50 protein-coding genes and 5 pseudogenes (1 of these 55 cut by a window edge) are annotated in these 57,213 nt (G+C 70.0%); 43 read left to right on the top strand and 12 right to left on the bottom strand.

Annotated features, from left to right (window positions below; translation table 11 throughout):
• From SSPN_RS0119100 to SSPN_RS0119040, 13 genes and pseudogenes are all read left to right on the top strand, one after another.
• Window positions 1-471 carry the 3' portion of a TlyA family RNA methyltransferase gene (locus tag SSPN_RS0119100; protein ID WP_010697208.1) on the top strand. It extends 369 nt beyond the left edge of the window, so the window shows 471 of its 840 coding nt (coding positions 370-840); its start codon lies off the left edge, out of view; it ends in the stop codon at window positions 469-471.
• 10 nt (window positions 472-481) lie between these two features.
• On the top strand, window positions 482-1,378 hold the full coding sequence (locus SSPN_RS0119095) for an NAD kinase (RefSeq protein WP_029535497.1): 897 nt from the start codon (window positions 482-484) through the stop codon (window positions 1,376-1,378).
• A gap of 245 nt (window positions 1,379-1,623) precedes the next feature.
• Window positions 1,624-3,435, top strand: a complete 1,812-nt coding sequence (recN, locus tag SSPN_RS0119090) for a DNA repair protein RecN (protein WP_044574366.1) — start codon at window positions 1,624-1,626, stop codon at window positions 3,433-3,435.
• A 91-nt stretch (window positions 3,436-3,526) separates the two neighbouring features.
• Window positions 3,527-4,710: pseudogene (steA, locus tag SSPN_RS0119085) on the top strand (putative cytokinetic ring protein SteA).
• Window positions 4,707-5,645 carry a copper transporter gene (locus tag SSPN_RS0119080; RefSeq protein ID WP_010697200.1) on the top strand — a complete coding sequence of 313 codons (939 nt, stop codon included), beginning with the start codon at window positions 4,707-4,709 and terminating at the stop codon, window positions 5,643-5,645. The pseudogene steA and the gene SSPN_RS0119080 overlap by 4 nt, the downstream one beginning before the upstream one ends.
• A gap of 172 nt (window positions 5,646-5,817) precedes the next feature.
• Window positions 5,818-7,521, top strand: coding sequence for a CTP synthase (locus SSPN_RS0119075; protein WP_029535496.1), 1,704 nt, complete (start codon window positions 5,818-5,820; stop codon window positions 7,519-7,521).
• Between the two features lie 219 nt (window positions 7,522-7,740).
• Entirely contained in the window at window positions 7,741-8,397 is a 657-nt protein-coding gene (locus tag SSPN_RS0119070; protein ID WP_010697189.1) for an NUDIX domain-containing protein, read from the top strand.
• A complete protein-coding gene (locus tag SSPN_RS0119065) occupies window positions 8,361-9,341 on the top strand; it encodes a site-specific tyrosine recombinase XerD (RefSeq protein ID WP_010697187.1) in 981 nt (326 codons plus the stop codon). Before SSPN_RS0119070 ends, SSPN_RS0119065 begins: the two co-directional genes overlap by 37 nt.
• Before the next feature lie 164 nt (window positions 9,342-9,505).
• A complete protein-coding gene (locus SSPN_RS0119060) occupies window positions 9,506-10,447 on the top strand; it encodes a ParA family protein (protein WP_029535493.1) in 942 nt (313 codons plus the stop codon).
• Window positions 10,444-10,782 (top strand): hypothetical protein, encoded by a 339-nt coding sequence (locus tag SSPN_RS0119055; RefSeq protein ID WP_010697182.1) that lies wholly within the window; start codon window positions 10,444-10,446, stop codon window positions 10,780-10,782. Before SSPN_RS0119060 ends, SSPN_RS0119055 begins: the two co-directional genes overlap by 4 nt.
• Entirely contained in the window at window positions 10,779-11,630 is an 852-nt protein-coding gene (locus SSPN_RS0119050; RefSeq protein WP_010697181.1) for a segregation and condensation protein A, read from the top strand. Before SSPN_RS0119055 ends, SSPN_RS0119050 begins: the two co-directional genes overlap by 4 nt.
• Window positions 11,627-12,310, top strand: a complete 684-nt coding sequence (gene scpB, locus SSPN_RS0119045) for an SMC-Scp complex subunit ScpB (RefSeq protein WP_010697178.1) — start codon at window positions 11,627-11,629, stop codon at window positions 12,308-12,310. The genes SSPN_RS0119050 and scpB overlap by 4 nt, the downstream gene beginning before the upstream one ends.
• Complete coding sequence (locus SSPN_RS0119040; protein ID WP_010697176.1) at window positions 12,300-13,067, top strand: pseudouridine synthase; 768 nt, start codon at window positions 12,300-12,302, stop codon at window positions 13,065-13,067. Before scpB ends, SSPN_RS0119040 begins: the two co-directional genes overlap by 11 nt.
• 105 nt (window positions 13,068-13,172) lie before the next feature.
• On the opposite strand, the gene SSPN_RS0119035 is transcribed toward SSPN_RS0119040, so the two are convergent.
• Entirely contained in the window at window positions 13,173-14,348 is a 1,176-nt protein-coding gene (locus SSPN_RS0119035; RefSeq protein ID WP_029535491.1) for a cation:proton antiporter, read from the bottom strand.
• A gap of 120 nt (window positions 14,349-14,468) precedes the next feature.
• A complete protein-coding gene (locus SSPN_RS0119030; protein ID WP_029535490.1) occupies window positions 14,469-14,951 on the bottom strand; it encodes a cation:proton antiporter regulatory subunit in 483 nt (160 codons plus the stop codon).
• Between the two features lie 148 nt (window positions 14,952-15,099).
• Between SSPN_RS0119030 and cmk the strand changes: the two genes are divergently transcribed.
• The 6 genes from cmk to SSPN_RS0119000 all read left to right on the top strand — a co-directional run bounded on the left by cmk (window position 15,100) and on the right by SSPN_RS0119000 (window position 20,620).
• Window positions 15,100-15,831 carry a (d)CMP kinase gene (gene cmk, locus SSPN_RS0119025; protein WP_010697171.1) on the top strand — a complete coding sequence of 244 codons (732 nt, stop codon included), beginning with the start codon at window positions 15,100-15,102 and terminating at the stop codon, window positions 15,829-15,831.
• Entirely contained in the window at window positions 15,828-16,502 is a 675-nt protein-coding gene (locus SSPN_RS0119020; RefSeq protein ID WP_010697170.1) for a lysophospholipid acyltransferase family protein, read from the top strand. Before cmk ends, SSPN_RS0119020 begins: the two co-directional genes overlap by 4 nt.
• A complete protein-coding gene (gene der, locus SSPN_RS0119015) occupies window positions 16,499-17,929 on the top strand; it encodes a ribosome biogenesis GTPase Der (RefSeq protein ID WP_010697169.1) in 1,431 nt (476 codons plus the stop codon). Before SSPN_RS0119020 ends, der begins: the two co-directional genes overlap by 4 nt.
• Before the next feature lie 87 nt (window positions 17,930-18,016).
• Entirely contained in the window at window positions 18,017-18,688 is a 672-nt protein-coding gene (locus SSPN_RS0119010) for a response regulator (RefSeq protein WP_010697168.1), read from the top strand.
• Window positions 18,689-18,693: 5 nt separating this feature from the next.
• Window positions 18,694-19,770 carry a sensor histidine kinase gene (locus tag SSPN_RS61705; RefSeq protein WP_272941744.1) on the top strand — a complete coding sequence of 359 codons (1,077 nt, stop codon included), beginning with the start codon at window positions 18,694-18,696 and terminating at the stop codon, window positions 19,768-19,770.
• A 16-nt stretch (window positions 19,771-19,786) separates the two neighbouring features.
• Entirely contained in the window at window positions 19,787-20,620 is an 834-nt protein-coding gene (locus SSPN_RS0119000) for an aldo/keto reductase (RefSeq protein WP_029535489.1), read from the top strand.
• A 52-nt stretch (window positions 20,621-20,672) separates the two neighbouring features.
• Here SSPN_RS0119000 and SSPN_RS0118995 read toward each other — a convergent pair whose 3' ends face one another.
• Window positions 20,673-22,742, bottom strand: coding sequence for a S9 family peptidase (locus tag SSPN_RS0118995; RefSeq protein ID WP_010697164.1), 2,070 nt, complete (start codon window positions 22,740-22,742; stop codon window positions 20,673-20,675).
• Between the two features lie 199 nt (window positions 22,743-22,941).
• On the opposite strand from SSPN_RS0118995, the gene SSPN_RS0118990 reads away from it, so the two are divergent.
• The 3 genes and pseudogenes from SSPN_RS0118990 to SSPN_RS62755 form a co-directional block, all read left to right on the top strand.
• A complete protein-coding gene (locus SSPN_RS0118990; RefSeq protein WP_010697162.1) occupies window positions 22,942-23,916 on the top strand; it encodes a glycosyltransferase family 2 protein in 975 nt (324 codons plus the stop codon).
• 8 nt (window positions 23,917-23,924) lie between these two features.
• Window positions 23,925-26,411, top strand: coding sequence for a GtrA family protein (locus tag SSPN_RS0118985; RefSeq protein WP_010697160.1), 2,487 nt, complete (start codon window positions 23,925-23,927; stop codon window positions 26,409-26,411).
• Window positions 26,408-27,067: pseudogene (locus SSPN_RS62755) on the top strand (PIG-L family deacetylase); the annotation flags it as partial. The gene SSPN_RS0118985 and the pseudogene SSPN_RS62755, both read left to right, overlap by 4 nt.
• A 561-nt stretch (window positions 27,068-27,628) precedes the next feature.
• On the opposite strand, the gene SSPN_RS0118980 reads toward SSPN_RS62755, so the two are convergent.
• From SSPN_RS0118980 to SSPN_RS0118970, 3 genes are all read right to left on the bottom strand, one after another.
• Entirely contained in the window at window positions 27,629-28,111 is a 483-nt protein-coding gene (locus tag SSPN_RS0118980) for a hypothetical protein (protein ID WP_010697158.1), read from the bottom strand.
• 48 nt (window positions 28,112-28,159) lie between these two features.
• The gene (locus SSPN_RS0118975; protein ID WP_029535488.1) at window positions 28,160-29,524 is read right to left on the bottom strand and encodes an MFS transporter; all 1,365 of its coding nucleotides are present in this window, start codon (window positions 29,522-29,524) and stop codon (window positions 28,160-28,162) included.
• Between the two features lie 175 nt (window positions 29,525-29,699).
• The gene (locus SSPN_RS0118970) at window positions 29,700-30,488 is read right to left on the bottom strand and encodes a DeoR/GlpR family DNA-binding transcription regulator (RefSeq protein ID WP_010697150.1); all 789 of its coding nucleotides are present in this window, start codon (window positions 30,486-30,488) and stop codon (window positions 29,700-29,702) included.
• A gap of 133 nt (window positions 30,489-30,621) precedes the next feature.
• On the opposite strand from SSPN_RS0118970, the gene SSPN_RS0118965 reads away from it, so the two are divergent.
• From SSPN_RS0118965 to SSPN_RS0118930, 9 genes and pseudogenes are all read left to right on the top strand, one after another.
• Window positions 30,622-31,320, top strand: coding sequence for an HAD family hydrolase (locus SSPN_RS0118965; protein ID WP_010697148.1), 699 nt, complete (start codon window positions 30,622-30,624; stop codon window positions 31,318-31,320).
• A gap of 48 nt (window positions 31,321-31,368) precedes the next feature.
• Complete coding sequence (locus tag SSPN_RS0118960; RefSeq protein WP_010697146.1) at window positions 31,369-32,427, top strand: 2-hydroxyacid dehydrogenase; 1,059 nt, start codon at window positions 31,369-31,371, stop codon at window positions 32,425-32,427.
• Window positions 32,424-33,887 carry an FGGY-family carbohydrate kinase gene (locus SSPN_RS0118955; RefSeq protein ID WP_010697144.1) on the top strand — a complete coding sequence of 488 codons (1,464 nt, stop codon included), beginning with the start codon at window positions 32,424-32,426 and terminating at the stop codon, window positions 33,885-33,887. The genes SSPN_RS0118960 and SSPN_RS0118955 overlap by 4 nt, the downstream gene beginning before the upstream one ends.
• Window positions 33,888-33,917: 30 nt before the next feature.
• Window positions 33,918-35,330 (top strand): dihydroxyacetone kinase family protein, encoded by a 1,413-nt coding sequence (locus SSPN_RS44540; protein WP_010697143.1) that lies wholly within the window; start codon window positions 33,918-33,920, stop codon window positions 35,328-35,330.
• A pseudogene (locus tag SSPN_RS61700) lies at window positions 35,249-35,647 on the top strand (DAK2 domain-containing protein); the annotation flags it as partial. The gene SSPN_RS44540 and the pseudogene SSPN_RS61700, both read left to right, overlap by 82 nt.
• A gap of 32 nt (window positions 35,648-35,679) precedes the next feature.
• Complete coding sequence (locus SSPN_RS0118945) at window positions 35,680-36,171, top strand: ribose-5-phosphate isomerase (protein ID WP_010697141.1); 492 nt, start codon at window positions 35,680-35,682, stop codon at window positions 36,169-36,171.
• A 12-nt stretch (window positions 36,172-36,183) separates the two neighbouring features.
• Window positions 36,184-36,825, top strand: coding sequence for a class II aldolase/adducin family protein (locus SSPN_RS0118940; protein WP_010697139.1), 642 nt, complete (start codon window positions 36,184-36,186; stop codon window positions 36,823-36,825).
• Window positions 36,826-37,329: 504 nt separating this feature from the next.
• Window positions 37,330-37,512 (top strand): hypothetical protein, encoded by a 183-nt coding sequence (locus SSPN_RS49060; protein WP_010697137.1) that lies wholly within the window; start codon window positions 37,330-37,332, stop codon window positions 37,510-37,512.
• A gap of 12 nt (window positions 37,513-37,524) precedes the next feature.
• Window positions 37,525-38,082 carry a class IV adenylate cyclase gene (locus SSPN_RS0118930; protein ID WP_010697135.1) on the top strand — a complete coding sequence of 186 codons (558 nt, stop codon included), beginning with the start codon at window positions 37,525-37,527 and terminating at the stop codon, window positions 38,080-38,082.
• A 55-nt stretch (window positions 38,083-38,137) separates the two neighbouring features.
• Here SSPN_RS0118930 and SSPN_RS59990 read toward each other — a convergent pair whose 3' ends face one another.
• On the bottom strand, window positions 38,138-38,458 hold the full coding sequence (locus tag SSPN_RS59990; RefSeq protein ID WP_010697133.1) for an HNH endonuclease signature motif containing protein: 321 nt from the start codon (window positions 38,456-38,458) through the stop codon (window positions 38,138-38,140).
• 89 nt (window positions 38,459-38,547) lie between these two features.
• Window positions 38,548-38,727, bottom strand: a pseudogene (locus tag SSPN_RS62750) (DUF222 domain-containing protein); the annotation flags it as partial.
• An 866-nt stretch (window positions 38,728-39,593) separates the two neighbouring features.
• Here SSPN_RS62750 and SSPN_RS0118915 point away from each other — a divergent pair.
• A complete protein-coding gene (locus SSPN_RS0118915) occupies window positions 39,594-40,904 on the top strand; it encodes a GNAT family N-acetyltransferase (protein ID WP_010697130.1) in 1,311 nt (436 codons plus the stop codon).
• A 254-nt stretch (window positions 40,905-41,158) separates the two neighbouring features.
• Here the strand turns inward: SSPN_RS0118915 and idi are convergent.
• The 4 genes and pseudogenes from idi to SSPN_RS0118890 form a co-directional block, all read right to left on the bottom strand.
• A pseudogene (gene idi, locus SSPN_RS44525) lies at window positions 41,159-41,733 on the bottom strand (isopentenyl-diphosphate Delta-isomerase).
• A gap of 422 nt (window positions 41,734-42,155) precedes the next feature.
• Entirely contained in the window at window positions 42,156-43,445 is a 1,290-nt protein-coding gene (locus SSPN_RS0118900) for a M20/M25/M40 family metallo-hydrolase (RefSeq protein ID WP_010697125.1), read from the bottom strand.
• Window positions 43,442-44,782, bottom strand: a complete 1,341-nt coding sequence (locus SSPN_RS44520; protein WP_010697124.1) for a cytosine permease — start codon at window positions 44,780-44,782, stop codon at window positions 43,442-43,444. Before SSPN_RS44520 ends, SSPN_RS0118900 begins: the two co-directional genes overlap by 4 nt.
• Window positions 44,782-45,735: a DUF1177 domain-containing protein gene (locus SSPN_RS0118890; protein WP_010697123.1), complete on the bottom strand. Its 954-nt coding sequence runs from the start codon at window positions 45,733-45,735 to the stop codon at window positions 44,782-44,784. Before SSPN_RS0118890 ends, SSPN_RS44520 begins: the two co-directional genes overlap by 1 nt.
• A 290-nt stretch (window positions 45,736-46,025) precedes the next feature.
• Here SSPN_RS0118890 and SSPN_RS0118885 point away from each other — a divergent pair, with 290 nt between their 5' ends.
• From SSPN_RS0118885 to SSPN_RS0118835, 11 genes are all read left to right on the top strand, one after another.
• A complete protein-coding gene (locus SSPN_RS0118885; protein WP_010697122.1) occupies window positions 46,026-46,628 on the top strand; it encodes a helix-turn-helix domain-containing protein in 603 nt (200 codons plus the stop codon).
• A 335-nt stretch (window positions 46,629-46,963) separates the two neighbouring features.
• On the top strand, window positions 46,964-48,148 hold the full coding sequence (locus tag SSPN_RS0118880) for an NAD(P)/FAD-dependent oxidoreductase (protein WP_010697121.1): 1,185 nt from the start codon (window positions 46,964-46,966) through the stop codon (window positions 48,146-48,148).
• 35 nt (window positions 48,149-48,183) lie between these two features.
• Window positions 48,184-48,474, top strand: coding sequence for a (2Fe-2S)-binding protein (locus SSPN_RS0118875; protein WP_029535485.1), 291 nt, complete (start codon window positions 48,184-48,186; stop codon window positions 48,472-48,474).
• Window positions 48,471-49,880: an FAD/NAD(P)-dependent oxidoreductase gene (locus tag SSPN_RS0118870; protein WP_010697119.1), complete on the top strand. Its 1,410-nt coding sequence runs from the start codon at window positions 48,471-48,473 to the stop codon at window positions 49,878-49,880. The genes SSPN_RS0118875 and SSPN_RS0118870 overlap by 4 nt, the downstream gene beginning before the upstream one ends.
• Window positions 49,877-50,797 (top strand): dihydrodipicolinate synthase family protein, encoded by a 921-nt coding sequence (locus SSPN_RS0118865; RefSeq protein ID WP_010697118.1) that lies wholly within the window; start codon window positions 49,877-49,879, stop codon window positions 50,795-50,797. The genes SSPN_RS0118870 and SSPN_RS0118865 overlap by 4 nt, the downstream gene beginning before the upstream one ends.
• Window positions 50,797-51,798, top strand: a complete 1,002-nt coding sequence (locus SSPN_RS0118860; protein WP_010697117.1) for a proline racemase family protein — start codon at window positions 50,797-50,799, stop codon at window positions 51,796-51,798. The genes SSPN_RS0118865 and SSPN_RS0118860 overlap by 1 nt, the downstream gene beginning before the upstream one ends.
• 79 nt (window positions 51,799-51,877) lie before the next feature.
• Window positions 51,878-53,299, top strand: a complete 1,422-nt coding sequence (locus SSPN_RS0118855; RefSeq protein ID WP_010697116.1) for an amino acid permease — start codon at window positions 51,878-51,880, stop codon at window positions 53,297-53,299.
• A gap of 11 nt (window positions 53,300-53,310) precedes the next feature.
• On the top strand, window positions 53,311-53,853 hold the full coding sequence (locus SSPN_RS0118850) for a GNAT family N-acetyltransferase (RefSeq protein ID WP_394378658.1): 543 nt from the start codon (window positions 53,311-53,313) through the stop codon (window positions 53,851-53,853).
• A gap of 797 nt (window positions 53,854-54,650) precedes the next feature.
• Complete coding sequence (locus SSPN_RS0118845) at window positions 54,651-55,532, top strand: helix-turn-helix domain-containing protein (RefSeq protein ID WP_044573080.1); 882 nt, start codon at window positions 54,651-54,653, stop codon at window positions 55,530-55,532.
• Window positions 55,529-55,705, top strand: coding sequence for a DUF397 domain-containing protein (locus SSPN_RS51330; RefSeq protein ID WP_010697105.1), 177 nt, complete (start codon window positions 55,529-55,531; stop codon window positions 55,703-55,705). Before SSPN_RS0118845 ends, SSPN_RS51330 begins: the two co-directional genes overlap by 4 nt.
• A gap of 412 nt (window positions 55,706-56,117) precedes the next feature.
• Window positions 56,118-56,915: an SGNH/GDSL hydrolase family protein gene (locus SSPN_RS0118835; RefSeq protein WP_010697103.1), complete on the top strand. Its 798-nt coding sequence runs from the start codon at window positions 56,118-56,120 to the stop codon at window positions 56,913-56,915.
• Window positions 56,916-57,213: the final 298 nt, after the last annotated feature.

Here is a 57,213-nt window from a genome sequence, read left to right as displayed (position 1 = left end):
TGGAAGTTGCAGACCGATGATCGGGTGCTGATCCACGACCGGACGAACGTGCGTTCGTTGACCCCCGAGGACATCGGCGGCCCGGTGGATCTGGTGGTCGCCGACCTGTCGTTCATCTCGCTGAAGCTGGTGCTGCCGGCGCTGCTCGCGTGCGCCTCGCCGGACGCCGATCTGGTGCCGATGATCAAACCGCAGTTCGAGGTGGGCAAGCAGCGGCTAGGCTCGGGTGGCGTGGTACGCGACGCCGAGCTGCGCGCCGAAGCAGTCCTGGAGGTCGTGCGGTTCGCCGCCGAACTCGGCTTGGGCCTGCGCGGCGTCGTGGCCAGCCCGCTGCCCGGTCCGTCCGGCAACGTCGAGTACTTCGCCTGGCTGCGCCCGGGATCGAGCACCGAGGCGGACGCGGCGGAAGCGCTTGTGGTGGACGCGGTGAGGCAGGGGCCGCAAACTTCAGGCAAAGGCTCGCACCGGTGAAGGAGTGCAGTTGACCCGAGAGGTGCTGCTGGTGGTGCACACCGGCAGGCAGCACAACATGCGCACCGCGGAGAAGGTCGCCGGTCAGCTCATCGACGCGGGCCTGCGGGTGCGGGTGCTCGCCGAGGAGGCGCCGGAGCTCAGCCCGGACTGCTACCTCCAGGTGGTCGAGCCCGGCCCGGAGGCGGCGGTCGGCACCGAGCTCGTCCTCGTGCTGGGTGGTGACGGGACTCTGCTGCGTGCCGCGGAGCTCGCGCGGCTGGCCGACGTGCCGGTCTTCGGGGTGAACCTCGGCCGGGTCGGTTTCCTGGCCGGGGCCGATTCCGACGCGCTCGACGAGGCGGTGGCCGCCGTCGTCGAGTCCCGCTACTACGTCGAGGAGCGGATGACCATCGAGGTCACCGCGAAGCTCGACGGCCAGGTCCTGGTCCGCACGTGGGCGCTCAACGAGGCGAGCGTGGAGAAGAGTAGCCGGGAGCGGATCCTCGATCTGGTGGTGGAGGTCGACGGGCACCCGGTGTCGGCGTTCGGCTGCGACGGCGTGCTGTGCTCCACCCCGACCGGTTCCACGGCGTACGCGTTCTCCGCCGGTGGCCCGGTGGTGTGGCCGGAGGTGCAGGCGCTGCTGGTGGTGCCGAGCAACGCGCACGCGCTGTTCGCCCGCCCGCTGGTGGTGTCGCAGAAGTCGTTGGTGGCGCTGGAGATCGACCAGCACGGCCACCACGCGGTGCTGTTCTGCGACGGGCAGCGCCAGTTCGACCTGCCGCCGGGTGCGCGGGTCGAGGTGGTCGCGGGGGAGACGCCGCTGCGCCTGGTGCGGCTGCACGACACAGCCTTCACGGACCGCCTGGTCCGCAAGTTCGAGCTCCCGGTCCAGGGCTGGCGAGGCCCCGCCAAGGCCGGCTAGCGCCCGGAGGATCGGCAGCGCTGTTCGTTCGGCGCGGTGTTGGCGTCAGGTGGGTAACGAGCCGCTTCGCTTTTGACGAGAAAGCACATTCCCAAGTCGGGGATCCCTCGGTCCAGGCGGCGACCGTGATTCCCGCAGGGGGGCCGCCACCCGCACCACTGTGCAAACCAACCACGAACTCAATCCTTGTGCTGATCACCCCAGTGGGCGTCCGTGGGTCGGGCGATGCCGCTAGGGTGCTTGATGTGTTGGCGGAGATGCGCATCCAGGGACTGGGCGTCATCGACGACGCCACGCTCGCACTGCATGCCGGCCTGACCGTGGTCACCGGTGAGACCGGCGCCGGTAAGACGATGGTGGTCACCGGGCTGCACCTGCTCGGTGGTGGCCGGGCGGATGCCTCGCGGGTCCGGTCCGGTGCGCAGCGTGCCGTCGTGGAAGGCCGGTTCCAGACCACGATCGATTCGCCGGCGGCAAAGGTCGCCGCGGATGCCGGGGCCGAGCCCGACGAGGACGGCAGCCTGATCGCGGTGCGGACGGTGGCGGCCGACGGACGCTCGCGGGCGCATCTCGGTGGTCGTTCGGTGCCGAACGCCGTCCTGTCCGAGCTGGCGGAGCAGGTTCTCGCGGTGCACGGGCAGAACGATCAGCTGCGGCTGCTGCGGTCAGGTGAGCAGCGTGCGGTGCTGGACCGGTTCGCCGGGGAACCCGTGCTGCACGCGCTCACCTACTACCAACGGGTCCGCGCGGAGTGGGCCGACGCGGTGCGGGAACTCACCGAGCGCACCGAACGCTCGCGGGAGTTGGCCCGGGAAGCGGAGTTGCTCCGGCACGGCTTGGCCGAGATCGAGGCCGTCGCCCCGGAACCCGGCGAGGATGCCTCGCTGGTCGACGAGGCGCGGCGGCTCGCGGACGTCGACCAGCTCCGGGAGATCGCGACGGGTGCCCACCTGGCGCTCACCGGCTCTGCCGATGGCGACCCGGACATGCCCGGCGCGATCGGCCTGATCGGGGAGGCCCGGCGGCGTCTCGGGGGCGCCGAGGACCCGGTGCTGCGGGAGCTGGAGCCGCGGGTGGCGGAGGCCGTCGCGGTCCTGGCCGACGTAGGTGGCGAGCTCGGCGGCTACCTGGACCGGTTGGACGCCGACCCGGCCCGGCTGGATCAGGTGCTGGCCAGGCAGGCGGAGCTGAAGCAGCTGACGAAGAAGTACGCCGCGGACGTCGACGGCGTGCTGGCCTGGGCGGAGGAAGCGCGCAGCCGACTGTCCGGAATGGACACTTCCGAGGAGGCGCTGGCGGCGTTGGCCGCGCGGCGTGACGAGCTGGCGGCCGAGCTCGCCGAACACGCGGTCGCGGTGTCCGAGGCCCGGAAGGAGGCCGCCGTTGGGCTCGCCACGGCGGTTTCGGAGGAGCTGGACGGGCTGGCGATGCCGCAGGCGCGGCTGGAGGTCGTGGTCCAGCCGAAGGAGGTCGATCCGGGCGACCCGAACGCGCTGCCCGTGCAGGGCCGCACCCTGCACGCGGGCCCGGACGGGGTAGACGAGGTCGAACTGCAGCTGATCGCGCATTCCGGCGCCCCGGCGCTGCCGATCCACAAGGGCGCCTCGGGCGGTGAGCTGTCCCGTGTGATGCTGGCGCTGGAGGTCGTGCTCGCCGACGCCGACACGGTGCCGACGCTGGTGTTCGACGAGGTCGACGCCGGAGTCGGCGGCCGGGCCGCGGTGGAGATCGGGCGGCGGCTGGCCCGCCTGGCCCGCACCCACCAGGTCGTGGTCGTCACCCACCTGCCGCAGGTCGCCGCGTACGCCGACCGCCACCTCGTGGTGGACAAGGGCGCTGCCAACGGCGGGTTGACCCGCAGCGACGTGCGGGTGGTCGCCGACGAGCGGCGGGTCGTCGAGCTGGCGCGGATGCTGGCCGGGATGGACTCCACGGAGACCGGCCGGGCTCACGCGGAGGAGCTGCTGGACACCGCCACGGCCTACAAGCTGGCGCAGGCCCGGTTCCGGCGGCGCGGCAAGTCGGTGCCGAAGAAGCGAGAACGCAGCGGGAAATAGGCTGTTCGGCCCAACAGATTCTGCTGCTGCCGGGCCAGTCGTATCGGCGTGGCGTACCAACAACAGGTGATCTATTTGTCACCATCGGCGCATGAAACTCAGCGGTCTGCTTGCCCTCAGCAGGAAAACCTGCCCGGTGTGGCCGGGATCGCCAGGGTCGAGCGGCGTTCGGGTGATGTGCTGCGCCGAGTCCGCTCCGGCGACATCGCGGTGATCGATCACGCGGACCTGGACCGGCGCACCGCCGAAGCGCTGGTCTCGGCCGGGGTGGTCGGGGTCGTCAACGCCGCTCCTTCGATTTCCGGGCGCTACCCGAACCTCGGTCCCGAAGTGCTGCTGTCGGCCGGTATCGCGCTGGTCGACGGCGTCGGGCCCGAGCTCGTGCACCGGGTCAAGGATGGCGCGAAGATCCGGCTGCACGACGGCGGCGTGTTCGTCGGGGACCGGGAGGTCGGACGCGGGACGGCCCAGGACGCCAACTCCGTCGCCGACCTGCTCATCGAGGCCAAGGCCGGGATGTCCACGCAGCTGGAGGCGTTCTCGGCGAACACCATCGAGTTCCTGCGCAAGGAGCGGACGCTGATCCTCGACGGCGTCGGCGTGCCCGAGCTGAGCTCGTCGATGGAGGGCCGCCAGGTGCTTGTGGTGGCGCCCGGGTACGGCCACGCCGACGACCTGCAGCGGTTGAAGAAGTACATCCGGGAGTACCGGCCGGTGCTGATCGGGGTGGAGGGCGGCGCCGAGTCGCTGCGCAAGGCCGGGCACAAGCCGGACGTCATCGTCGGCGACCCGGACGTCATCGCCACGGCCATCCTCAAGTGCGGCGCGGAACTGGTGATCCCCGCCCACCTCGACGGGCACGCGCCCGGCCTGGAACGCATCCAGGACCTCGGGGTCGGTGCGGTGACGTTCCCCGCGTCGGGGAACCCGGAGGACCTCGCACTGCTGCTCGCCGACGCGCACAAGGCGAGCCTGGTGATCACGGTCGGGTTCCACGCGACGCTGAGCGAATTCCTAGACCGCGGGCGCTCCGGTTCGAACCCGTCGACGTTCCTAACCCGGCTCCGGCTGGGCAGCAAGGTCATCGACGGCGCGGCGGTGGCCACGCTCCAGCGCAGCCGGACGCCGGTCGGGGCCATCCTGCTGCTGGTGCTCTCGGTGCTGCTGGTGGCGGTCGTGGCGCTGCTGGTCTCCGGGCTGGGCACCGCTTTCCTGACCGCGGTCGCGGACTCCGGCGACTCCGTTTTCGGCTACCTCAAGGGGCTTTTCACGTGATCTCGTTGCGGTACCACATCGTGTCGATCGCCGCGGTGTTCCTGGCGTTGGCCGTGGGCATCCTCGTCGGCTCCACGTCGCTCAGCGGCCGGTTGCTGGCGGGCGTGGGCAACGAGCGACAGTCGTTGCAGGTGCAGGTCGACTCCCTCAACGCCGAGCGGACGGCGCTCAAGGCGCAGGTCGCGGCCGCCGACCGGTTCAACGCGGCGGTCGGGCCGATGACCGTGCAGGGGCAGCTGGCGCAGCGCAGCGTCGTGCTGATCACGTCGGCGGACGCCTCCGAGCAGCAGCGCGACGCGGTGTCGCAACTGCTGCGCGCGGCGGGTGCGGACGTCACCGGAGAGGTGCGCCTGGGGCAGGCCTTCGCCGACCCGAGCCGGGCGGACCAGCTCAGGAGCGTGGTCACCGAACTGCTGCCCGCCGGTGTTCAGCTGCCCACGGCGGCCGATCCCGGAACCCTGGCCGGTGGCCTGATCGGGCCGCTTGCGCTGCTGAACCCGCAGACCGGCCAGCCGCAGACCGGTGACCAGGAGCGGGCGGCGGCATTCGCGGGCCTGGCCGGCGGCGGCTTCGCGACCGCCTCGGAGGGCTTGCGGCCCGCGCAGCTCGCCGTGGTGCTCACCGGTGGCCGGATCGAGGGCGACAGCGCGGGGGACAAGGCCGCGACACTGGCCCGCTTCGCGACCCAGGTCGACCGGGCCGGTCAGGGCGCGGTGCTCGCCGGCGGCGCCGGTTCGGCCGACGGGACCGGGCCGGTCGGGGTGGTCCGCGCGGATCCGGCGATGGCGTCGGCGCTGTCCACCGTCGACGACCTGGACAGCAGTTCCGGGCGGGTGGTGGTCGTGCTTGCGCTGCGGGAACAGGCGGATCGGCAGGCGGGGCACTACGGCTTCGCCGGCAGCGCCCAAGGGCCGGTACCGGCGACTCGCGGGTAGCCCGGATGGCGGTGGACCCGCCCCTGCCGGTCTGGACCGGCAGGGGCGGGTCTCGGTGCGCGCCCCGATGGTCGTGCGTTAGGCTGGAATTCCGTGGGAGCGACGGATCCAGCCGTCCTGCCAGCGCAGAAATCCAGCCAGGCGACGGCTTGACCACGGGGAGCTTTTGTTGGTGCCGCAAGCACGCACGATCAAGCATGTTTTCGTCACGGGGGGCGTGGCCTCCTCGTTGGGTAAGGGGCTCACGGCGTCCAGCCTGGGCGAACTGCTGACCTCCCGCGGTCTGCGGGTGACCATGCAGAAGCTCGACCCCTACCTGAACGTCGATCCGGGAACGATGAACCCGTTCCAGCACGGTGAGGTGTTCGTGACTGAGGACGGTGCCGAGACCGACCTCGACATCGGGCATTACGAGCGGTTCCTGGACCGGGACCTCACCAAGAACGCCAACGTGACGACCGGCCAGGTGTACTCGACGGTCATCGCGAAGGAACGCCGAGGCGAGTACCTGGGCGACACCGTGCAGGTGATCCCGCACATCACCGACCAGATCAAGGCCCGGATCCGGGCGATGGCCGAGCCGGACGAGGACGGCCGCACCCCCGACGTCGTGATCACCGAGGTCGGCGGCACGGTCGGCGACATCGAGTCGCTGCCGTTCCTGGAGGCCTGCCGCCAGGTGCGGCACGACGTCGGCCGGGACAACTGCTTCTTCCTGCACGTTTCGCTGGTGCCGTTCCTGGCGCCCTCGGGCGAGCTGAAGACCAAGCCGACGCAGCACTCGGTGGCGGCGCTGCGCAACATCGGCATCCAGCCCGACGCGCTGGTGTGCCGGGCCGACCGGGACCTGCCGGAGGACCTCAAGCGCAAGATCGCGCTGATGTGCGACGTGGACGCGGACGGCGTCGTGGCCTGCCCGGACGCCCCGTCGATCTACGACATCCCGCGCGTGCTGCACGGCGAGGGGCTGGACGCCTACCTGGTGCGGCGCCTCGGGCTGCCGTTCCGCGACGTCGACTGGTCGGTGTGGGGCGACCTGCTGGACCGGGTGCACAACCCGTCCGAGCGGGTGCGGATCGCGCTGGTCGGCAAGTACGTCGACCTGCCCGACGCCTACCTGTCGGTCACCGAGGCGCTGCGCGCCGGCGGCTTCGCGTACCGGGCGAAGGTGGAGATCTTCTGGGTCGGCTCGGACAGCTGCGAGACCGAGGCGGGCGCGGCCCATGCACTGTCCGGAATGGACGGTGTGCTGATCCCGGGTGGCTTCGGGGTGCGCGGCATCGAGGGCAAGCTCGGTGCCATCCGCTACGCGCGCACCAACGGCATCCCGGTCCTGGGCCTGTGCCTGGGCCTGCAGTGCATGGTGATCGAGACGGCGCGGTCGCTGGCCGGGCTGGAGCGGGCCAACTCCACGGAGTTCGAGGAGCCCGCCAAGCACCCGGTGATCAGCACGATGGCCGATCAGCACGACGTGATCTCCGGTGACCGGGACATGGGCGGCACCATGCGGTTGGGTTCCTACCCGGCGAAGCTGCAGGCCGGCTCGATCGTCGCCGAGGCCTACGGCTCCACCGAGATCGCCGAGCGGCACCGGCACCGCTACGAGGTCAACAACTCCTACCGGGACCGGCTGAGCAAGGCGGGTCTGGTGTTCTCCGGGACTTCCCCGGACGACCGGCTGGTGGAGTTCGTCGAGCTGCCGCGCGAGGTGCACCCGTTCTTCGTGGGCACCCAGGCGCACCCGGAGCTCAAGAGCCGCCCCACCCGCCCGCACCCGCTGTTCGCGGCGTTCGTGAAGGCGGCCCTGGACTACCGCGCCGCGGAGCGGCTGCCCGTGGAACTGGAGCCCGTCCAGGAACCCGCGCCCAGCGCGTGATCGGCGGGTTCGAAGGCCGTTTCCAGGCTCGTTCTGGTTAGCGGTACCAATAGCGGAACCTCTCAGGCGCCGTCTCGCTGTGGGATCCCCGACATCATGAGTGCCAATTCACCAGTCGGGGCTGTCTTCGCGAGACGACGCCGGAGGACCCGCAACGGCGGCGTTTGCGAGGCCGGGCCAAGCGGCTTCGCCGCTACGAAGACAACAGCCTCTTCTAGGGTGGGCGGCGTGGACACGACGGACAACGGCGTCGCTCGCACCAACGGCGAGCACGAATTCACCACCCTGGCCAGCGAGGACGTCTACGTGGGCAAGATCCTCGCGTTGCGGGCCGACGAGGTCGGGATGCCCGGCGGCGGGCACGCGCGCCGCGAGGTCGTCGAGCACCTCGGCGCGGTCGCGGTGGTGGCCCTCGACGAGGACGACCAGGTGGTGCTCGTCTACCAGTACCGGTATCCGGTCGGCCGGCGGCTCTGGGAGCTGCCGGCCGGGTTGCTGGACGTGGCGGGCGAGGAGCCGGTGCGCACCGCGCAGCGGGAGCTCGCGGAGGAGGCCGGGATCGCCGCCCGGGACTGGTCGGTGCTGGTCGACGTGGCGACTTCGCCCGGTTTCACCGACGAATGCGTGCGGGTGTTCCTGGGCACCGGATTGTCCGATGTGGACCGTCCGGCGGCGGCCGGGGACGAGGAGGCGGACCTGGTGATCCGCCGCTTCCCGCTCGCCGAGGCGGTGCGGATGGCGCTGGCCGGGGAGATCGTCAACGGCCCCGGGGTGGCGGGGCTGCTCGCCGCCCACGCGGTCCGCGAGGGCCGGGTGGAGCCTCGCCCGGCGGATGCCGAATGGCCGGACCGGCCCCAGCGCTTCGCCGCCCGGTGAGGGGTTTCGAGGAGCTGCCGCCGGACCTGCGCGGGGCGATCACCGGGTACCTCGACCACCTTGCCGTCGAGCGCGGTACCGCCCGCAGCACTCTCGACTCCTACGCCAGGGACCTGCGCCGGTATGCCGAATTCCTGGTCGCGGCAGGGATTTCTGGGCTCGGCGAGGTGCGTTCGGAGCACCTGTCCGGGTTCTTGGCGGAGCTCCGGGAAGGCACCGGGCAGCGGCCCGCGCTGGCGCCGTCGTCGTCGGCCCGAGCTTTGGTGGCCGCCCGCGGCCTGCACCGCTTCGCGCACGCCGAGGGGCTGCTGCCGGTCGACGTAGCGCGCGATGTCGCGCCGCCGAGCCCGCCGAAGCGGCTGCCGAAGGCGCTTTCCATCGGCGACGTCGGGAAGCTGCTCGATCACGCCGGGGGCGAGGATGCCCGGGGCCTGCGGGACCGGGCGCTGCTGGAAGTGCTGTATTCGACGGGAGCGCGGATCTCCGAAGCGGTCGGGTTGGACCTCGACGACATCGACGGCACCAACCGGACCGTGCTGCTGGAAGGGAAGGGCGGCCGCCAGCGGCTGGTGCCCATCGGCCGACCGGCGCTGGCGGCGCTGGACGCGTACCTGGTACGGGCCAGGCCCGGCCTGGCCGCGCGCGGGCGGGGTAGTGCCGCGGTGTTCCTGAATTCGCGCGGTACCCGGCTTTCCCGGCAGAGCTCGTGGAACGCGTTGAAGACCGCCGCGCAGCGCGCCGGGATCAACGGCTCGGTTTCGCCGCACGTGCTGCGGCATTCGTTCGCCACGCACCTTGTGGAGGGCGGCGCGGATGTCCGCGTGGTGCAGGAACTGCTGGGCCACGCCTCGGTCACGACGACCCAGGTCTACACCTTGATCACGGTGAACACGCTGCGGGAGGTCTACGCGACGACGCATCCGCGCGCACACGCTACGGAGTGACTTGGTGACGCTGCGAATGCGAGGGGGTGGTGTACGCGGTAGACGTTGATCACACGCAGATCACAGGGAACTTCCGACACCACGGCGAGGCGCGTTGCCGCTGGTAACGAATGCCACTTAGGCTGCGTTTGATCGCCACCGGCACCAAAAGGAGTCAGATCGCCATGTCGCTGCCGCAGCCCGCCGCCGAAGGGCGGTCCCGGGGCGCGGTCGACCTGAGCATCGCCCGGGAGACGGCGGGCCGCGAGGAGGAGGTCGGCCTGGCGCCGAACCCCCGCGGCCTCGGTCCCACTGGCCGGCCACGTCGGCACATCCCCGAGCCGCCGCTGCTGGACCGGCACGGTCCCGCATCGGTGCTCGCGATGTGCAACCAGAAGGGCGGCGTCGGGAAGACCACGTCGACGATCAACCTCGGCGCAGCGCTGGCGGAATACGGGCGCCGGGTGCTGCTGGTGGATTTCGATCCGCAGGGCGCGCTCTCGGTCGGCCTCGGGGTCCAGCCGCACCAGCTCGACCAGACCATCTACAACGTGATCATGGAACGGCCGGTCGCCATCCATGACGTGGTGCGGCAGACCACCGTCGAGGGCATGGACCTGCTGCCCAGCAACATCGACCTGTCCGCGGCCGAGGTGCAGCTGGTCGCGGAGGTGGGCCGGGAGCAGACGCTGCACCGGGTGCTGCAGCCGGCGCTGGCGGAGTACGACTACGTGCTGGTGGACTGCCAGCCGTCGCTGGGGCTGCTGACGGTGAACGCGTTGGCCGCCGCGGACGCCGTGATAATCCCGCTGGAGTGCGAGTTCTTCAGCCTGCGCGGGGTGGCGCTGCTGATCGACACCATCGAGAAGGTGCGGGAGCGGCTGAACCCGAGGCTGGAGATCAGCGGCATCCTGGCGACCATGTTCGACCCGCGCACGCTGCACTCGCGCGAGGTGATGGCGCGCGTCGTCGAGGCGTTCGGCGACATCGTCTTCGATGCGGTGATCAACCGCACGGTGCGGTTTCCGGAGACCACGGTGGCCGGCGAGCCGATCACCCGCTGGGCGCCCCGCTCGGCCGGGGCGCAGGCGTACCGCGCACTGGCGCGCGAGGTGATCGCCCGATGACGCGTCGGGTCGCCCTGCCCGGAGCGGCCGAATTGTTCCGTACTACTGTTCCTCGGACGGATCACGCGAATCCGCCGGACCCGGAGCAGGCGGCACCCGCGGCGGGCCGGGGCGGCTCTGGACGGCGCAAGCACGATTCGAAGATCACCGTGTACGTGTCCGACGAGGAGTTGCTGGGCTTGGAGCAGGCGCGGCTGGCATTGCGGGCCGACCACGGCATCGCCGTGGACCGAGGCCGCGTGGTGCGCGAAGCGGTTGCCGTGGTGCTCGCCGACCTCGACAAGAACGGCGCGGACTCGGTGCTGGTGCGGCGCCTGCAGGAGCCCGGAGAGTGACAGACCCCGCGGTACCGGCGGCGCAGTCGAGCGAGGATCCCGCCGCAGGCGGCCGGTTCACGGTGCGGCTGGACAACTTCGAGGGCCCCTTCGACCTGCTGCTGCAGCTGATCTCGCAGCACCAGCTGGACGTTACCGAAGTAGCGCTGCACAAGGTCACCGACGAGTTCATCGCCTACACCAAGGCGCTCGGCGAGCGGTGGGACCTGAACGAAACCACCGAGTTCCTGGTGGTCGCCGCGACGCTGTTAGACCTGAAGGCGGCCCGGCTGCTGCCGGCCGCGGAGGTCGAGGACGAGGCGGACCTGGCGCTGCTGGAGGCCCGCGACCTGCTCTTCGCGCGGCTGCTGCAGTACCGCGCGTACAAGCAGGTGGCCGCGCTGTTCGGCGAGTTGGAGGCCGGGGCGCTGCGGCGCTATCCGCGTTCGGTGTCGGTCGAGGAGCGGTTCGCGAACCTGCTGCCGGAAGTGGTGATCGGGGTTCCGCCGCAGCGGTTCGCCGAGATCGCGGCCGCGGTGTTCCGGCCGAAGCCACCGCCGACCGTTTCGCTGGACCACATCCACCAGCACGGCGTTTCGGTGCGCGAGCACGCGGCGCTGCTGCGGGTGCGGTTGGCGGAGAAGGGCAGCGCGACGTTCTCGGAGCTGGTGTCGGACTGCGGGCACACCGTCGAGGTGGTGGCGCGGTTCCTGGCGCTGCTCGAGCTCTACCGGGAGAAGGTCCTGCTGTTCGAGCAGGAGACCCCGCTGGGTGAGCTGATCGTGAGCTGGGTGGGCGGCAGCGTGGCGCAGGCGGAGGCCGAAGCCGAGGCGCAGCGCGCCAGCCATGAAGAAGAGGAGTACGGGTGACGGAGCTGGAGCCGGAGGCCGCGGGCGAGGTCGCGGAGGAGTCGCCGACCCCGCCGCCCGCTGAGCCGCAGGAACCGTTGGAGCCGTCGGCGGCCGCTGGGGATTCCGAGGCGGTGGAGGCGCCGAGTGCGCCGGACCTGACCTCCGATTCGGCGCTGGATGCGGCGCTGGAGGCGTTGCTGCTCGTGGTCGACGTGCCGGCCGGCGAGGAGCTGCTGGCCGACACCCTGGAGCAGCCGGTGGCCCGGATCCGGTCCGCGCTGCGGCGGCTCTCGGACGGCTACGCCGAGGCGGAACGGGGCGTTGACCTGCGGCGGGTCGGCGACGGCTGGCGGTTCTACACGCGGGAGAAGTACGCCCCGTACGTGGAGCGGTACCTGTTGGACGGGCAGCGTTCGAAGCTGACGCGTGCCGCGCTGGAGACCCTCGCGGTGATCGCGTACCGGCAGCCGGTGACGCGTTCGCGGGTCGCGGCAGTACGGGGTGTGAACGTCGACGGCGTCATCCGTACCCTGGTGGGGCGCGGCCTTATCGAAGAGGCCGGAACCGACCCGGAGACGGGCGGCATCCTGTACTGCACGACCGAGCTGTTCCTGGAGCGGCTGGGGCTGTCGTCGTTGAAGGAGTTGCCGCCGCTCGCCCCCTTGTTGCCCGAAGTGGATTCGATTGATGACGTCTGAGCACCGTTCCCCGTACAGCAGCACTGCCGATTCGGAAGGCGTGCGGCTGCAGAAAGTGTTGTCCCAGGCCGGGGTGGCCTCGCGGCGCGCGGCCGAGGAGATGATCGTCGAGGGGCGGATCGAGGTCGACGGCGAGGTCGTCACCGAGCTGGGGCGCCGGGTCGACCCGACGACCGCGGTGGTCCACGTGGACGGCAACCGGGTGATGGTCAACGACGATCTGACGCACCTGCTGCTGAACAAGCCGCGCGGCATCCTGTGCACCATGTCGGACGACAAGGGGCGTCCGTGCATCGGTGATTACCTGCGGGAACGGGAGGGCAAGCTGTTCCACGTGGGGCGGCTGGACCAGGACACCGAGGGCCTGCTGCTGATCACCAACGACGGCGAGCTGGCGAACCGGCTGATGCACCCGTCGTACAAGGTGCGCAAGACGTACCTGGCGGAGGTGCTGGGGTCGATCCCGAAGGACCTCGGGCAGCAGCTGCGCGAGGGCGTGGAGCTGGAGGACGGTCTGGTGAAGGTGGACCGGTTCAAGCTGGTCGACATGAACCAGAACCGGTCGCTGGTGGAGATCGTGTTGCACGAGGGCCGCAACCGCATCGTGCGGCGGCTGCTCAAGCACGTCGGCTACCCGGTGCAGCGCCTGGTGCGGACGCGGATCGGCGATGTGCGGCTGACCAACGAGCGCCCGGGCGCGATCCGGCCGTTGAACCGCCAGGAGATCGGCTCGCTCTACCGCGCAGTGGGCCTCTGAGGCTGTTCGCGCACCGGTGTTGCGTTTGCCAGACCCGCCCGCGTTATCCGCAGCGTTGAGAAAGCCTCCGGCCCGTCCGCTCGGGACAGCCGGAGGCTTTTCCGGTCAGGCCTTCTTCGCCTGGCTGGGGAGGAACATCCGGGCCACCGGCTCGACGACGCGGGCCGCGACCGGGCCGACGATCGCCATCAGCAGCACGTAGGCGGTGGCGAGGGCGGCGAGCTCGCCCGGCACCGCGCCGGAGGCGACGGCCAGCCCGGCGATCACGATGGAGAATTCGCCGCGCGCCACCAGCGCGGCACCGGCCCGCAGCCGACCCATCCGGCCGACACCCTGCATCCGGGCGGCGAACCAGCCGGTGAGCACTTTCGTCGCGCAGGTCGCCACCGCCAGCAGCAGCGCCACCGGCAGCACCGGCGGGATCTGGCTCGGATCGGTGTTGAGGCCGAACACGACGAAGAACAGCGCGGCGAACAGGTCGCGCAGCGGCTCCAGCATGCGGGTCGCGTTCGCCGCGGTCGACCCGGAGATCGCGATGCCCAGCAGGAACGAGCCGACCGCCGCCGAGACCTGCAGCTCCGAGGCGATCCCCGCGACGAGCAGCGCCGCCCCCAGCAGGCGCAGCAGGAAGACCTCCGGGTCGGGGCTGTCGACCAGCGCGGACACGTACTTGCCGAAGCGCAGCGCGACCACCAGCACCAGGGTGATCACGACCAGCGACACCCCGACCGCGGTCAGTCCGCCGAGGAAGCTGACCCCGGCCAGCACGGCGGTCAGGATCGGCAGGTAGACGGCCATCGCCAGGTCTTCGAAGACCAGGATCGACAGGATCACCGGCGTTTCCCGGTTGCCGAGCCGACCCAGGTCTCCGAGCACCTTCGCGATGATGCCGGAGGAAGAGATGTAGGTGACGCCGGCCATTGTGAACGCGCCGAGCGGACCCCAACCCAGCAGCAGGGCCACCAGCGCACCGGGTACCGCGTTCAGCACGATGTCTATGACACCGGCCAGCCAGGAGCGGCGTAAGCCGGTGACGAGTTCACCCGCGGAGTATTCCAGGCCTAACAGCAACAACAGCAGGACCACGCCGATCTCGGAGGCGAGGTGGGTGAACGGTTCGATGCCGTGCAGGGGGACCAGGCCACCGGTGCCGAAGGCCAGCCCGCCGATCAGGTAGAGCGGGATCGGTGACACCCCGATTTTCCATGCGAGTCTCCCGAGGATGCCCAGACCGAAGAAAACCGCACCCAGTTCTATTAGGGAGATCGCCGTGTCTTGCAACGTGTTTCCTCTCGCGTGTGCCCTGCGTATGGAGTTGTTAGGGGATCGGCACGCGCTGGACCGCCGTTGGTGACGCGTGTCCCGGTCAGGTGGCCGGGAAAGTGTTCGGGACGGGCCGGATCAGCCCTTTTCCAGGATTTCGCTGGCTGCGCGTAGCCCCTTCGCGGTGCCCACGACCACCACCAGGTCGCCGGCGGAGAACTGGAAGTCCGGCCGCGGTGAGGGGTGCACGGTGCCGTCCCGGACGACCGCGACGATCGACACGGAGGTGCGGGTGCGCATCTCCGTGTCGCCGAGGGTTCGGCCGGCGTAGGGGGAGCCCGGGGCGACGGACAGCTGCCAGGTGGTGATCCCGGCGACCTCGCTGTGCTGCTCGTTGAGCTGGGCGACCAGCTGCGGGGCGCCCAGCAGGTTGGCCAGCGTGCTGGTCTCGGAGGTGGTCAAGGCGACCGAGGCGGCCACCTTGTCTGGGTCTTCGTGGTCGGAGACGATCAGCTCGAAGCGGCCGTCCCGGTAGGTGATCACGCCGATGCGGTGGCCGGATCGGGTGGTGAAGTCCTGCTGCGTGCCGAGCCCTGGCAAGGGGGTCACAGTTACATCCACACCCAAGACCTTATTCGTAGAACTTTCGTATTTGTCCCGCAGTCCGGATTGGATCTGGATGCGATTGGGATCGGCAGGAGCGGACCAGGCAGAATGGACGGTTGGTCCGGCCGGGTGTCGGGCCGATCGGTTCCGGCTCGGGAAGGACATGCACGTGGCACACGCCAGGCTCCTTGGTGTGGTGGCGCTCGACGGCCCTTCGGGCACCGGCAAGTCGACGGTGTCCCGCAAGTTGGCGTTCGCATTGGGGGCTACCTACCTCGACACCGGAGCGATGTACCGCGCCGTGACGCTGGCGGTGCTGCGCGCCGAGGTCGACCCGTCGGATCCGGCCGCAGTGGCAGGCGTGGTGCGCGCAGCGCGGCTGACGGTGGGCACCGATCCGGAGGGCCCTGAGATCTTCCTGGACGGCTCGGACGTGGGGCGGGAGATCCGCGGGCCGGAGGTGACCGGCGCGGTGTCGGCGGTGTCGGCGGTCGCCGAGGTGCGGGAGCAGTTGGTCGCCCACCAGCGGAAGCTGATCGGTGAGGCGCTGGTGTCGCCAGGCGGCATGGTCGTCGAGGGACGCGACATCGGCACCGTGGTGGCCCCGGATGCGGGTTTGAAGGTCTACCTGACGGCGTCCGCGCACGCCCGCGCGCAGCGCCGCACGGCGCAGGACGTCTCCGAGGGACGGGCCGGTGACCTGGACCGGACCCACGCGGACGTGCAGCGCCGCGATGCGCTGGACTCGGGGCGGAAGGTGGCGCCGCTGCGCAAGGCCGACGACGCGGTGGAGCTCGACACCACGGACCTGGGTGTGGTGGAGGTGCTCACGCAGTTGCGCAAGCACGTGGAGTGCCGTGGCCTGCTGGTCGCGGCGGAGCGGACGACGCCATGAGCGACGAGACCCTGCCCGAGGGCGCGTCCGGTGGAATGCACCGGTGCGGCCAGTGGATTTCGCGCCGGATCGTGCAGCTGCCGTACCGGGTGCGGATCCACGGCGCGGAGCGGATCCCGCGCACGGGCCCGGTGGTACTGGTGGCCAACCACAGTTCGATGATGGACGGGCCGCTGCTGTTCGGAATGATCCCGCGCCACGCGGTGTTCCTGATCAAGCAGGAGATGTTCCGCGGTGCGCTGGGCTGGTTCCTGCGCCGCATCGGGCAGATCGGGGTGCGCCGCGGTGCGCCGGACCGCGCCCCGCTGCTGGCGGCGGTGCGGGTGCTGCGGGCCGGTGGTCTCGTCGGGGTGTTCCCGGAGGGCACCCGGGGTGATGGCGATGTGACCAATGCGCAGCACGGTGCGGCGTGGTTGGCGCGGACGTCGGAGGCGCTGATCCTGCCGGTGGCCTGCCGGGGCACGCGCCGCCCGGATGGCCCGGGCCGTAGGCTGCTACCGAGGATCGACGTGTTGTTCGGGGAGCCGATCGTGCTGCCGGCGGGCAAAGGCCGCGCCGGGCTGGTCGTGGCGACCGAGGCGGTGCGCACCGAACTGGTCGAGCTGATCGCCGAGCTGGATCGGCTGGTCGCGGACCAGAGCCAAGACTATTCGAGAGGGAAACGAGCGTGACCGACGAGTCGGTGGAAGGCCTGGACGGCACGTGGTCCGACGAGGCTGAGTGGGCTGAGTTCGACGAGGTCGAAGCGGTCGAGGGCGAGGAGCCGACGAAGCCGCAGCCGGTGCTGGCCGTGGTCGGCCGTCCCAACGTGGGCAAGTCGACGCTGGTGAACCGGCTGCTGGGCCGTCGGGAAGCCGTCGTGCAGGACACCCCTGGTGTCACCCGGGATCGGGTGGCCTACGACGCGTTGTGGAACGGGCGCCGCTTCACGGTGGTCGACACCGGTGGCTGGGAGCCGGACGCGAAGGGACTGCAGGCGTCGGTGGCCGCGCAGGCGGAACTGGCCATGCACACCGCCGATGCGGTGCTGCTCGTGGTGGACGCCCGGGTCGGTGCCACCGAGACCGAGGAAGCCGTGGCCAGGGTGCTGCGGCGGTCCAAGCGTCCGGTGCTGCTGGCCGCCAACAAGGTCGACGACCAGCGAGGCGTCTCCGACGTGCATTCGCTGTGGTCGCTGGGGTTGGGCGAGCCGATGCCGGTCAGCGCGTTGCACGGGCGCGGTTCCGGTGACCTGCTGGACGCCGTCCTGGAGGTGTTCCCGGAGACGCCGCGCGAGATCTTCGGCGCGACCGGTGGGCCGCGGCGGGTGGCATTGGTCGGCAAGCCGAACGTGGGCAAGTCGAGCCTGCTGAACAAGCTGACCGGGGAAGAGCGGTCGGTGGTGCACGACGTCGCGGGCACCACGGTGGACCCGGTGGACTCGCTGGTGGAGCTGGACGGCCAGGTGTGGCGGTTCGTCGACACCGCCGGGCTGCGCAAGCGCGTGAAGACCGCAAGCGGCACCGAGTACTACGCGTCGCTGCGCACCAAGGCCGCGATCGAGGCGGCCGAGGTGGTGATCGTGCTCATCGACGGCTCCGAGCCGTTGAGCGAGCAGGACCTGCGGGTGATCACTATGGTCGTCGAGGCCGGTCGGGCATTGGTGATCGCCTACAACAAGTGGGACCTGGTCGACGAGGACCGCCGCCACCAGTTGGAGAAGGAGATCGACCGCGAGCTGGTGCGGGTGCGGTGGGCCGAGCGGGTCAACGTGTCGGCGAAGACCGGTCGCGCGGTGGCGAAACTGGCCCCGACGCTGCGCACGGCGCTGGATTCGTGGGACACCCGGATCTCCACCGGCCGGTTGAACGGTTGGCTTTCCGAGCTGGTCGCGGCCAACCCGCCGCCGGTGCGGGGCGGCAAGCAGCCGAAGATCCTGTTCGCCACCCAGGCGCAGTCGCGGCCGCCGACGATCGTGCTGTTCACCACCGGGTTCTTGGAGGCCGGGTACCGGCGGTTCCTGGAGCGCAGGTTCCGGGAGACGTTCGGGTTCGTGGGTAGCCCGGTGCGGATCTCGGTGCGGGTGCGGGAGCGGAAGGCCAAGGGCGGGCGCCGCTGACACAGTGCGCTCGGGTGGCGTGTGCGCTGCGCTTTCGCGGCCCCGCTAGTCTGCTGGCGACCCTCGGAACAGGGAGGTGACCGAGAGGTGCGGGCTGACGACGGCGGGGGGCCGATCCGCGTTGTGCTTGCCGATGACGAGGCGATGCTGCGGCGTGGCCTGCGGGTGTTGTTGGAGGGCGACGGCTCGATCCGGGTGGTCGCCGAGGCGGGCAACGGGGATGAGTTGCTGGCCGCGGTGCGCGCGTACCGCGTCGACGTCGCCCTCATCGACGTGCAGATGCCCGGCAAGGACGGGCTGACGGCGTTGCGGGACTTGGCGACGTTGGCGAATCCGCCGGTGCCGGCGGTGCTGACGACGTTCGACCTGGACGATTACGTGGCCGATGCCTTGCGGTTCGGGGCGCACGGGTTCCTGCTCAAGGACGCGGAGCCCGCGGTGCTGGTTCGGGCGGTGCACGATCTGGCGGCCGGTGGGGCGGTGCTGGATCCGCGGATCACTGCGCGGTTGTTGCCCAGGTTCCGCAGTCTGTCCGACAACGCGCACGAGACGCAGCTGGTGCAGGGGTTGTCCGGGCGGGAGCGGCAGGTGCTCCAGTTGTTGGCGGATGGTCGGTCCAACGCCGATATCGGGGTCCGGCTCGGGCTGACCGAGGCGACGGTCAAGAGCTACGTGTCGACGGTGTTGAGCAAGCTCGGCGCGCAGAACCGGGTGCAGGCCGCGTTGATCGCGCAGCGCGTGGCGGGCGGCTTCCGGTGAGTTCGGTGCGCTGGTCTCGGCTCGGCGTTGAGGCGCTGGTCGTCGGGATTCCGGCGGCAGCTGTGCTGGCCGCGCCCGACCCGTTCGGCTATGCGACGGTGTCCGGTTTGGTGGCTTCGGCGCTGCTGCCGTTGCGGCGGTGGCCGCGGATCGCGGTGCTGCTGTGCATGCCAGCGTTGGCCGGTGGTTTGGGTTGGGCGCCGACGGTCGTGGCGTTGTACGCGTTGGGGCGCGCGCAGCCGCGGATCCAGATGTTGGTCGGCTGGGTGTTGCTGACCGCGGCGGTCGCCGTGGCACCGGTGATGATCATGCAGTCGCTGGGGGTCGGGTCGATCATCCTGACCGTGGCGTTCGTGCTGCTGGCGGCAGGCGCGCCGACGGCATTGGGGGCGCTGGTGGCGTTGCGGGAGCAGCTGGCGGACAGTCTGCGGAAGCTGGAGGCGGCCACCGAGGCGGAGTTGCAGGCGAAGGCCGAGACGGCGCGCGCGGAGGAGCGGGCCCGGATCGCGCGGGAGATCCACGACGCGGTGGGACATCACGTGACCTTAATCGCGGTCGAGTCGGCGGCGTTGGCGGCCACCACCGAGGATCCCGGTGCGAAGGAGACCGCCGGGCGGCTGCGCGGGTTGGCGAAGCAGGCGCTGGACGAGATGCGCGCGACGCTCGGGCTCGGCGCCCCCAGGCAGCGGGCCGGGTTGAGCACGATCCCGGAGCTGGTCGTGCGGGCGCGCGCCGCCGGTGTGGATGTGGAGCTTTCCTCGGAGATCCGCGACCCGCACGGGGTGTCGCCTGCGGTTGAGCGCGCGGCTTACCGGGTCGTCCAGGAGGCGTTGACGAACGCTTCCAAGCACGCACCCGGTGCTGACATCAAGGTGCGGCTGGTGTTCCGCGAGGGCTCGCTGCACGTCGCCGTCACAAACGGCGCCCCCGACCGGCGGGGACCGGCCATCGAGGTCGGCAGCGGCGGGTCCGGGCTGGCCGGCCTGTCGGAGCGGGTGCAGATGGCCGGTGGGCGGTTGGCCGCCGGGCCGTCCGAGGACGGTGGCTTCGAGCTGGTGGCCGTGCTGCCGCAGCAGCGCTGACTGAAACGGAGTGTGCATGCGAGGCCTTCAACTGCGTGGCGGGCAGGAATTGCCGGTGCTGGGGCAGGGCACCTGGGGCATGGGGGAGCGGCGTGGGCAGCGCGCGGCGGAGGTCGCCGCGCTGCGGCGCGGCCTGGACCTCGGCCTGGGGCTGATCGACACCGCCGAGATGTACGGCAGCGGGGGCGCCGAGGAGGTCGTCGGTGCCGCGATCGCCGGGCGCCGCGACGAGGTTTTCCTGGTCAGCAAGGTGTATCCGCACAACGCGGGTCGGCGTGGCGCCGTCGAGGCGTGCGAACGCAGTCTGCGGCGGTTGGGCACCGATCACCTGGACGTCTACCTGCTGCACTGGCGCGGTAGCACGCCGTTGGCGGAGACGCTGGACGCGTTCGAGCAGTTGCGCGCCGACGGCAAGATCCGGCATTTCGGGGTGAGCAACTTCGATCCCGAGGACATGGCGGAGTTGTTCACGAGCGAGCTCGGTCGGCAGTCCGTCACGAACCAGGTGCTTTACAACCTCACGCGGCGCGGCATCGAGCTCGACCTGCTGCCGTGGTGCCGTCAGCAGGGGTTGCCGGTGATGGCGTACTCGCCGATCGAGCAGGGGCGGCTGTTGGGCGAGCCGGTGTTGCGGCGGGTCGCCGAGCGGCACTCGGTGACCCCGGCGCAGGTAGCGATCGCCTGGGTGTTGGCGCAGGACGGGGTGTGCGCGATCCCGAAGGCGGCCACGGAAGCGCACGTCGAGGAGAACCGGGCGGCGTTGGACATCGAGTTGTCGGCGGCGGATCTCGCGGAGCTCGACGCGGGTTTCCCGGCCCCGCCGCACCCGGTTCCGCTGGAGCTCCTCTGACGCTTGTTCGGCGGTGCGGGATTCGGTCCCCACCGCCGAGCAGGGCTTTCCGTCAGCGCGCCAGCGACTTGCGCAGGAAATCCACCTGGAGCAGCAGGAGGTTCTCGGTGGTGGTCTCCTCGGTCGGCATGTGGCTGACGCCCGGTAGCGGGAGCACGTTGTGCGGACGGGCGCACGCGGTCAGCGCGGCGGACAGCCGCAGTGCGTGGGCTAGGACGACGTTGTCGTCCACGGTGCCGTGCACGATCAGCATCGGGCGTTCCAGGTTGCCGGCGTCGGCGAGCAGCGAGTTCTTCACGTAGACGTCGGGGACTTCGTTGGGGTCGCCTAGGTAGCGCTCGGTGTAGTGGGTGTCGTACAGCCGCCAGTCGACCACCCCGGCACCAACGACTGCGGCGTGGAAGACGTCCGGGCGGCGCAGCACGGCCAGCGCAGCGAGGTAGCCGCCGAAGGACCAGCCGCGGATGGCGACCCGGCCGAGGTCGAGTTCGGGGTGTTGTTCGGCGGCTGCGTGCAGGGCGTCGACCTGGTCCTGCAGCGGCGGGCCCGCTAGGTCACCGGCGACGGCTCGGTCCCATTCGGGGCCTCGCCCGCCCGTTCCGCGGCCGTCGGTGACCAGCACCGCGAAGCCCTGGTCGGCGAACCACTGCGACGTCAGGTAGCCCTGCTGGCGGGAGAGGACGCGTTGCGCGTGCGGGCCGCCGTAGGGGTCCAGCAATACCGGCAGCGGGCCGTCGGCCGGGTCGTAGTCGTTTGGCAGCAGCAGGGCGCTGCACAGCTCGCGGTCGCCGAGGCTGAGCAGTTCGACGTTGAGCTTCATCTCGGGGTCGTCGGCCTGATTGCCGATCTCGGCGATTTCCTGCTCACCGCGGTGCACGCGGACGCGGGTGCGGGGCTCGTCCAGCGTGGACGTGGCGACGACCAGCACATCACCGGAGCGGGTTCCGATGTGGACACCGGGCCGGTGGGTGACCTGCCGGGCACCGTCGGCGGTGACGCGGTAGAGGTGCAGCTGGGTCGGATCCTGCTCCGAGGCGGAGATCAGGATGTCCTCGTCGCCGATGTCGAGGACGGCCCGCACCTGCAAGACCGCGGCGGTCCAGGGTTGGTCGCCGACGACCAGCCGGTACGCGCCGTCGTCCGCGCTGATGCGCACCAGGTCGCCGTTCGGGGTCCAGGCGGGCCAGCCGGGTTTGATCTCCACCCAGTGCGGGTCGGTGTCGCGGTGTACCTCGGTGGTCCGGCCGGTGGCGGGGTCGAAGGCCAGGACGAGTTGGGTGCGCTGGTCGCGGGTTTCCACGGCGATCAGCGGCCGACCGTGCCGGGACCAGTGCGCGGTGACGAGGTAGGGGAAGGCCTGGCGGTCCCAGTCGACGTCCACCCGGTTGCCGTCGAGGTCGAAGACGGCCAGCGACACGTCCGCGTTGGCCGTGCCGGCGGCCGGGTAGCGCATGGCCGTCGGCTTGCTCAGCGGGGCGGACGGGTCGGCGATGTACAGGTACTGCACCGGGGATTCGTCCACGCGGGCCGCCAGCAGCCGCGAACCGTCCGGTGACCACCAGTAGCCGCGGTGGCGGTCGATTTCCTCGGCGGCGATGAACTCCGCCGCGCCCCAGGTGATGTCGGCGCCGTCCGGTTCGGCCAGGGCTCGGTCGCCGGAACCATCCACATCGATCACCCGCAGCTGGCCGCCGGAGAGGTAGGCCACCCGGTTCCCGTCGGGGGCGGGCCTGGGGTCGGCCACCGGCTGCTGCGCCGGCAGTTCGCGGGCGTCGCCGGTCGCGACGTCGACCACGAACAGCCGCCCCGAGATGGTGAAGGCGGCGAGGTGCCCGTCGCGGTCGGTGGCGTAACCGGTGATGCCCAGGGCCCGCTCCCGGGCTCGTTCCCGGCGGGCCTGCTCCTCTGGCGAGACCTCGTCGTCGGTGCGGAGCGCGGCCGGGTCGGCGAGCATCCGCTCCTGGCCGGTCTCGGTGTCGAGGGCCCACAGGGCGTTGCTGCGTTCGGTGCCGCCCGCTGAGCGCAGGAAGAGCACGGAGGCACCGGCGGTGACGGTCCGCGGCGCGCCCAGGGTGAAGCCCTGGGTGCGGGCGCTGCGGCGGGGAAACGACGCTGACGGCATGCAGCCAGCCTGCCATTTCCGCCGGGCATTTGCGCGATCGGGTGGCGGTGCGGCGAAAAGCCTCCACGGGTGGATTATTCGCCCGTGTGTCGGTAGGGGGTGTCGCGCGGCCCGAATCCTACGGTCGACGCCGATTCGCTTTGGCCCACAGCGGCTTCCCGGTTCAGCGGGGGTCGACCGACCTGGGATGAGACCTGCCATGTACCTCTCGATGGTGGTGCCGTGCTTCAACGAGGAGCGCGGCCTGCAACGGTTGCACGACGCGCTGGTCGCGGCGTTGTCCGGACGCGTCCGGGATTACGAGGTGATCCTGGTCGACGACGGCAGCACCGATCGGACGCTGCGGGAGGCGCGCCGGTTGGCGGCGCTGAACCCGCGTTTTCGCTACGTGTCGCTGAGCCGCAACTTCGGGAAGGAAGCGGCGATGCTGTGCGGGTTGCGGCATGCGCGGGGCCGCCGGGTTGCGCTGCTGGACGCCGATTTGCAGCACCCGCCGCGGTTGTTGCGGCGGATGCTGGAACTGTTGGACTCCGGGTACGACCAGGTCGTCGCGCGGCGCAGCCGCGACGGTGAGGGCCGTTTCCGGTCGGCTCTGTCCAAAGTGTACTACTGGGTGTGCGGTCGGCTTGTGGACGTGCGGTTGCAGGACGGGGCCGGGGATTTCCGGGTGCTGTCGCGCCGGGCCGTCGACGCGGTGCTGTCGCTGCCGGAGTACCACCGGTTCTCCAAGGGGCTTTTCGCGTGGATCGGCTTCGACACGGCGTACGTGTCGTTCCGGAACGTGCCGCGGGGCGGTGGGGGTTCGCGGTGGACGTTCGGTGCGCTGGTGAACTACGGCATCGACGGGCTGACTTCGTTCAACAGCAGGCCGCTTCGGCTGTCGATCTACCTGGGCGTGCTGGTGGCGCTGCTGGCCGGAGCCTACGTGCTCTTCGTCGTGGCGAACACCATTGTGGACGGTGTGCACGTGCCCGGTTACGCGACGTTGCTGGCCGGGGTCGTCGGATTGGGCGGGCTGCAACTGCTGTTCCTCGGGGTGCTCGGGGAGTACCTGGGCAAGAGCTACTTCGAGGCCAAGCGCCGGCCCCACTACCTGGTCAAGGAGTCGAGCCCGGAATTCCACCCGCAGGCCCGCGAGCGCCGGTTGCACCCGGCCGCCGAGTTGGCTTCGTAGGGGGAGCGATGTGGTGCAAGACAAGCAGATCGGAGCTCCTGCGGTTCGCGCTCGTCGGCGGTGCGAACACGGCCGTGCACTGCAGCGTCTACCTGGCGTTGTGGCTGCTGGTGCCGTACCTGCTGGCGCACCTGGTCGCGACCGTTGCGGCGACGCTGTGCTCGTACCTGCTCAACTGCCGGTTCACCTTCGAGGTGGCGCCGAATCGGCGCACCCTGCTGCTGTTCCCGCTGTCCAACCTGGCCGTGATCGGGTTGAGCACCGCTGTCGTCGCGGTTTCGGTGGCGGTGTTCGACGTCGATTCGAGGCTGGCTCCGGTCGCGGCGGGTCTGGTCGTGGTGCCCGTGACCTTCCTGCTGAGCAGGCCCGAACGGCTGCCGCTACTCGAATGGCGCGGCGCGGTCGGGGTCGGGGTGGCTGTCGCGCTGTTGAGCCAGGTTCCGGTGCTGGTGAACCCGTCGTTCTACTTCTGGGACGACAGCGCGGCACAGTTCCTGCCGATGTGGCACCGGCTGGGCGAGCGGCTGCTCGCCGGGGACTGGCCGCTCGGGCTGGACCTCGACTCGTGGATGGGCGGCAACCTGGCCGCCGAATCGCTGTTCGGGATCTGGAATCCCGTGCACCTGCTGGATTGCCTGCTGGTGGTGTGGCTCGGCGATCTCGCGATCGGTGCCGCGGTGGTGAAAACGCAGTTCCTCGTCACGCTCGGTGCCGGAACCTTTCTGCTCTGCCGTTGTTATGGGGCGGGCCGTGGGATCTCGTCGGTGCTTGCGGTGGCGCTGCCGCTATCCGGTTTCGTGCTGTACTTCCAGGCCGCCACCTGGGCGGGCGGGCTCATGGGCTTCGCCTGGCTGCCGTGGGCCTGGTGGGCATTGCGCCGTGTGCTGGACGGGCGTCTGCCGGTGTTCGTGACGTGGATGCTGTGCTATCTGTGCGTTTCCGCCGGTGACCCCTACGGGGTGCTGGCGCTGGGCGCGGTCTTCGCCGGGCTGCTGGCCGAAACCGGCCGGAACTGGTCGAGAATCCGGCGGTTGGTCCTGGTGGGCGTGGCAGTCGGGGCGAGCCTGCCGTTGATCTTCTTCCCGGTGCTGGAAACCTCGGCGGTGGGGTGGCGGTCCGGGCACGAGCTGTTCAACATCGGCCAGCTGGTGCCGGGCATCGGCGACCTGCTGAACGCGAGCACACCCTCGTTCGTGCCGCAGATCCTGTCCTTCGGCTCCTTCCGGATGTCGGTGCCGGCCACCTACTTCGCCTGGTTCGCCGTCCCGCTGCTGGCCTGGCTGGACTGGCGGTCCGCCGGGGGGTTGTGGCGCCGCTGCCGGTGCGCCGCGCTGATCGCGGGCGGCTACTTCCTGCTGTGCCTCGGGCCGTCCAACGTGTGGCTGTTCCGCTGGCCGCTGCGGCATGTGGTCGTGCTCCACCTGGCGGTGGCCGTGCTGCTTGCCGTGTCGCTTTCGCGTGGACTGCGCACGGATCACTTCAAGGTGCGGTTGGCTTGCTCGGCCGGGACCGTGTTGCTCGGCGGGTATCTCTCGTTCGCGGCGTGGCCTGCTTTGGCCCCGAAGCACTTGGTGTCGCTGGCAGTGATCACCGTGCTGCTCGCGGCAGTCCTGATCCTGCACCGCAAGCAGCTGATGGCCGCGGTGCTGCACCTCGGCACGGCCTGCGCGCTTGCCTTGCAGATGTTGTGGTTTCCGGCGAATCGCGATGTCGCCGTCTACAACTTCCCGACATCGATCGCCGAACTCCGTACCCGCTACGCGGAATTCCACGGCGGCACCGTGTTGCAGATCGCCGACCGCACCCTGATCCCACCGGACGACGTCGCCTCGCGAAGCGCTTGGAAGCACTTGCTGTTCGGCAACATGCACGCGGCTGCAGGGGTCGCGAGCCTGGTCTCCTACACCGGCATCGGGCATGACGCCCTGCACACCCGGCTCTGCCTGAGCTATTACGGGGCCACCTGCCCGCAGGCCTACGACCGGCTCTGGCAGCCGGATGGGCTGGTCGACCGGCTCAAGGTCACCCACGTCGTGGTGCAGCGCCGGCTCCGCGAGGTTCCCGAAGCTCCGGCGGGCTGGCAGGTCACCCGGCGCGATGCGGATGTCGTTGTGCTCAAACGGGAAACGGCCCTGCCGTGGCCGGCCGGTCGGCTTAGCGCCAGCCGCGGGGTGCGGGTGCTCGACGACCGGCAGCACGGGCAGCGGCACGAAACTGTGCGGTTCGGCCGAACCGCAGACCGGGCCGAGCTGGTCTTCGCGCGCCTGGCCTGGCCGGGCTATCAGGCCACAGTGGACGGACGCCGGGTGCCGGTCGTCGGAACTGATGCGGGGCTGCTCACCGTTCGCCTCCCGCCGGGTCTGACCGGCGGCACGCTCGCGCTGTCCTGGAGCCCGCCTGGATTCGCCCTGCACCTCCTGCTGGCTTGCACCGGAGCGCTGCTCGCGCTCGCGCTGTCGGTAGCTGCGCCGCAGCCGGGGAGGCGAACAAGATGAGAGGATTCGCCGCCGCGATCGCGCTAATGCTGACCGCTCTGCTCGTCGATCCCGCCGCTGCGACGCAGGTGCGTTCCCACCTGCAAGTCGTGGCGCATCCCGACGACGACATCCTGTTCATGAACCCGGACCTGGCCATCTCGATCCGCTCCGGAGCGACCGTGACGACCGTGTTCCTGACGGCGGGGGAGAGCGATGTGCGGCCCACCGGGCGGTATGCCGCGCAGCGGCAGGCCGGGGCGAGGGCGGCGTTCGCGGCGATGGCCGGGGTGCCCGACGTCTGGGCCCGTGCCGGGCTGCCGCTGCCCGGGGGCCGTCAAGCCGAGGTGCAGACCTTGCGCGATCGGCCGAGGGTGCGGTTGGTGTTCCTGAACCTGCCCGATGACAACGATCCGCACGTTGCTGGTGGCAGGCATGCGCTGACCCGCCTCTGGCACGACGCAACGGCACGAGTCGAGGCACTGCGGCCGGACGGATCTGCGCTGGTGGTGACCAGCATTCACGACCGGGCCTCCGTCATCAACGCGCTGGGAGAGCTCTACCGGAGGTTCGCGCCCTCGATCGTGCGGACCCACGACCCCGAACCGGACCCCCGGTACCAGCCGCAGTGGGGACGCCACCACAACCACCCCGACCACGTGATGACGGCGCGATTCGCGGAGCTCGCGATGCGGTCCGCCGGATCGGCGCACCTGATCCACTACCGCGACTACAACGTCGCCGACGCGCCGCCTAACCTGCCGGCGGAGATCGTCGCCGGCAAACGGGGGATCTTCGCGCGCTACGCGGCGCACGACGCCGAGGTGAGCATGGGGGAGCCCTATGCGACGTGGCTGCGAAGCATGCGGCACCGCTGGCCGTGGAACGCGAACTGGGCGACGACCGGTCGCGACGGCGAGCCCGCATACGTCTACGTGCGGGGCGGAAGGCTGTTGAGGGGAAACGGATCACATGAGTCCGTTGTGGACACCCGGGGTTTCGCGCCCCGTGACGGTTCGCCGGGATTCGCGGGTCCGGACACCCTTGTGGTCCAGGACCGCACGGGTGCGATCTTCCTGAAAAGCGGGCAGGACCACTGGCAGGATCTCGGCTTCCCACCGACCGAAACTCCGCTCGGCCGAGTCGGACCCCCGGCGGCGGTCGTGGCACCGGGCGGGAGAGTGCTGGTCGCGGTCCGCAACGCTCGCGGCGGTGTGAGCGCCCGGTTCGCCGACCAGTCAGCTTGGACGGACCTCGGCGGCACCGGGGTCGTCGACGCCGTCTCGGTGCTCATGACCGGCACCGGTGAGGCGCACGTTTTCGCCACCGCGCTGGCCGGATTGCTGCACTGGCGGCTCGACGGCACCGGTTCCCGGCTCGTCGCGCCGCCGGAAACTCACCGCCCGGCCGGATCCGTTGCCGTGGCCCGCGGCCACCGGGCGTTCGCGGCGTTCCGCGAGGCGGCCAGCGGGCGCGTGGTCGTGCTCGGCGAGCACGCGGGATGGTCCGTGGTCGCCACCACCGACACCACTGCCACCTCCGATCCCGCACTCGCCGTGCTGGACGGCGACATCCCGGTCGTCGCGGTCCGCAACGGCGAAGGGCAGATCGCGGTGCTCGGCACCACGATGACCGTCCTGCCCGGCCGGATCGTCGGACGGCCCGCCTTCACCTCGGACGGCCGCCACCTTGTCGCGCTCGGAGACGACGGCCGAATGCACGTGAGCCCGCGTCCTCGGGACGCGGGCTCACGACGGCGGCGGCGGAACTTACGCCGAGGACCGGGCCGTCGCGACGTGCTGCGTGGCGCGCTGCGCCAGCTTCTGCTCACCGGGGTCGCAGACGTCCTTGACCTGCAGGCTCAGGACCGCCACCAGGATGTAGAGCGCGCTGAACGCGATGGCCACCCCGCCGCCGCCGACCAGCGGGTACAGGATCGTGACCACGACCGGGCCGACGAACGCCGCGCCACCGGCACCGAAGTTCAGGATCGCCAGGGCCGAACCCTTGTCCTTGGGCGTGACCATCGACGGCATCAGCGCAGACAGCGGGACGAACCCGGCCAGCAGGATGCCGTAGACCACGCCGAAGGTGGCGGTCACCGCGAAGCTCTGGGTGGACACCGCGGTGAAGTACCACAGCGGAGTCGCGACGGCGCAACCCACGCAGCCGAACCAGGTGATCGTGCGACGCCAGCCGAAGCGGTCGCCGAACACGCCGAAGAACAGGTTCGCGGCGATGTTCGCGCCGTAGCTGATCGACGCGAGCGTGGCCAGCTGCGGGGCGGTCAGGAAGCCGCCGCCCGGGGTGGCCGGGCCGAGCACGAACGGGAACATCGCGAAGAAGCCGTACTGCGGCGCGGTGTTGACGATGCGGATAAGGCCACCGGCCAGGGTGCGGCGGTCGCGCCAGAGGATGTCCACGCCCTCGCCCAGCCTCTTGATGCTGCGCGGGTTGGAGACCGTCTGGTCGGCGATCGGCTTGAGGCCGTGCTCCTCGCGGACGGCGAAGCTGCCGATGAGCACACCGATGGTGACCACCACCAGCGACAGCACCAGCGTGCCGTGCTGGCTCAGGCCGAACACGCCGATGGAGACCGCGGCCAGCGCCGCGCCCAGGGTCGGCAGACCACCGGTGAAGGCGAACCAGAACCACCCGGCGACCGAACCGCGCATCTTGGTTGGGCTGGCGATCTGCGCCCACACCAGGAACGCGAACGCAAACAGCGGGTAGGCGAAGCCGCGGATGCCGTAGGTGGCCACGATGAGCGTCGCGTTGTGCGACGGCAGCGCGACGAACAGGAACAGCGCCTCAAAAACCACCCACCAGGCGCCGCCGAGCCACATGACCCGGCGCGGGCCCCAGATCGAGGAGAGCGTCCCGGAGAACCACGCGGCGATCATGGCCGCGACGCCGTAGAGGGTGACCGTGGCGAACGCCGCGGTCGCGCCGGGCAGTCCGCCGCCGTCGGGTTGCTGCAGGTAGTCCGAGAGGAAGGTGGTCTCCACTCCGTCGCCGATCATGAAGATCAGGACGGCGATGAAGCCCCAGAACAGCTGCCTGGGGATACCGATGCGGTCGAGTGCGCTGGCCGGCCGCAACGGCTCGGCATCCGCAGAGGTCTGTTGGGACATCACTGTCTCCAAGGGATCGGAACTTCCCGGTGTGCGCGGCTAGGACGCACCCCCGGTCGACGAGTGCTGGCTATCATGCACCTTGTTCAGTTTAACGCGCAAGACGTTAATTCATCGCAATCTGATGTGAAGATCAACAACGAAGCTGGCTGTCCGATGCCGCTGCTCCCGGGGGCTAGCCCATCGGGGACAGGCGGACGTCGGTCTGCTCGCGCATCTCCTCGACCAGCGCTGCGTCCAGCTCGCCCGCCAGCAGCACGTGGTCGAAGGCGCGCACCGGGGCGAACTGGTGCAGCGCCGAGCGGGCCACCTTGCTGGCGTCCATCATCAGCACCTTGGTCGTCGCGCTGGCCAGCATCGCCCGCTTGACCAGCACGATCTCCTGCTCCTGGTGGTAGGTCAGCCGTGCGTTCATCGCCGAGGTGGACAGGAACACGATGTCCACCGAGAAGGCGCTGATCATCTCCTGGCAGGGCAGGCCCAGGTAGGAGTCGTGGGTCCGGGAGTACTCGCCGCCCAGGCCGATCAGCCGGATGTCCGGCACGTCACGCAGCGCCTCCTGCACCTGCCGGTAGTTGCTGACCACGGTCAGCGGGCCGACCTCGGGCAGCAGCCTGGCCAGCGCGAGCGCGGTGGTCGAGTCGTCCAGCATCACCGACATGCCCGGGTTGATGAACTGCAAGGCGTCCTTGGCCAGCGCTTCCTTCTCGGCGGTGTGGGTGTGCAGCCGGAAGTCCGAGCTGCTCTCGAACACCGTGGATGGCTGGGCGGAGACCCCGCCGTGGTACTTGCGCAGCAGGCCCCGGGTGACCAGGTCGTCGAGGTCGCGGTGCACTGTCATCAGGCTGACGCCGGTCAGCTCGGACAGTTCCGCGGCGCTGGCGAACCCCTGCGAGACCACGTGGTCGATGATCTTCTGCTGTCGCAGGAGCCGAGCGGACTGCTTCTTCGGTGCGGACGCCATGCGGCCATCTTGCCCCGTGGCGCGCGGCGCCTGTCGTGGGACACCGGTCGCCTTACTGAAGTATCACGGTAATGGTGACATTTAACGTATGTCATGTTAATTTGACCGTGTCAGTGATTGGCGGGAGGTAAAGATGACCCAGTCCGAAGGGCCGAACGGCACCCACCGCGCGGTCGTGTTCGACATGGACGGCGTCCTGGTCGAGAGCGAACACCTGTGGGAGCGGATGTGGGCCAAGTTCGCCGCCGCCCACGGCAGGACCTGGACCGTGGAGCAGACCCGGCAGGTCCAGGGCATGAGCGCGCCCGAGTGGTCGGCCTTCCTCGCCGACTTCAGCGCCACCAGCGACTCCGTGGCCGAGACCGAGCGGGTCGTGGTCGACGACATGATCGCCGCGCTCGACGGCGGTGAGATCGAGCTGCTGCCCGGCGCCGAGAAAATGGTCACCGAGGTCGCCGCGCGCGCCCCGATCGCGCTCGCCTCGTCGGCGCCGCGCCGCCTCATCGACGCGGTCCTCGATCGCCACGGACTGACCAAGCACTTCGCGGCTACCGTCTCCAGCGCCGAGGTACCCAAGGGCAAACCGAGCCCCGACGTGTACCTGTCGGCCGCCGAAAAGCTCGGCCAGGACCCGCAGCACTGCCTGGCGGTCGAGGACTCCAGCAACGGGTTGCGTGCCGCCGCTGCGGCGGGAATGACTGTGGTGGCCATCCCGAACTCCGACTACCCGCCGGCCGAGGACGCCCTGGCCAAGGCCAGCTACCTCGCCACCGACCTGGACGACGTTCGGTCTCGCCTGGTGAGCGGGCTGCCCCAGCCGGTCGGCAGCTGAGCACCCGGCATCCTGCCCGCCGCACGCAAGGAAGACAAAGGAGTCCTCATGACCAGTGTTCTGGCCGCAGGTGACCACTTCGTCGCGCCCGAGGTGTTCGTCGACGCCCTGCGCCGCAGCGCCGGTTCGCACGACCTGCGGTTCAACACCCTGAAGCTGCCGTGGCCCGTCGAGCCGTTCGGACCGGTCGGCAACGTCCACGAGGCCAGCGGCACCGAGCAGCAGCTGCTCGACGCGCTCGGCGGCGTGGAGATCGCCGCCACCCAGATGGCGCCGTTCACCGCGGACGTGCTGGCCAACAGCCCGCAGCTGAAGTTCGTCGGCGTCTGCCGCGGCGGCCCGGTGAACGTGGACCTCGAGGCCGCCACCGACAACGGCGTGATCGTCAGCTACGCGCCCGGCCGCAACGCCGCTGCGGCCGCCGAGTTCGCCGTCGGGCTGATCCTCGCCGCGCTGCGCCGCATCCCCGGCTCGGACGCCGAGCTCAAGGCCGGTAACTGGCGTGGCGACTACTACGCGTACGAGAACGCCGGCATCGAGCTGGAGGGCTCGACCGTCGGCCTGGTCGGCTACGGCGCGATCGGCAAGATCGTGGCCCGGGTCCTGAAGGCATTCGGCGCGCACGTGCTGGTGTCCGACCCGTTCGTGCAGGCCGAGGCCGCCGCCCGCGACGGCGTCGAGCTCGTCGAGCTGGAGGCGCTGCTGCGCCGCAGCTCGGTCGTCAGCCTGCACGCGCGGCTGACCCCGGAGACCAAGAACCTGCTCAACGCCGACAACCTCAAGCTGCTGCCGGAAGGTGCGGTGCTGATCAACTCCGCCCGGGGCGGGCTGCTCGACTACGCGCCGCTGCCGGAGCTACTGAAGTCCGGCCACCTCGGCGCGCTGGCGGTGGATGTCTACGACATCGAGCCGCCGCCGCGCGACTGGCCGCTGTTCGACGCGCCCAACGTCATCACCACCCCGCACCTGGCCGGGGCGACCCGCCAGACCGCGCACCGCGCCGCCGACATCGTCGCCGGGGAGGTCGCCCGGTTCCTGGGCGGCGAGCGCCCCCGGTTCGTCGCCAACCCGGAAGTGCTGGCCAAGTTCGAAGGCCTGCGGCCATGATCGTCGGGGTCGACGTCGGCACGTCGGTGACCAAGGCGTCGTTGCTCAACCGCGACGGCACGGCGCTGGTCACGCACAGCAAGCGCAGCACGTTGAACCGGCTGCCGGGCGGGCGGGTCGAGCAGGACCTCGAAGAGGTCATCGGCTCGGTGATCCAGGTGGTGCGCGAGGTCGCCGCTGCGGCCGAGCAGGTCGGCGAGCCGATCGAGGCCCTGGCCATCACCGGCCAGGGCGACGGGCTGTGGCTGCGCGACCACCAGGGCCAGCAGGTCGGCCCGGCCATCTCGTGGCTGGACGCGCGCGCCGCGGAAGTGCTGGACCACTGGGAGAAATCCGGTGTGCAGCGGCGGGTCTTCGGGCTCACCGGGTCGGGGATGTTCCCCGGCTCGGCCGGCCCGCTGCTCGCGCACCTGGCCGAGAGCTCCCCGGAGCGACTGGAGCGCGCCGTGGTCGCCGGGTACTGCGTCGACGCGATCGTGCAGCGCTTCACCGGTGAGATCACGGTCGACGCCTCCGACGCGTCGCTGCCGTTCCTGGACGTGCCGAGCCGCAGCTACTCGCAGGAAGCGCTGCAGGCCTGCGGCGTGGCCGAGTACCGCAGGCTGCTGGCCGAACCGGCCCCGCCGAACAAGCTGTTCGCGCTGGACGGCAAGAGCGCCAAGGCGCTGGGGCTGCCCGCCGGTCTGCCGGTGTCGGCCGGCCCGTTCGACCTGCCCGCCTGCGCGTTCGGCTCCGGCGTCGGCAACGTCGGCGACGGCAGCCTGGTGATCGGCACGACCCTGGGCTGCCAGGTGCTGCGCGACGAGGTCGCCATCGACCCGGACGGCGAGGTCGCGGGCATGTGGCTGGCGACGCCGCTGCCGGAGCGGTACCTGCGGGTGATGCCCGCGATGGTCGGCACCGCCAACCTGGACTGGGTGCTCAGCATGGTCGGAGCGGGCGTGGACCAGCTGGAAACGTTGCTGGGCAACAGCAAACCCGGTGCCGGCGGGGTGTCGGCGCTGTCGTTCCTGTCCAGCTCCGGTGAGCGCGCGCCGTTCGTCGAACCGCACGCACACGGCCAGTTCACCGGGCTGTCGCTGGAAACCACGCAGTCCGACCTGGTGCGCGCGATGTGCGAGGCGGTGGCCTACGCGGCGCGGCACAACCTCGAAACCGCGGGCCTGACCGGTGAGGTCTCGGCATGCGGCGGCGGTGCGCGATCGGCGGCGTGGAGCCAGATCTTCGCCGACGTGCTGGGCCGGCCACTGCACGTGCCCTACGAGGAGGGCGTCGGCGCACGAGGTGCGGCGATGACCGCCTGGGACTCGCTCGGCGAGCCGGTGGACCACGAGGAGTGGGCCGCGGCGCGGCGCACCGTGGTGCCGAACCCCAGCGCCGTGGAGTTCTACGAGCGCGGCTACCGCGAATACCTGGCAACGATCGATCGCGCCCGCCCGCTGTGGGGCGCGACCTCCTGACCTTCAAGACCTGGCGCTGAGGAGCAGCAGATGACGCGCTTGTACGACGACCCCGCGTCGTTCACCGAGGACATGGTGACCGGTTTCGTGGCAGCGCACCCCGAACACGTCCGGCCGGTGCCGGGCGGGGTGGTGCGCGCGAAACGCGCGCGCAAGGGCAAGGTCGCCGTGGTCACCGGCGGCGGGTCCGGGCACTACCCGGCCTTCTGCGGGGTGGTCGGGCCGGGCTTCGCCGACGGCTCGGTCATCGGCAACATCTTCACCTCGCCGTCGGCCGACGACGCCTATTCGGTGGGCCGCGCGGCCGACCGGGGTGCCGGGGTGGTGTTCTCGTTCGGCAACTACGCCGGCGACAACATGAACTTCGGGCTGGCGGTGGAACGCCTGGAACGCGACGGGTTCCGCGCGCACAACGTCGTGGTGACTGACGACGTGGCCAGCGCCCCGGCGGCGGAGCAGACCAAGCGCCGCGGCGTGGTCGGCGACTTCGTGGTCTTCAAGGTCGCCTCGGCGGCGGCCGAGGAGGGCTACTCCTTCGACGAGGTGGTGCGGGTCGCCGAGCACGCCAACACGCGCACCCGCAGCCTCGGCGTGGCCTTCGATGGCTGCACGCTGCCGGGCCAGGACCAGCCGCTGTTCGAGGTGCCGGAGGGCCGGATGGGCCTCGGGCTCGGCATCCACGGCGAGCCGGGCGTCTCCGAACGCGAGCTGCCATCGGCGTCGGAGCTGGCGAAGATCCTGGTCGACGGCCTGCTCGCGGAGGCCCCGGAAACGGGTGGGGAGACGCCGCGGGTGACGGCGATCCTCAACGGGCTGGGCGCCACCAAGTATGAGGAACTGTTCGTGGTCTGGGGCACCGTGTCCCGGCTGCTGGCCGAGGCCGGCCTGGAGGTCGTCGCGCCCGAGGTGGGCGAGCTGGTGACCAGCCTCGACATGGCCGGTTGCTCGCTGACGCTGACCTGGCTGGACCCGGAACTCGAGCGGCTGTGGCAGGCCCCGGCCGACACTCCCGCCTACCGCAAGGGGAATGTCGCGCTGGCCGAGGTGGAAGAGTCCGAAGAGGACGATGAACTGCAGGCGGCGCCCGGGAAGGTGACCGTGGTGGCCCCGCCGGAAGGCCAGGCGACCGCCGCGGTCGTGGCGAAGGCCCTGCACGCGGTGGCGGATCTGCTGCACGACAAGGAAGAAGAACTCGGCCGCCTCGACGCGATCGCGGGCGACGGCGACCACGGCCGCGGCATGACGCGCGGCAGCGCGGCCGCGGTGGCGGCCGCCGACGAGGCCGTGGCGCAGGGGGTCGGGCCCCGGCGGCGGTGCTGGTCGCCGCGGGCGACGCATGGGCGGCGAAGGCCGGGGGCACCTCGGGCGTGCTGTGGGGCGCGGCGCTGCGGTCGTTCGGCGACCTGCTGCCCGACCACCGCGCGGCGATGGCCAACGACTTGACCGCGGGCGCTTCGGCGGCGCTCGCGGCGGTGCAGCGGCTCGGCCGAGCGGAGCTCGGCGACAAGACGCTGGTCGACGCACTGGTTCCGTTCGTCGAGGAACTGCGCCGCGCCGTCGAGGCGGGTGCGACGGGCACCGATGCCTGGCAGCAGGCTGCGAAGGCGGCGACGCGGGCCGCCGAGCAGACCGCGGAGTTGCGGCCCCGCACCGGCCGCGCCCGGCCGCTGGCCGATCGCAGCGTCGGAACCCCGGACCCGGGTGCGACGTCGCTGGCGCTCGCGCTCGACCGGGTCGGGGCCGTGCTCGCCGGAAACTGATGGGCTCGCCGGAACGGGAAGGATGAGGCGAAGTGACTGAGCAGGCGCCGTTGCGCATCGTGGTCGGCTCCGACGACGCAGGACTGCAGTACAAGGAAGCGCTGAAGAAGGACCTGGAGAACGACCCCCGGGTGACCAGCGTGGCGGACGTGGGTGTCGGCTCCGACGAGCACACCGCCTACCCGCACGTGGCAGTCAACGCCGCGCGCCTGGTCGCCGAAGGCGAAGCGGACCGCGCGCTGCTGGTGTGCGGCACCGGGCTCGGCGTGGCGATCAGCGCGAACAAGGTGCCGGGTATCCGGGCCGTCACCGCGCACGACAGCTACTCGGTGGAGCGGTCGGTGCTCAGCAACAATGCCCAGGTGCTGTGCTTCGGCCAGCGCGTGGTCGGCCTGGAGCTGGCCCGCAAGCTGGCGTCGGAGTGGCTGGGCTACCGGTTCGACGCGTCTTCGCCATCGGCCCAGAAGGTTGCCGCGATCAACGGCTACGAGTCGGTGCCGGACGCATCCGGCGCCACGTGTTGAACGAGGGATGAAGTGAGCAGTTCGCGACTGGCCGAGCAACGGCGCGAGGTCATCGAGATCGCCCAGCGGATGACGGCGGACCGGCTGGTGGTCGGCACCTCCGGCAACGTGTCGGTCCGCTGCGGCGACCTGGTGGCGGTGACGCCGTCGGGCGTCGACTACGACAAGCTGGCGGTGGAGGACATCCCGCTGGTGGACCTCACCGGCAACGTGGTCGAGGGCGATCTCAAGCCCACGTCCGAACTGCGGATGCACCTCACCGCCTACCGGAGGCACGACGCCGGGGCAGTGGTGCACACGCATTCGTTGCACGCCACCGCGTTGTCGTTGCTGCGCAACGATGTTCCGGCAGTGCACTATCAGCTCGCGGACTTCGGCGGCACGGTGCAGGTGGCGGAGTACGCCACCTTCGGCAGCGACCAGCTGGCCGAGACGATGTCCGATGCCCTGGCGGGACGAGCCGGATGCATCCTGCGCAACCACGGGACGATCACCATCGGAGCCAGCCTGTCTCAGGCCTACAACCGGGCGCGGCAGCTGGAGTGGCTGTGCGAGCTCTGGCTGACCGCGACCCGGGCAGGTGCCCCGAGCCTGCTCAGCGACGAGGAACTGGCCCGCTGCGCGGAACTGTTCGCGGGTTATGGCCAGAAATAGCGCAGGTCGTCGTGGCGTGCGTTTGAAGTCCACCGTGCGCGGTGGGATGAACACGGGGCGCCCGTCGTGCATCGCGATTTCCCAGCGCTGGCTGTGCAGGGCGCGGTGATGGTGCCCGCAGAGCATCACCATGTTGCTTTTCATCCGTTAGTTGGTCAGTCTGACCAGCAGGCGTCGGCGCCGCGCCCGGACGTTGAGCGTGGTCGACCCGGACGACGACCCGCGTAACTTACTCGGGAAGCTGTGACCGTCCGAGTACTGTGGATGGTTCTTCGCCCGCCGTCCCGGCTGGTCGCCCGGAATGGTGTCACCCCGCAGGGATCGTGATCCCTGCGGGGCATTTTGCGTGCCCCCGGCGCGACATGAGATCCGGTTGCGGCGCATTGCCGCTCGTCGAACCTCGCAGACCAAGCACGAGCCTTCCCCTGCTCGAACTTCCGATCCGACCCGGTCGCGCCACTGCGCGAGCAGACCGGCGCTCAGGTCGAGGTCTACTTCTACGACATGCTGCCGACGTGGCGAGTGCTGGCGCTCGACAACGTGCAGTTCGTCTCGGCATTCGGCGAAGATCACGAGGGGCACACCTCGCCCATGTACAAGATCGCCGCGTCGGCGCATGGCGCGCTGCACCGTGGGTTCCGTAGGTTCACCGACGAGCTACGGGCGCAGTCCCGGCAAGTGATCTAGGGAGGTTCCACGGTGGCAGTCGAGGCGGAACTCAAGGCCCGTGTCAGCGACCCTGAAACGGTCCGGGCACGGCTCCGCGAGCGAGCAGAAGAGCAGGTGCAGACCTACCGCGACCGGTATTTCGACTGGCCGTCTGGCGATCTCGACGGACAGGGCTACGAAGTCCGTCTGCGTGTGGTGGAAACGGCCACGACGAGCACGTCCCTCCTCACGTTCAAAGAACCCCCGGTACACGACAGCGGGTCGAAGCCGGAGCACGAGACCACGCTCGCCGACGCCGAACCGGTTGGCGCCCTGCTAGTCGCTCTCGGGCTGGTGGAGCACATCTCGTTCGAGAAGCACTGCCGGAACTTCCGGTTCACCGAACGCGGCCGAGACGTGCTGGCGACCCTGGTGCACGTGCCAGAGCTGGACGGAACCTTCATCGAGGTCGAAACCATCGTTCCGGATGAAACCGAGGTCGCTGTTGGTCTCGACGCGGTGCGGGCCGTGCTCGACTCGCTCGGCATCACCAGCGACGACCTCACGGCTGAGAAGTACACCGACGCCGTCGCCGCTCGACGTCGTTGATCCGCTATCCACTCATGGGGCAATCCGTGATCAACGACGTGGGGCGAATGCGGGCTCAGCCGTAACCGCAGGTGAGAGAGTACGCACAATAGCGGAAACTATGCTTCGACAGCTCGGTCGTCCCACCGTCGGTCCGGTGCTCGACGTGATGCGGTTCCGGCGTTCCCGGAGGTCGGTCGCACCCCGGGAACGCGCACACCCCGTCGCGTTGCAGGAGCGCGGCGCGGAGGTGAGTTGGGGCGGTGCGCTTGGCGCGCCCCACGCCCAGCGGCAGCCCATCCCCGTCGAGAACCATCGGCAGAACTTCGGCGTCGCAGGCGATCCGGCGGGCGTTCTCAGCGGTGATGGCGCGTTCGGTGTTGAGGGTGCCGGGCATGTCGTACTCGCCGACGAAACCCGACCCCGTTTGAGGTCGTCGAAGTCGATGGCGATCGTCATGTGCGGGCGCTGCCCGCCGGCGCGCGGCACGCCGTCGTGGTCCAGTGCGAGGTCGAGAATCCCAGCGAATCCGTCGGCATTCCGCTGCCCGACGGTGCGCGGGTCTTTCTCCCCATCCACTTCTTGGCACGGCGCGGCAAGCGGCTGCATGAGAGCGCCGAACTTCGCGCCGGTTTCGCGGTCCAACCGCGCTTTGATGACGGTCATCCCGTCGCGCGCGACGCAGTAATGCAACTCCCGCGCCTCGTGCTCGCGGGCGTCGATGTTGAGCAGCCCCTGCAACCACACCTGCGTCGATCGGGCACCGCGTTCGGCTTGCACGCCCCGGTGATCGGCTTCGGCGATGACCTGCAGCTGCTGCATCATCAAAACCCGCATCGCCTGCTCCAGACCCTCAATGCGGGCAACGAGTTCCGCGTCGGAGCACGACGAAACCGGCGACTGCGGACCCGTGATGTCCAAAGCCGTGTCGCGAATGCTCGTCAGCGGTGCCATACCCCCATTCTCTCGATTCGAACATGTATTCGCACGTTCTTTGGTATCGCTTGATCAGGTGAAACTGCCCCTCAGAACCTGCGAAAGCCCCGTTGTAGCAACGGAATCGCACAGCCGTGTGCGCGCGTTCCGCAAGGCTTTCCGGGAGCGCGGACTTCGGCTCGCCCACTCGCAGAAGTCGCCGCGGCCATTGACTCGGTCCTCGCCGGGACGGCAGTCCGCAGCAGCCGGGTGCTGGGTGGTCGATGAATCCGTCATACACGACTCAATTGCGGCGAACGAACGTTTCGCCCCGTTACACGGCGATCGAAACGCGTTCTTACGCTCGCTGGCCGGATTCCTCGGCGGACAGGCGCAGCCCCGGCTGATCGAGAGGATCGGGGTGGGGGCCGAGGCCGCGATCATCCCGGCGTTCATGGGAGGACATCGGTGTGCTCACCGATCCCGAGCGCCGGGTGTCGCTGATCATGCGCGACGGCGTGCTGGTGAAGGACCGCCCGACGGTGTGATATTTGCCTGTTAACCCCGCTTTCATCCCAGGTCAAGCGCCTGCAATACAGCGCGGGAAGCATGGTGGCATGACTTCCGGACAGCATCGCCACGCGCGCGGGGATTGGACCCGCGAACTCATCGAGCTGGCCGCGCTGCTCCTGGCGGCGGGGACGGCGAACGTGTTCGTCACCGGGTTGCCGAGCCAGGCCGGCGGATCGCTGGCGCTGCTGTCCATCGGTGCCGTTCTGCTGGTAGCGGGCGCCGCGAGGTGGTGGCGGCATAGCCGGCGCCCGTCCGCCGAGACCACTGCGCCGGCCGCAGTGCCGATCCCGGAGGTCGTGAGCGTGCAGCAGACGCTGTGGCGGCTGCGTGCGTCGGTGACCGACACGCCGGGCCGGTTGGCGCGCCTGGCCGGTGGCCTGGCCGCGCTCGGCGCGGACATCCGGACCATGCAGGTCCACCCCGTGGCCGGTGGTGTGGTGGACGAGGTGCTGCTGCACGTGCCGACGCAGGTGAGCAGGCGGGAGCTGATCGCCGCGGTCGAGGCCGCCGGTGGTTGCGAGGTGACTGCGGAGCGGGCGGACGTCCGCGAGCTCGACGACGTGCCGACCCGGACCGCGAAATTGGCGATCGACCTGGTCAACGGCGGCACCGACCTGATCCGGGCACTGCACGCGCTGCTGGGGCAGGTCGCGGTGCACTGGCAGGAGGCGCCCGAGCCGCCGCTGGAGGTCGGCTCGTTCACCGGCGCCGCGATGTGCCTGGCGGACCCCGGCGGCGGGGTGCTCGTTCTGGAGCGGCCCGGTGGTTCCTTCACCCCGGCGGAGTTCGCGCGGGCGCGGGCCACGGTGGACCTGGCCGAGAGCTGCCGCGCGCGGGTGCGGCCGGTGCTGGACGTCGCGCGCACCGCGACCGGTGCGGAGTTGACGGTCCGGCTCGCGGCCCGGGCCGACGCGGAACTGGTTTCGGCCTTCCACGAACGCTGCTCCAGCGCGGCCCGCTACCGGCGCTATTTCAGCCCCGGACCGGCGCCGGGGGAGCGCGGCCTGCAGCGGCTGCTCACCCCCGCCCTGGGGCGATCGTTGTTGGCGCTGGCGCCGGACGGGGACGTGGTCGGCATGGGGAACCTGATGTACGACGGGGATTCCGGGGAGCTGGCCCTGCTGGTCCGCGACGACTGGCAGCGGCAGGGCGTCGGGACTGCCTTGGCGCGCAAGCTGGTCGAGCAGGCCGAGGAGCTGGGGATCGGCACGCTGACCGCGCACACCCACGTCGACAACATTGCGATCGCGCGGACGCTGCGCGGCGCCGGGCTGCGCCTAGTCGGCGCGCCGGAGCCGGGCGAGTGGAGCTGGTCGCGGGAGCTGCGCCGGAAGGCCGGCTCCGCGGTGACGTAGCCTTCGGCGTGCGGTGCTGTCCGGATGAGGCTCGGCATGCACCTGGGCCGGGCCGGGCGGGTGGCGCTGATCGACGACCGCGGCGTGGTCGCCGGCGGCGAGCGGCCGGGGTCGACGAAGCGGTCAATCTGGAGTGGGACGGCGAACGGGGGCGCGCCGGGTTGGCCGAGGCGGGATTTCCCCGTCGCGGCAACACTTCCGGCGCGCCTCGGCTGAGCCCTGTTCGGTGATCGCCGCGGCCGAAGTGGGCCTGCTCAGCTCACATGCGCGGCGGGTGGCAGGTCGGCCGCGGCACCCTTGGGCCACTGGGTCGGTTCCGGGCCGAGCTCGGCCAGCTGGCGGATCTGCAGCACGCACCACGGGGACACCTCGGTCTCGTCCGCGAGGACCTTCGCGCTGAACTCCTTCCAGCCCACCCAGCGGGTTCCGGCGACCTCGTCCGGGTTGGGCTGCGGGGTGTTCTCGGTGAAGGCGACGAACACCGGGCACTTCTCGTTCTCCACCACGCCGTTGGGCATCGTGGCGCGGTACTGGAAGCCCGGCAGCACCAGCTCCAGGCCGCGCACGGTGAGCCCGAGCTCCTCGCCGAGCCGCCGGGTGATCGCCGCCTTCATGTCCTCTTCGGGCGCCGGGTGGCCGCAGCAGGTGTTGGTCCACACGCTCGGGAAGGTGCGCTTGTGGTGCGCCCGCTGGGCAGGAACTCGCCTCGGTCGTTGAACACGTAGCAGGAGAAGGCCAGATGCAGCGGTGTGTCCTGGTGGTGCACGATCGCTTTGTCCTCGACTCCGATCGCTTGACCGGATTCATCGAGCAGAACCACCTGTTCCACAGCCGTACCTCCTGGGCTTGACTCGGTGTGCCGAACCGCGCACCGGGCCGGGACCTTACGACAAACGGGGCGGTGCCCGCCACACGATCTAGATCATCGACCGGGTCGGGCGAACACCGCTGCTTCTCGCCTCTCACGGCGTCGGACGCAACACCACCTTGCCATAGGTTTCGCGGTTCTCCAGGGCGGCGTGCGCTTTGGCGGGCGTGCTGCACTGCAAGCGCGCCGATGCCGCCGGCGGCCGAGGTGACCAGCACGACGTCGTCGCCGGTCGGCTGCGCGGTGCGCAGGATGGACATGGTGGTCCGCCTGGTGCCGATCATCGCGACCGCCGTGTCGAAGTCGGTGCCGTCGGGCAGGACCGGCGATCCCCCAGCAGAAGGGCGCCTCCGGCCACCAGCCGGAGGCGGCCTTCGCGCGGGTCAGCAGGTCTGCAGCAGCCGCTGTATCACCCGCGTGGAGAACCGCAGCGATTCCAGCGGGATCCGCTCGTCCACGCCGTGGAACATCCGCGAGTACGGCAGGTCCGGCGGCACCCGGAGGGCCTTGAACCCGAAGCCGTTGATGCCGATCGTCGCGAACGCCTTGTTGTCGGTCCCGCCCGCGTTGCAGTACGGGACCGGGTGGCCGTCTGGGTCCTCCGCGCGGATCGCCGCGCACATCGCGTCCACCAGGGTGCCGGCGAACTCGGTCTGCATCGCCACGTCGTGGTGGATGAACTCGCGGCGCACCGACGGCAGCAGCAGGGAATCGATGGTGTCCAGCAACTCCTGCTCGTGGCCGGGCAGGAACCGGCCGTCCACCGTGGCGCTGGCGCGACCCGGGATGACGTTGGTCTGGTAGCCGCCCTCGATCATCGTGGGGTTCGCCGAGTTCCGCAGGATCACGTCGACCAGGTCGGCCACCAGCCCCATCTTCTTCAGGCCGTTGTCCACATCGGACGGGTCGAAGTCGGTGCCGAGCAGTTCGGCGGCGCGCTCCAGCAGCACCCGCACCGGCTCGATCAGCCGCACCGGGAACCGGTGCCGCCCGATGCGGGCCAGCGATTCGGCGAGGTCGGTGACGGCGTTCTCGTCGTTGGGCGAGGAACCGTGCCCGGCCCGGCCGGTGGCGATCAGCCGCAGCCACGCCTGGCCGCGCTGGGCGTTCTCGATCGGGTACAGCCGTTGGCCGTTGCCCAGGTCGAACGACACCCCGCCGCCCTCGGTGATCGCTTCGGTGACCCCGTCGAAGAGCTCCGGTCGGTTGCGCACTAGCCAGTGCGAGCCGAATTTGCCGCCGTCCTCCTCGTCGGCGAGGAAGCCGAACACGATGTCCCGCGGCGGTTTCCGCCCGGTGCGGGCGAATTCCCGCGCCACCGCGAGGATGACGGCGTCGAAGTCCTTCATGTCGATCGCGCCGCGACCCCACAGGCAACCGTCGTGGATCTCTCCGCCGAACGGGTCGAAGGTCCACTCGCTCGCATCCGCCGGCACCACGTCGAGGTGGCCGTGCATCAGCAGCGCGCCCCGCGACGGGTCTTCGCCCTCGATGCGGGCGATCACGCTGGTCCGGCCCGGCGCGCTTTCGACCAATGTGGACTCCACGCCGACCTCGGCGAGCTTCGCCGCGACGTACTCGGCCGCCGCGCGCTCGTTGCTGGTCGGGTTGGAGGTGTCGATGCGGATCAGGTCCCTGCACAGGTCGACGACCTCGTCCCCGGCCCCGCTCATGACTTGGGTCCTTCCAGCGTCGAGGTCCCCACCGGGCGCACCAGCCCGGCGAAGGACAGCACCGTGTAGAGCACGAAACCGGTCAGCAGCGAGTTGAGCGCCGGGATGCCCGCGTCGACGAAGTAGCCGACGCCGAAGCCCGCGACCCACACCAGCAGCGTCGCCGGAACCCAGGTGGCCACCTTGTCCGGCAGCGTTCTGGACGGGCGGGTGCGGTCGAGCTCGCCGCGCATCCGGCGGGCCACCCAGTACTCGGCGACGATGATGCCGCCGATCGGCGGGATCGCCACGCCCAGGATCTTCAGGAAGTCGGTGAAGTGGTCCAGGAAGCCCACCGCCGATAGCACGGTGCCGAGGACGCCGATCACGAGCGTGACCGACGCGCGGTGCAGGCGCTTGCCGAACACCGTGTCCACGAAGTTCACCACGCCCAGCGAGGATGCGTAGAGGTTCCAGTCGTTGATCTTCGCGGTGGACAGGATCACGATGATCAACCCGACGAAGCCGGACGTGGACAGCACGATCGAGGTCACGTCCTTGCTGCCGGCCAGCTGCCCGAGCAGCACGCCGGTCATGCCGACGATGTACTCGCTGAGGATCATCGAGCACGAGCTCTGCAGCAGGACGTGCCAGCCCTTGCGGTTGTAGCGGGTCATGTCGGGGGCGACGACCGCACCGGACATGAACCCGCCGGCCACGATGGTCGCCGCCGCCGGCATGGACATCGCCGCGGCCGTCGGCTCCCGGGCGATCAGCTCGCCGATGGAGTGCTGCGACAGCGTGCTGATCACGCTCCAGGCCACCAGCGCGAAGAACAGCGGCACGGCGATCTTGGCCAGCACCATCATGTACTTGAAGCCGTAGATCACCAGCGCGGTCAGCACGACACCGGAGATCGCGCACCATACCCACACCGGGCCGCCGACCAGCGACTGCATGCTCTTGCCGAAAATGCCGTTCTGCACCCCGAACCAGCCGATCATGCTGATCGCGATGACGAGGCTGACCAGCGCCGAGCCGTTGCGGCCGAACCCGGCGAAGCGGGTGAGCATGGTCATCGCCAGGCCCTCGCGCTGCCCGGCGAGACCGACCAGGAAGATCACGATCTCCAGCAGCACCGCGCCGAGGGTGAACGCCCAGAAGGCGTCCCAGAACCCCATCGCGATGCCCAGCGAGGCGCCCAGCACGAACTGGGACAGCGAGCCGGACTGCCCGAGCCACTGCAGCAGCATCGACCCGAACCCGTAGCGCGCGTCCTGCGGGACGCGGCGCAGCGAGTAGTCGTCGCTGCCGATCTGCTTGCCCGGCGCGGCCTCGGTGGATTGCGTCGCGGCCATCACTCCTCCTCTGCGGGCAGGGCGCCCAAGGTCTGCAGGTGGGCGAGGGAGCCGTAGCGGGCGACGAGGTTGTCGAACTCGGCCCGGTCGTGGAAGGTTAACTGGCCTGCGCCGAACTCCTTGGCGACCTCGACGGCGTAGCGGGCCGCGGCGGCGATGTCGGTCTCGTGGCTGGCGCCGGTGGCGCAGCCGGGCACGGCGGTGGCTGCCACGATCGCCAGGCCCACCACCGGCGCGTCGGTCGCGGTGGCCGGCTGCAGGATCGAGTTGATGTGGTAGGCGCCATTGCCGTACGGGGTGATGTCCTGGGTGGTGACCGGGTAGGTCACCAGCGGCTCGCCGGTGACGGTCTCCAGCAGGGTGCCCAGCCGGTCGGCGACCCGCAGCACCCAACCCTGCTTGACCGTCGGGGACAGCGCCAGTCCCTTGTGGTTGATGATCCGGTTGCCCTTGGTGGTGTCGATGGACAGCACCGCGTCCATGTCGTCGCTGACCTCGTGGGCGTTCATCGTGGCGATGCCGACCGGGGAGTCCATGAACGGCACCGGCTCGTGCGGCCGGGTCGGGGCGTCCGGGCACACGTGCGTGCTGATCAGGACGTCGCCGGGCAGCACGTCGCCGCGGGCGCGCATGGACAGCAGCTTCGCCGCGGTCGAGATGGCTGCGGCGGCGCCGTCGCCGTCGGAGACGAAACCGGTCATCTCGGGGCGGGCGCCGATGCCGCCGAGCCGACCCACGACGCCCAGCGTCGGGGCATCGCCGCCGGCCGCTTTGCCGCGCGAGCCGGAAATGCGGACCTGCACGAAGTCGGTCGTGCCCTGGTGGGATTCCACGGTGGTGCTGGTGGCCAGCCCGGACTCGCAGGCCACCGCGTCGAGGTAGGCGACCACGCTGGCGCCGGTGATCTTCGGATCGTCGAGGAGATCCACCACGTCCAGGACGTGCTTGAGCATTCGAGCCCCTTGGGAAATCGGGATGCGCGCTGCGGCGCACCTCAAACTGGCTGCAGGCCGCGAGCACTCGGGGCAGGATGGGGAGCCGCCCGATCTCGCGGATTGGTGGTTGGTGAGGCGTCCGCCGGAGCTTTACTCGGGGCATCTCCGGCGATCGCCGTGCAAGTTACGGTGCGCGGTAGCTGACCCGACGAGCAAGAAAATCCCGTTATTTGCAAAACGCCGCTTCGCGGGGTGGTCGGGCGCCGGTCGTTAGGCTGCGGGGAGGTTCCTGTTTCGGGAGGTGCTTGATGGCGCAGGTGGAGGCCGTCCGAGTGCTCGCGGCGAATCTGCGGGCGTTGCGGGCCGAGCAGGCGCTGTCGCTGTCCGAGGTGGCGCGGCGGTCCGGCATCGCCAAGGGCACGCTGTCCCAGCTGGAGTCCGGGGTCGGCAACCCAACGATCCAGACGGTGTTCAGTTTGTCGAACGCTTTGCAGGTGCCGGTGTCGACGCTGCTGACCGAGCGCGCCGAGCCCGACGTGGTGCTGGTGCGCTCCGCCGGGCTGGAGGTGCTCAGCAGCAACGCCGTCGACCTGCGGATGCTGCGGCGGCTCGACCTGACCTGCTCGGTGCTGGAGGTCTACGACCAGCGGGTGCGGCCCGGCGAGGTGCAGCACTCCTATGGGCACCCCGGCCGCGAGCACGTCGTTGTGACGGAGGGGAAGCTGCGGGTCGGACCGGCGGATGCGCCGTACGACCTGGGGCCGGGGGACTACGTCTGCTTCCCGGCGCAGCTGCCGCACACCTACGAGACGGTCGGCGGCCCGGTGACCTCGGTCCTGCTGCTGGAGTACCCGAGCGAAACCGACAGCCCGATGCTCCGCCATCACCCAGGGCTCGACCAGGTGCGTTGAGCCGCAATTTCAATGGAAATCGAAGGTCCGATTTGCGTTGAGCCGCAATTTCAATGGAAATCGAAGGTCCGATTTCCATTGAAATTGGGGAAGTTGTCCACAGGCTCCGGCGTGTCGTGGTCGGACGCGCCGGAGGTTCCGCAGTTTCAATGGAAACTGCGGAACCTCGTTCCCCGGGGGATCGGTCAGAGTCGGGGGATCGGACATGGCCGGGGATCGGACATGGCCGGGGGTTCGGACATGGTCGGGGGATCGGACGCGACTGGCGGATTGACGTGGGTCACACCGGGGTTTAGCGTCGGTTGCGTTCATTTTAGTGAACGTTGGGGGTGGCTATGCGTCAGTTCCCCGACATCGTGGTGGTGGGCGCCGGGATCGTCGGCGCGGCCTGTGCCGAGGCGCTGAGCGCGGCCGGTCACGTCGTCGACGTCCTGGACCGCGATGCACCCGCGGCGGGCACGACGGCATCCGGCGAGGGCAACGTGCTGGTGTCGGACAAGCCCCCGGGTGCGGAGCTCCGGCTCGCCCAGGCCAGCCGCAGGCGTTGGCCGGAGTTGCTGCGGAGCTTGCGTGAGGAGCTCGGCGACATCGCAGACTTCGAGTGGGAGCCGAAGGGTGGCGTCGTCGCCGCGACCACAGTGGACGGAGCGGAGGCGCTGGCGGCGTTCGCCGCGGAGCAGCGCGAAGCCGGCGTGGATGCGCGGGTTCTCCCGTCCGGCACCGTGTTCGAGCTCGAACCGCACCTCACGCGGCGAACGACACTCGCGGTGCACTACCCAGAAGACGCCCAGGTGCAACCCGTCCTCGCGGCATCAGCGCTTCTCGCGGCGGTGCGGCGGCGCGGCGGAACGCTGCGGTCCGGAACCGCAGCCACCGGAGTGGTGCGCGGGCGTGATGGCCGTGTGACGGGTGTCCGCACCGGCAGCAGCGTTCTGCCTTGCGGGGCGGTGGTCAACGCGTGTGGCCCGTGGTCCGGCGAACTCGCCGGGGCGGCGGGTGCGCCGATCGCGGTGCTGCCGCGCCGGGGCATGATCCTGGTGACCGCTCCGGTGCCGCCGGGCACAGTGCGGCACAAGGTCTACGACGCCGACTACGTCGGCGCGGTGGAAAGCGGCGATGCCGAGTTGCAGACTTCGACGGTGGTGGAAAGCACCCGGGCCGGGACCGTGCTGATCGGGTCGAGCCGGGAGCGCATCGGCTTCGACGACACCGTTCGGATGCACGTGCTGCGCGAGATCGCGGGCAAGGCTGCCGCGCTGTTCCCCGTCCTGGGGCGGGTTCCGGTGATGCGCGCCTACGGCGGCTTCCGCCCGTACACACCGGACCACATGCCGGTGATCGGCGCGGATCCGAGGGTTCCGGGGCTGTGGCACGCGACCGGGCACGAGGGCGCCGGGGTCGGGCTCGCCGCCGCGACCGGGCAGCTGCTCGCGGAGCTGTTCGACGGCCGCCCGCCGCACGTCGATCCCGAACCGTTCCGGGTGGACCGCCCCGGGCTGATGGCGGAGGTCGTCGCGTGACGGGCCCGTTCCTGGTGCCGGACGGGGAAGATCCGGTGCAACCGCAATACTCCGCCGAGTTCCCCGTCGAGGTGGACGGAGCGCCGGTCGCGGCGCGGGCCGGACAGACGGTCGCCGCCGTGCTGATGTCGACCGGCCGCACGTCGTGGCGGGCCACCAGGCAGAACGCGCGGCCTCGCGGGCTGTTCTGCGGCATCGGCGCGTGTTTCGACTGCCTGCTGGTCGTGAACGACGTGCCGGATGTGCGTGCGTGCCAACGAGTTGCGGTGCCTGGCGATGTCATCCGCACCCAGCACGGTGCCGAACTGCCGGGAGGCGAGGCATGAGCATCGTGGTCGTCGGCGGCGGGCCTGCGGGCATGAATGCCGCCGCGCAAGCCGCGTGGGCCAGTGCCGAGGTGGTGCTGGTCGACTCCGCCGAGCAGCTCGGCGGGCAGTTCCACCGCCAGCTCCCGGAGCGGTTCGCGGCGCGGCGACCGGAGCGCATCCAGCACGATTGGCGGTCGTTCCGGGCGCTGCGGGACGAAATCCTGACGAACCCGCGGATTCGGCACCTGCCGAGCAGCACGGTGTGGTCGCTGGAACCGGATCAGCGGATCAACATACAAAGTGGACCAGCCGACGCTCCGGATCGTGCGCTGACGGCACTGCGCGCTGATGCGCTGGTGCTGGCCACCGGGGCACACGACCGGGTCCTCCCGTTCCCCGGTTGGGACCTGCCCGGGGTGTTCAGCGCCGGGGCCGCGCAGGCGATGGCGACGGGCCAGCGGATCGCGGTCGGGCGGCGGGTGCTGGTGGCCGGAACCGGGCCGTTCCTGCTGCCGGTGGCCGAGTCGCTGCTCGACGTGGGCGCCGAGGTCGTCGGTGTGCTGGAGGCCGGGAACCCGGCCTCGTGGCTGCGGCAGCCGGCGGCCGTCGCAGGGCAGTTCGGCAAGCTCCGGGAGCTCGCGGGCTACGCGGCCCGCTTCGCCGGCCGGGTTCCATACCGGACCCGCACGGCAGTCATTGCGGCGCGCGGAGACGACTGCGTGCGTGCGGTCCTCACGTCCAAAGTAGACGCCCAATGGTGGCCGATTTCCGGTACCCAAAACGAGTTTGAGGTCGATGCCATTTGCGTCGGGCACGGCTTCGTGCCGCAGCTGGAGCTGGCGCTGGCCGCTCGCTGCCGGATCACCGACGGCTTCGTCGAGGTCGACGCGGCACAGCGGACGTCCACGCCGGGAGTGTTCGCAGCCGGTGAAGCGACCGGCGTCGGCGGTGCCGAGCTCGCCGCCGACGAAGGAGCCGTCGCCGGGCTCGCGGCGGCAGTTCACGTCGGCGCCACCAGCTGGGACCAGGTGGAAACCCAAGCACGCCGCGCACTCGTGAAGGTCCGCAGTGGACGGAGATTTGCCCGGGCGCTGGCCCAAGCCCATCCGATCGGGTCAGGCTGGTCTGAGTGGCTGACGCCCGGCACGCTCGTGTGCCGGTGCGAAGAAGTCCCGTACCGCGAGTTGGAAGAGGCCGTGCAGCAGCGCGCCGCGCATAGCGCCCGCTCGCTGAAACTGCTCTGCCGCGTGGGCCTCGGACCCTGCCAAGGCCGGATCTGCGGGCAGAGCGCAACCGATCTCGCCGCGCAGCTGCTCGGCGGACCGCTACCGGACCCGGAAGCCACGGCTCGACGGCCGATCGCAGCGCCGATCCGGCTCGCCGACCTGGCCAATATCCCAAGCCCAGACGAGGAGGAGAAGTGACTCCCAGCAAGGATCTCGGTGGTGTCGTCGTCGCGACCGCCCTGCCCTACGCCGAAGACGCATCTGCCCCGGCTGGCCTGCGGGTCGATTACGACCGCTACGCCGAGCACTGCCGCTGGGTGGTGGACAGCGGCTGCCACGGCGTCGGCCCCAACGGTTCCCTCGGCGAGTACTCGTCGCTGAACCAGGAGGAGCGCCGCAAGGTCGCCCAGACCGCGGTTGCGACCGTCGGCGACCGGGCCACGGTCATCGTCGGCGTGCACGCGCCGTGCGCGCACGAGGCGCGGCACTGGGCGGAGCTCGCCGCCGAGGACGGCGCGGACGGGCTGCTGTGCCTGCCGCCGACGATTTACCGCGCCAACGAGGGCGAGATCCTGCACCACTTCGAGCAGGTCGCCGCCGTGGGCCTGCCCGTGATGGTCTACAACAACCCCATCGACACAAAGGTCGACCTCACCCCCGAGCTGATCCGGGAGATCGCCGAGATCGACAACGTCTCGGCCATCAAGGAGTTCTCCGGTGACGTCCGGCGGGTGCTGGAGATCCGCGAGCAGGCACCGCGGGTCAACGTGGTGGCCGGGGCCGATGATGTGGTGCTGGAATCGCTGCTGATGGGCGCGGGCGGCTGGTTCGCCGGGTTCCCGAACGTCTTCCCGGCCGAATCGGTGCGGCTCTACGAGCTGGCCCGGGCGGGCAAGGTCGAGGAGGCGCGGGCGCTGTACGAGCCGCTGGTGGCGGCGTTCCGGTGGGACTCGCGCACCGAGTTCGTGCAGGCCATCAAGCGCGGCATGGAGATCGTCGGCCGTTTCGGCGGGCCCTGCCGCCCGCCGCGCGGCCCCCTGCCGGAGGAGATGCTGGCGCAGGTCGACGCCGACCTGGAGCGTGCCGTGAAGTACTTGCAGGGCAAGGAGAACTGATGCGGTCGCGCCGTTACTTCAGCGCCATCGACTCGCACACCGAGGGCATGCCGACGCGGGTGGTCACCGGCGGTGCCGGGGTGGTGCCCGGCGCGACGATGGCCGACAAGCGCCGGTACTTCGTCGACAACCTCGACCACATCCGGCAGCTGCTGGTGAACGAGCCCCGCGGGCATCCGGCGATGAGCGGCGCGATCCTGCAGCCGCCGGCCCGCGAGGACGCCGACTGGGGCGTCATCTACATCGAGGTCTCCGGCTGCCTGCCGATGTGCGGGCACGGCACCATCGGGGTCGCGACCGTGCTGGTGGAGACCGGCATGGTCGAGGTGGTCGAGCCCGTCACCACGGTCCGGCTGGAAACCCCGGCCGGACTGGTGGTGGCCGAGGTGGCGGTGCGCGATGGCCGGGCCGAGTCGGTGACCATCCGCAACGTGCCGTCGTTCGCGGTCGAGCTGGACGCGACCGTGCAGGTGCCGGGGCTCGGCGAGGTGCGCTACGACATGGCCTTCGGCGGCAACTTCTACGCGATCACGCCGCTGGCCGACCTCGGAATTCCCTTCGACAAGGCCGAGAAGGACCGGATGCTCGACGCCGGCCTGCAGATCATGGCGGCCATCGACGAGCAGCGCAGGCCGCAGCACCCGTTGGATGCCGGGATCACCGGGTGCAAGCACGTCTACCTCGAAGCGCCGGGCAGCGATGCCGCGCACTCCCGGCACGCGATGGCGATCCACCCCGGCTGGTTCGACAGATCCCCTTGCGGCACCGGCACTTCCGCGCGCATGGCGCAACTGCACGCGCGCGGACTGCTCGGGCTGGACGCGGACTTCGTCAACGAATCCCTGATCGGCACCCGGTTCATCGGGCGGCTCGTGGACACCGCACAGGTCGGCGACCGGCCCGCGGTGGTGCCGACCATCACCGGCCGGGCCTGGATCACCGGCATGGCCCAGTACCTGCTGGACCCGACCGACCCGTTCCCGACCGGCTTCACCTTGTAGCTCCGCGCGACCACGCGACCGGCGCACCGACAGGGGGCGCCGGGCGGTGCCGCGCGCCCACATTCCCGGAGGTGGCCCAATGATCGACGCGAACGGCCGCGGTGTGCTGCGGCGCAAACCGGTGGACGACATCGACGATCCACCGCAGGGAGCCGGCCTGAAACGGGTGATGGGCACCTGGCAGCTGACCTCGCTGAGCCTGGGCGGCCTGGTCGGTGCCGGGGTGTTCTCCCTCAGCGGCGTGGTCGCCAACGAGCTCGCCGGACCCGGTGTGCTGCTGTCATTCCTGATCGCGGTGCTGGCGAGCGCCGCCGCGGCGCTGTGCTACGCCGAATTCACCAGCATGATCCCGAAAGCGGGCTCGGCCTACACCTACGCCTACGCGGTGCTGGGCGAGCTGGCTGGCTGGCTGATCGGCTGGGACCTGCTGCTGGAGTACACCGCGATCGTCGCGGTCGTCGCCATCGGCGTCTCCGGTTACCTGTCCTATTTGGTCGGTCAGCTCGGTGTGGATCTGCCCGCCTGGATGCTGGGCGCGCCGGGCACCGGCGAGGGGCACTTTGCCGACCTGTTCGCGATGCTGCTGTGCCTGCTGCTGGCGTGGCTGCTCAACCGCGGCGCGAAGTCCTCGGCGCGGGTCGAGACGGCGCTGGTGGTGATGAAGATCGTGCTGGTCCTAGTCGTCGTGGTGGCCGGGGCGTTCCACATCAACGCGGGCAACTACACGCCGTTCCTGCCCTACGGGCTCGGCGGCGCGATCACCGGTGCGGCCACGGCCTTCTTCGCCGTCTACGGCTACGACGCGATGAGCGCGGCGGCGGAGGAATCGGCCGACGCCCGGCGGGTGATGCCGCGCGCGATCATCTACTCGCTGTGCATCGCGACGGTGATCTACGTGCTGGTGTGCGTGGTGCTGCTGGGCATGCAGCACTACAGCGAGATCGACATCCGCAGCCCGTTCTCCGGCGCGCTGGCGTCGGTCGGCTTGCCGGGCCTCGCGCTGATCGTCGCGGTCGGTGCGGTGTTCGGCATCGTGACCTCGATGTTCGCGAACATGCTGGCGGTGACGAGGGTGTGGTTCGCGATGAGCCGCGACGGGTTGTTGCCCGCCTGGTTCGCCAAGACCCACGAGGTGCGCAAGGTGCCGCACCGGGTCACCTGGGTGGTCGGCGTGGTGTCGGCGCTGATCGCGGGCCTGCTGCCGATCCGGGAGGCCGCCGAGCTGACCAACATCGGCATCCTGGTGGCGTTCATCGTCGTCGCGGTGTCGGTGGTGGTGCTGCGCCGCCAACGTCCCGAACTGGAGCGGGGATTCCGCTGCCCGTGGGTGCCGGTGGTGCCGGCGATCGGCGTGGTTTTCTCGCTGTGGCTGATCAGCCAGCTCGACTGGGTCACCTGGGCTCGCTTCATCGGCTGGATGGTCGTAGGCCTGCTGGTCTACGGGTTCTACGGATACCGGCGGTCCGCGTTGGCGGACAAATCGGTCGCGGGAATGCCCTGATCGCTGCCAGGATGGTTGGTATGACCGAAGTGCGTACCGCGCATACCGCCGACCTCGACGAAGCGACTCGCAAAGCCGCCCGGGCACTGCTCTGGGACGTGTTCGAAGACGACATGGCAGACCACGACTGGGAGCACTGCCTGGGCGGCATCCACGCCCTGGTGTGGGAAGGCGACGAGCTGATCGGCCACGCGGCGGTGGTCCAACGGCGTCTCCTGCACGCCGACCGAGCCTTGCGCACGGGCTACATCGAGAGCGTCGCGGTGCGCGCGGACCGCCGCCGCCGGGGTATCGCGGCAGCGATGATGGCGGAACTGGAGGGTGTGATCCGCCGCGCGTACGACCTCGGAGCGCTGGGCGCGAGCGACGACGGAGCGGCGCTGTACGAGGCGCGGGGCTGGCAGCGTTGGCAGGGGCCGACGTTCGCCCTGGCTCCGACGGGAGTTCAACGCACGGAGGACGAAGACGGCTTCATCTTCGTCTTCCCGGTGGCAGTCCCGCTGGACCTGACCGGCTCGTTGACCTGCGACTGGCGGGACGGCGACGTCTGGTAGCCGTCCGCCAAGCCTTTCCCGAACTCGTCGCGAACGCGATGCGACGTGCACGAGGACGCTTGAACGAGAGCTGTGCGCCTTGCACGGTTGGGGAGAACCGGAACGAACACTCACGAGCGCGGGGCCCGGTAGCCGGGCGGGGTCGGGGTATGGGCCCGGCTACCGGGGGGATCGGCGCGGTGATCGGGGAGGGGACGCGCCGATCCGGTCAGGGGGTCATGCGGCTCGCGGAGGCTCGTCCCCTTTGGACGGGGAGCGCGGAGCCGGTGGCGGTCGGACAGCATCGCGAAAATGACGACGTTGAACGCGATCAGCGTGCCGAGTTGCAACCAGAAAATGACGAGTGCTCCCGGCCTGTCACCGTCCGATGTGGTCTGATCAGCGCTCTCGCCTGACGCATTTCTGATTCCGCAAGTGCCGTGTCGGGGAACTCCGGCGGCCGGTCGTGTCGGAGCAGGCTGGATTTGCTGCCCTGCCGTGTGTTTCTGCGATCTGCAAGCAAACCGAGCAGCGCGGCCGAGTCGTGGTCGGATGCCCGACGGCGGCCCACATGACTTCCGCACCGCACTCGCCGGCCGTGCCGGGTCGAAGCACGAAATGCGTGTCCAACGCCCGCAATCCAGGAGAAGGCAACCACCGAGGCCAAACCTCCAACACCAACACCTCCACGACGTTCTTCGGCTACCTTGGGCCGTGATCGCTTCGCAACCGGTCACGAACCACTCAGGTCAATTAATTCCTGGTCACGGGCTGACACCGCAAGCTCGTTGCGCTCAACCTTTTGGGTGGTATCCGACATGGGTGAAGAACGTCGTAAGCTGTGGAACGTGGGCGACACCGCTGGTACACCGCGAACTAGAGCGCTAGCCGCCGCACTGCGCGGAGCGCTAACGGACTCGGGCCTCACGGCGCGCCAAGCAGGCCGCCTCCTCGACAAGTCCCACAGCACCATCTCGCAGTGGCAGAACGGGAAGCGAGTGCCGACCACCGACGACGTTTCCGCCTTCTTGGCTGTGCTCGGAGTGACAGGCAAGCGGCGGCGGCAGGTGCTCGACCTGGCGCGAAACGCGCGCGAGTCGAATTGGCTGGCTGGAGGCGTTTCAGAGCAGCTTGCAGGCATAATCGAGTGTGAGCGAACTGCCGTCGAGATAATCGACTGGTGCCCGCTCGTGGTGTCGGGTCTGCTCCAGATCTATGACTACGCGAGCGCGATCATCGGCGATAACGACGGTCTGTCGCGTGCGGAAGTCGACTCGCGGGTAAAGCTAAGGCTGGACCGCCAAACGCAGCTCGCGGAACGCGACGGCAAACCGGCTGATTACACGGTGTTGATTGGTGAGCCCGCGCTTCGCCAGTGCATTGGTGGCCGGGAAGTACTGCTGGATCAGCTTCGGCACGTCCTCGCGGTGACCGATTGGAAGGGAACGACGGTCCAGGTCGTGCCAACCGGAGGCGGCTGGCATCCCGGGCTGATGGGTCCGTTCGTGATCTACGGCTTCGTCGAGTCGCCATCGATCGTGGCGATCGAGAACCACCGCTCCTCGGTTTTCCTGTACGAAGACGACGACATCGTGACCTATCGGCGTGCGTCCGCGGCGATTCGTCGCGCCGCTCTGAGCCCGGAAGAATCAGCAGCATTCATCCACAACGTGATCACACAGGTGGAGGACAGGGAATGATCGAGTCATCGCGTTGGCGCAAGAGCAGCTACAGCGGCCAGGAAACCCACTGCGTCGAGTTATCCAGCCCGCCGGGCCTGATCCGGGACTCGAAGGACCCGGAAGGGCCAGCGCTGAGCGTCGATGTCGCCGGTTTCGTGCGGGCGGTCAAGGCTGGTCGCTTCGAGCGGTGAGTGCACCCGTTCAGGTGTGAGGATGAAGGGCACCTCTTGCCGACTTGCTCGGCTCCTTTGACAAGAGGTGCCCTTCACCTCGTCTCGTCCCCGGCCCGGGGTCTCCACTGCGACGGCCATCGCGCTCTGGCGGCGCTCGAACGTCGTGCCCGCCCACGTGTGATGTGCCCTGTCGGCGGCGCGTGCGGTCCAGGCTTGGGCTATTCGACGTACCCGCCGACCGGCATTCGGCCCAACGTGCATGCGTCCACTGTGACGGGTGTCCGTACTCCGGGAAACAGCCGTACGGCGGCTGTTGCCGAGCAGCGCGCTGTGCCGTGTCGGCTGTAACTGGCGGGTACTCGCCAATTCGGCCGTTTCCGACGAAGTTCTCCTTCAATTGTGGCGTTTTCACTCTCCGATCGGAGGAAGAATGCGTCACCTACGGCACGTCGTCGGTGCCGCCGTGGCTCTGACCACGGCCGGCACGGTGCTGGCCACTCCGGCGGTAGCTGTCCCCGCCGCCGAGAACTACGCAGCACTGGGCGACTCCTACGCGTCAGGGGTCGGCACCCGGGACTACTTCGAAGACAGCGGGGACTGCCTGCGCAGCCCCAAGGCCTACGCGCAACTGTGGGCCGATTCGCACGACGTCGCCAGCTTCGCGTTCGAGGCCTGTTCCGGCGCGGTCACCGACGACGTCAACTCCGGCCAACTCGACAAGCTCAGCGCCGACACCACGCTGGTCACCATCTCCATCGGTGGCAACGACGCCGGTTTCAGCAGCGTCATCAAGGACTGCCTGCTGGGTGACGACGCCCGCTGCGATTCCGCGGTGAGCAAGGGCGAGGACCGGGCCCGCAACGAACTGCCCGACAAGCTCGACACCACCTACGCGAACATCCGCGAGGCCGCGCCGAACGCCAAGGTCGTGGTGCTCGGCTATCCGCGCCTCAACGAACTCGGCGACTGCGGCATCCCGTTCTTCTCCGACGCCAAGCGGCAGCGGATCAACGATGGTGCCGACGTGCTGGCCGAGGTGCTCTCGGGTCGCGCGGAGGCAGCCGGGTTCACCTTCGCCGACACCCGCGACGCGTTCGCCGGGCACGGCGTCTGCTCCTCCGACGCGTGGATCAACGGCCCGAGCAGCCCGCTGGTGGAATCCTTCCACCCGGACGCCGACGGCCACGCCAAGGCGTACCTGCCGGTGCTCAACGACATCACCGGCTGATCCCCCGGGTGATCACAGTTTCAATTGAAACGGGTGTGGCTCTTTTGAGGTGAGGTCATGCTGCCTGGGGGATGGCGTTGTGGGTGGGGAAAGGGGCTCCTTCTGGTTACGTTGTGGGTGTCTGACGTCCATCAACGTAAAGAAGGAGCCCTGTGGCAGGGTACGCGAACCACGATGTCGCCGGAGCGTTCGAATCCTCTCGGGCGGTGTTCGAGTCGATCATCACGGAGCTCGGCGCCGCTGACTGTGGCATCACGCATGGCGAGCTGGAAGAGCTGCTGACCGAGCGGTCCCGGCC

It is taken from the genome of Saccharopolyspora spinosa NRRL 18395 (genome assembly GCF_000194155.1).
In the GTDB taxonomy this organism is placed as follows: domain Bacteria; phylum Actinomycetota; class Actinomycetes; order Mycobacteriales; family Pseudonocardiaceae; genus Saccharopolyspora; species Saccharopolyspora spinosa.
The sequence above is the reverse complement of the archived record's forward strand: the minus strand, read 5'-3'. Positions and strand labels throughout refer to the sequence as shown.

Excerpts from the sequence above, each read along its gene's own strand:
- SSPN_RS0118855 (WP_010697116.1), top strand. The coding sequence starts at position 51,878 with ATGATCGACGCGAACGGCCGCGGTGTGCTGCGGCGCAAACCGGTGGAC.
- SSPN_RS0118965 (WP_010697148.1), top strand. The coding sequence starts at position 30,622 with ATGACCCAGTCCGAAGGGCCGAACGGCACCCACCGCGCGGTCGTGTTC.
- SSPN_RS0118915 (WP_010697130.1), top strand. The coding sequence starts at position 39,594 with ATGACTTCCGGACAGCATCGCCACGCGCGCGGGGATTGGACCCGCGAA.
- SSPN_RS0118960 (WP_010697146.1), top strand. The coding sequence starts at position 31,369 with ATGACCAGTGTTCTGGCCGCAGGTGACCACTTCGTCGCGCCCGAGGTG.
- SSPN_RS0118990 (WP_010697162.1), top strand. The coding sequence starts at position 22,942 with ATGTACCTCTCGATGGTGGTGCCGTGCTTCAACGAGGAGCGCGGCCTG.
- SSPN_RS49060 (WP_010697137.1), top strand. The coding sequence starts at position 37,330 with ATGCTGCCGACGTGGCGAGTGCTGGCGCTCGACAACGTGCAGTTCGTC.
- SSPN_RS0119040 (WP_010697176.1), top strand. The coding sequence starts at position 12,300 with ATGACGTCTGAGCACCGTTCCCCGTACAGCAGCACTGCCGATTCGGAA.
- SSPN_RS0118885 (WP_010697122.1), top strand. The coding sequence starts at position 46,026 with ATGGCGCAGGTGGAGGCCGTCCGAGTGCTCGCGGCGAATCTGCGGGCG.
- SSPN_RS0118845 (WP_044573080.1), top strand. The coding sequence starts at position 54,651 with ATGGGTGAAGAACGTCGTAAGCTGTGGAACGTGGGCGACACCGCTGGT.
- SSPN_RS0118985 (WP_010697160.1), top strand. The coding sequence starts at position 23,925 with ATGTGGTGCAAGACAAGCAGATCGGAGCTCCTGCGGTTCGCGCTCGTC.
- SSPN_RS0118970 (WP_010697150.1), bottom strand. The coding sequence starts at position 30,488 with ATGGCGTCCGCACCGAAGAAGCAGTCCGCTCGGCTCCTGCGACAGCAG.
- SSPN_RS0119065 (WP_010697187.1), top strand. The coding sequence starts at position 8,361 with ATGGCCGGACCGGCCCCAGCGCTTCGCCGCCCGGTGAGGGGTTTCGAG.
- SSPN_RS51330 (WP_010697105.1), top strand. The coding sequence starts at position 55,529 with ATGATCGAGTCATCGCGTTGGCGCAAGAGCAGCTACAGCGGCCAGGAA.
- SSPN_RS59990 (WP_010697133.1), bottom strand. The coding sequence starts at position 38,458 with ATGCCCGGCACCCTCAACACCGAACGCGCCATCACCGCTGAGAACGCC.
- cmk (WP_010697171.1), top strand. The coding sequence starts at position 15,100 with ATGCACGTGGCACACGCCAGGCTCCTTGGTGTGGTGGCGCTCGACGGC.
- SSPN_RS0118835 (WP_010697103.1), top strand. The coding sequence starts at position 56,118 with ATGCGTCACCTACGGCACGTCGTCGGTGCCGCCGTGGCTCTGACCACG.
- SSPN_RS0119055 (WP_010697182.1), top strand. The coding sequence starts at position 10,444 with ATGACGCGTCGGGTCGCCCTGCCCGGAGCGGCCGAATTGTTCCGTACT.
- SSPN_RS44540 (WP_010697143.1), top strand. The coding sequence starts at position 33,918 with ATGACGCGCTTGTACGACGACCCCGCGTCGTTCACCGAGGACATGGTG.
- SSPN_RS0119000 (WP_029535489.1), top strand. The coding sequence starts at position 19,787 with ATGCGAGGCCTTCAACTGCGTGGCGGGCAGGAATTGCCGGTGCTGGGG.
- SSPN_RS0118995 (WP_010697164.1), bottom strand. The coding sequence starts at position 22,742 with ATGCCGTCAGCGTCGTTTCCCCGCCGCAGCGCCCGCACCCAGGGCTTC.
- SSPN_RS0118870 (WP_010697119.1), top strand. The coding sequence starts at position 48,471 with ATGAGCATCGTGGTCGTCGGCGGCGGGCCTGCGGGCATGAATGCCGCC.
- SSPN_RS0118850 (WP_394378658.1), top strand. The coding sequence starts at position 53,311 with ATGGTTGGTATGACCGAAGTGCGTACCGCGCATACCGCCGACCTCGAC.
- SSPN_RS0118900 (WP_010697125.1), bottom strand. The coding sequence starts at position 43,445 with ATGAGCGGGGCCGGGGACGAGGTCGTCGACCTGTGCAGGGACCTGATC.
- SSPN_RS0118880 (WP_010697121.1), top strand. The coding sequence starts at position 46,964 with ATGCGTCAGTTCCCCGACATCGTGGTGGTGGGCGCCGGGATCGTCGGC.
- SSPN_RS0118860 (WP_010697117.1), top strand. The coding sequence starts at position 50,797 with ATGCGGTCGCGCCGTTACTTCAGCGCCATCGACTCGCACACCGAGGGC.
- SSPN_RS0119020 (WP_010697170.1), top strand. The coding sequence starts at position 15,828 with ATGAGCGACGAGACCCTGCCCGAGGGCGCGTCCGGTGGAATGCACCGG.
- SSPN_RS0118955 (WP_010697144.1), top strand. The coding sequence starts at position 32,424 with ATGATCGTCGGGGTCGACGTCGGCACGTCGGTGACCAAGGCGTCGTTG.
- SSPN_RS0118975 (WP_029535488.1), bottom strand. The coding sequence starts at position 29,524 with ATGTCCCAACAGACCTCTGCGGATGCCGAGCCGTTGCGGCCGGCCAGC.
- SSPN_RS0119060 (WP_029535493.1), top strand. The coding sequence starts at position 9,506 with ATGTCGCTGCCGCAGCCCGCCGCCGAAGGGCGGTCCCGGGGCGCGGTC.
- SSPN_RS0118890 (WP_010697123.1), bottom strand. The coding sequence starts at position 45,735 with ATGCTCAAGCACGTCCTGGACGTGGTGGATCTCCTCGACGATCCGAAG.
- SSPN_RS44520 (WP_010697124.1), bottom strand. The coding sequence starts at position 44,782 with ATGGCCGCGACGCAATCCACCGAGGCCGCGCCGGGCAAGCAGATCGGC.